The sequence below is a fragment of the Arthrobacter sp. zg-Y1219 genome (assembly GCF_030125545.1).
Taxonomy (GTDB): domain Bacteria; phylum Actinomycetota; class Actinomycetes; order Actinomycetales; family Micrococcaceae; genus Arthrobacter_B.
In genome coordinates this window covers 1-57,135 of record NZ_JASKLY010000005.1, presented here as the reverse complement: position 1 = coordinate 57,135, position 57,135 = coordinate 1, and the positions used below count along the sequence as shown (strand labels likewise).

Here is a 57,135-nt window from a genome sequence, read left to right as displayed (position 1 = left end):
CGGCGAAGGGACCCCACCAGGATTCCTCATAGGTGCCCGGGCCCACGATCGGTACCTGGGGAGCGACGGCGTGCATCGCCGTGGCGTAGGCCTGCAGCTCCGTCAGGTAGTCCTGGATGCCGTAGCCGCCGGGCCGCAGCCCGGTCTTGGCGAAGCCGTTGGGCTCGTTGCCCACGGTGATGCCGACCAAGCGCTCGCCGAAGGCCGCAGCGGCGAACTTGGTCATGTCAGCGGCCCGGGCGGGGTCGTAGTTGCCGAGATCAACGGTCAGTGCGATTTGGCCGTCCACTGCTTCCAGGAGCGTGTTGACCCGCTCCAGGTCCGCCGGAGTCACGGCGCGCACCGGATGTGCCTTGTCGCCGGAGAGGTTTCCCGGAATGGCTTCGCCGGTGGAGGTCCAGAAGAACCGGCGGTCCACGGCATTACCGCCGAAGCGCAGCAGCGGCTTGCCCAGTCCGGAGATTGACTGCACCATTTCCGGGTTGTCGCCGCTCAGCGACGGGTCGGCCAGGTCCGTGGCTTCCAGGGAGAGACCGATCAGCCCGGCGGGCAGGGACGTACCGGTGGTTTCCGGAACGACGGTGACGGCCAGCGGCTCTACCTGGTTCAGCGGTGAACCGGCCGGAGGGCCTGCCTGCTCGTAGTAGTTGAACACGGGAGCCGGCGCCAGTGTGGGCTCCGGCTTCGGCGTCATCGTGAAGGGGGTACCGGTGGGGGAGGGAGCGGCCGCGGGCGCAGCCTCATCGTCCAGGACCATGGGGGCGACGACGGCACCGGCCGCCAGCACCACCGCCAGTGCCGCTCCGGAGATAATCCACGGCTTCTTCCTGTTTCTGCCTGGTCGGTGATTGTTGCCGTCCCCGGCGGCCAGGGAATCCGGACCGTCGGAGAAGGGAGACTGCTCGGGCATAAAAAATGAACCTCCGGTAGTGAGACTTAGGGACCATCCTAGCGGCGGGCACGGGTGACCCCTGCAGGGCCGTCAGGCCTGCCGACCCCCTGCCGACCTGCGGCGCGAAACGCCGTGGAAACATCGGCGACTCCGAGCTTTTACATCAGCGGGGGGTTTGTAATGTCCCGGTAATCCGCCCGGGCAGTGGCCGAAATCTGGCCCCGGCAGAGTTCATCCTGCGGGAAGGGCCCGCAGCAGGGTGAAGGGACGTGGAGATGGATCTGTCAGCAGGTCACGTCTGGGTCATGATTTCGGCGGCACTGGTGCTGCTCATGACCCCCGGAGTGGCATTTTTTTACGGCGGGATGACCCGCGCCAAGGCAGCACTGAACATGATGATGATGAGCTTCGTGTCCATCGGCCTCGTGGGGGTTGTCTGGGTTCTGTGGGGCTTCTCCATGACAGGCGGCGACGGCGTGGGCGGGCTGTTCGGCAACCCCTTCACCTCCTTCGGCCTCGAGTCCCTGATCGGCACGGAGGACCTCATCAGCGCCGGCTTCGGCGCCACGTTCGCCATCATCACGGTGGCCCTGATCAGCGGCGCCATCGCGGACCGCGCCAAGTTCAGCGCTTGGGCGGTCTTCGTTCCCATCTGGGTGACCCTGGTGTACTGCCCGCTGGCCTTCATGGTCTGGGGCGGCGGACTGCTCGGTGAAGAGGGCGCCATTGGCTCGGTGGTCGGAGAAGCCATCGACTTCGCCGGCGGCACCGTGGTGCACATCAACGCCGGCGTGGCAGCCTTGGTGCTGGCCCTGATCATCGGCAAGCGCAAGGGCTTCGGCAAGGACCCGAGCCAGCGTCCCCACAACATTCCGTTTGTCATGCTGGGCGCCACCCTGCTGTGGTTCGGCTGGTTCGGTTTCAACGGGGGAGCAGCAGGCACCGCCGAGGAAGCCGGCCTGATCTGGGTCAACACCATGGCGGCTCCGGCCGCTGCGATGGTCGGCTGGCTGCTGACCGAACGCATCCGTGACGGACGCCCGACGTCGCTCGGCGCCGCCTCGGGCATTGTCGCCGGCCTGGTGGCCATCACCCCGGCCTGCGCCAACGTCAGCCCGCTCGGCGCCGTCGGCCTGGGCCTGGTGGCCGGAGTCCTCTCCGCGCTCGCCGTCGGCCTGAAGTACAAGCTCGGCTACGACGACTCCCTGGACGTGGTGGGCGTGCACCTGGTCGCCGGCATCGTCGGCACCCTGGCCCTGGGTTTCATCGCCCTGCCGGTCGACGGCGAGGGCGGCGGCCTGTTCTACGGCGGCGGCTTCGCGCAGCTTGGCGCCCAGTTGGCTGCAGCCATCGTCGCGATCGTCTTCTCAGCGGTCCTGACCATGGTGATTGGCCTGGCGATCCACAAGACCATCGGCTTCCGGGTCTCCGAGGATTCCGAAGTCAACGGCGTGGACCTGAGCGAACATGCCGAAACCGCCTACGAATTCGGCGGGCTGGGTGTCGGCGGATCCTTCCGGCCCTTCCCCGAGTCCGCGCGCACCGCACCGAAGGAGAGCATCAACTCATGAAACTCGTAACCGCCATTGTCCGTCCCGAAAAGCTCGACGCCGTCCGCGGCTCCCTGGAAAGCTACGGAGTTCAGGGCCTGACCGTCAGCCAGGCCAACGGCTACGGGCGCCAGCGCGGACACACCGAGGTCTACCGCGGCGCCGAATACACAGTGGACCTGCTGCCGAAGATCCGCATCGAGGTCCTCGTGGCCAACGAGTGGCTCAACGACATTGTGGACGTGCTGGTCTCCACCGCCAACACCGGCCGGGCCGGCGACGGCAAGGTCTGGGTGGTCAACGTGGAGGAGGCGCTGCGGGTCCGCACCGGGGAACGCGGGGATTCCGCGCTCTAAGGCCTCGGCCGTCGCCCGCTGATCGCTGTCACATCACGGCTCCGCCCGGCTGGTTTTCCAGTCGGGCGGACCTGCCGTTCCGGCCGGATACGTCTCCAGCGGCACGTCGCCGTCGGCCCAGGCCTGCAGCACCGGATCCACAATCCGCCAGCATTCTTCGGCGATGTCCGCGCGCACCGACACCAGCGGATCACCGGAAAGAATGCCGTCCAGCACCTCGCCGTACGGCGTCAGTGCGGACTTGTGCATCGGTGCCGTCAGGCCGGTGCGCTCCAAATCAAAAACGCTGGCCGGTCCGTTGACGTTCAGTTCCAGTTCCAGCCGGGCCGGAGTGAAGGAGATCCGCAGCCGGGATCCCTCGCCCGCCGCGCCGGTGAAACCGGTGGGCAGATGGCCGACCGGTTTGAAGGTCACCACGGCCTCCTGCCGGTTTTTGCCCAGGGCCTTGCCCGAGCGCAGGATGAACGGCACTCCTGCCCAGCGGTCATTGTCGATCCGTATTTCCACTTCCGCCAGGGTTTCGGTGTGCCGGTCCGGGTCCACTCCGGGGGAGTCGGCGTACGCGGGGATCCCCTCGCCGTGGATCTCCCCGGCGTCCCACCGCGCCCGTCGGGTGCTGCTCGCATAGTCCGCCGGGACCGACGCCGCCCGCAGGGTGGCGGCCACCAGGTCCCGCACGTCCCGCTCGCCCAGGGTTGCCGGGGCTCCCATGGCAATCACGGCCATGGTCTGCAGCAGATGGCTTTGGATCATGTCCCGCAGTGCGCCCGCGCCGTCGTAGTACTTTGCCCGTCCCTCCAGGCCGAGTTCCTCGTCAAAGACGATCTCCACGCGCTCGATGTGCAAGTTGTTCCACACCGGCTCCAGGATCCGGTTGGCAAAGCGCAGCCCGAGAATGTTCATCACCGTGGCCATGCCCAGGAAATGGTCCACCCGGTATACGTCGTCCTCGGGCAGCAGGGCTGCGAGCAGCCGGTTCAGCTCTTGGGCCGAGGCTTCATCACTGCCGAACGGTTTTTCCAGCACCAGGCGGGTGCCGTCGGGCAGATCTCCGGGCTTCAGCGCCGCCACCGTGGACTGCGTAACGGCCGGCGGGAGCGCAAAGTACACGGCCAGCGGCGCGGCCAGGCCGCGGATGGCCTCGGTCAGCTGGGCCGGATCCTGCAGGTCCACCCGCAGATAGCTGCCGTTTTGGACAGTGGTATCCAGCGCCTGCCGCCCGGCGTCGTCGGCCTCGCCGCGCGCGGCCGCAAAGGACTCCTGCAACCGTTCCTGCCACATGGCGTCGGTCCAGTCCCGGGAGGCGGAACCGACCACCGCCAGGTCCGACGGTGCCCGTCCGCTGCCGATCAGGCGCGCCAGCCCGGGCAGCAGCAGGCGCTCCGCAAGATCACCGGTGGCGCCGAGAATAAGCAGGGTCCGCAGTGGGGGAGTTTCACTCATGGCTCCAGCGTGCCATCGGCGGTGCGGAACTGGTAAGGGTTTTGCGGCAATTACCCAACCTGCCTTGGTACCCTTAACAGCTGGGCCTGCCAAACATGGCGAAGAACTGACGAAAGAAGTGCGCGGCACGTGTTCAATTCACTGTCTGACCGGTTGACTACAACCTTCAAGAACCTTCGCGGCAAGGGCAAACTCACCGAAGCCGACGTCGATGCCACAGTCCGCGAGATCCGCCGCGCGCTGCTCGACGCCGACGTCGCCGTGTCCGTGGTCCGCGCCTTCACCGCTTCCGTTAAGGAACGTGCCCTCGGGCTTGAGGTTTCGCAGTCACTGAACCCGGGCCAGCAGGTCGTCAAGATCGTCAACGAGGAGCTCGTCGGGATCCTCGGCGGCGAGACCCGCCGGCTGCGCCTGGCGAAGAACCCGCCCACGGTGATCATGCTCGCGGGCCTGCAGGGTGCCGGTAAGACCACCCTCGCCGGCAAGCTCTCCAAGCACCTCAAGAGCCAGGGCCACAGCCCGCTGCTCGTCGCCGCGGACCTCCAGCGGCCGAACGCCGTCAAGCAGCTCCAGGTCAACGGCGAACGCGCCGGCGTGCCGGTCTACGCACCGCACCCGGGCGTCAGCTCCGAGTTCGAGTCCGCCACCGGCGATCCGGTGGCTGTTGCCCGCCAGGGCATCGAAGAGGCACGCACCAAGCTGCACGACGTCGTCATCGTGGACACCGCCGGCCGCCTGGGCGTGGACGCCGAACTGATGCAGCAGGCCGCCGACATCCGCGCCGCCATCAACCCGGACGAAGTCCTCTTCGTCATTGACGCCATGATCGGCCAGGACGCCGTGAACACGGCGCAGGCCTTCAACGAGGGCGTCAACTTCACCGGCGTCGTGCTGACCAAGCTCGACGGCGACGCCCGCGGCGGTGCCGCGCTGTCCGTGGCGTCGGTGACCGGCAAGCCCATCATGTTCGCGTCCACCGGTGAAGGCCTCACCGACTTCGAGGTCTTCCACCCGGACCGCATGGCCAGCCGCATCCTGGACCTCGGCGACGTCCTGACGCTCATTGAGCAGGCCGAGCAGAACTGGGACAAGGGCGAAGCCTCCCGGATGGCGCAGAAGTTCGCCGACCAGGAAGACTTCACCCTGGACGACTTCCTGACCCAGATGCAGCAGCTGCGCAAGATGGGTTCGATGAAGAAGATGCTCATGATGATGCCCGGCGCCGCCGGCATGCGTGAGCAGCTGGAAAACTTCGACGAGCGCGAAATCGACCGGGTCGAAGCCATTGTCCGGTCCATGACGCCGCATGAGCGGGTGGCGCCGAAGATCATCAACGGTTCCCGCCGCGCCCGCATCGCCCGCGGTTCCGGCGTGCACGTTTCCGAGGTCAACGGCCTGCTGGAACGCTTTGTGCAGGCCCAGAAGATGATGAAGAAGATGGCAGCCGGCGGCGGCATGCCGGGCATGCCTGGGATGGCCGGCCCCGGCGGTTTCAGCGGCGGCCGCAAGAAGCAGCAGGCAGCCAAGGGCAAGAAGAAGGCCCGTTCCGGAAACCCGGCCAAGGCCGCGCAGGAGCTGGCCGAGGCGGAGGCCCGCCGTGCCGGTGCCCGCAAGGCGCTGCCCACGGGCAGTGCGTTCGGCGCTCAGGACGCGGACTTCGACCCGTCCTCGCTGAACCTTCCCAAGGGCTTCGAAAAGTTCCTGGGCAAGTAACGGATTACGCACAGGCACCGCCGGACCTCTGTCCGGCGGTGCCTGTTTAAAGCGGATTCAGCCGGATCCGGCCGGTCCACCGGCGAGGCAAACCCAGGGAAGAGGCCAGTGTGGCAGCACAGGGACTGAGCGGGTTTTACGGATCCGTGTTCAAGCGCAGCACCACCGCCGCCGTCCTGATCCGCAGCACCGACGGCCGCGTGCTGCTGCTGCGTTCCGGCTCCGGCAGCTGGGATCTTCCCGGCGGCGTCGTCCTGGGCGCAGAGGATCCGCGCTCCGCGTCCCGGCGCATCGTTGCCGGGACGCTGGGACTGGAGCTCGGCGTCGGCCGCGTCCTGGTGCTGGACTACATCCAGGCCGGTGCGAGCCCCGGCGCGGCCAGGCCCGGCAGCCAGGGTGACTCCATCGCGTTTGTGTACGACGGCGGGGAGCTGGCCACGTCGGTCGCCGGGTTCACCGCCGGCGGCGGTGAGCGGGAAGCCCGCTTTGTGCCGGTGCCGGACTGCGCCGCTGTGCTGGGCGAGGCCGTCGCCCGCAGGGTTGCCGGCGCACTGGAAGCTTTGGATCTTGGCACGGTGACCGAACTGGTGGACGGCAGCAGCACGCCGGGCGAACCGGCTGTGCCGCCGCCGACCCGTCGGATGATGCCGCCTGTGGGCGGCTTCTCCGGAATTCTTGGACGTTAGGAGTCCCGCATGCCTTTGGAACGAGTGGTGTTTGTGCACGGCGCCGGCAGCTTCGGCGCGACGGCTTGGCCGCGGCAGCACGGGCTGGCGCTGGACTATGACTGCCTGTTTATCAAGCGACACGGATTCGACGACGTCGCGGAGCCGTTGGCGCCGGATCTGGAAACCGATATCGCAATAATCCGGGAGGCACTCGGCGAGGGCGGCCACCTGGTGGCGCACTCGGCAGGCGCTATTCCGGCCATGCTGGCGGCACTGAGGGATCCGGCGCGGGTGTATTCCCTGATCCTGTGCGAGCCGGCAGTGTTCTCGCTGACCCTCGACCTTCCGGCCACCGCCGCCCACCGGGAACTGCTGCAGCCGCTTTTCGACGCCGCACCGGAGATGAGCGACGAGGATTTTGAGCGCGCATTTGTCCGCCGTGTCTTCGCAGTCGAGGCGGCAGCCGCAGGCCGCGCCGCACGGCCGGGCCATTCCGCTCCGGCCGATGAAGCTGCCCGGCGGTCCGCTGCGCGGCTTCGGCTGCAAACACCGCCCTGGGAGGCGCCGCTGGACATTGTTCCCGGCGTGCCCACGCTGGTGCTCACCGGCGGATGGGAACCGCTGTACGAAGAGGTGGCTGATTTCCTGGTCTCCACCGGAGCCGAACACCTCCAGGTGGGCGGCAATCACCGGCCGCAGGACACCGGGACCGGCAAGCGCGAGATCCGGGAGTTCCTCGCCGCGCATAGCCGGGTGGAAGCGGGAGACCGCTGATGCGCCGCTCGGTCCCTGTCATCAGGGAAGCCGGAGCTGAGGATCTGGCCCTTTTGCCTGCGCTGGAGGCGGCCTCCGACAGCCTGCTGGCAGGGATGGCCGGAGTTCGGGACTCAGGGCCGGGAGCCGATCCGCTGCCGCCTCCGGGTTCCGCAGCCGACCTGGCTTCCGCCCTGCATCTTCTGGTGGCGGGAACTCCGCCCGTGGGGTTCGCGCGGCTCGAGGAAGTGGACGGGCAGGCACATCTGGAGCAGCTCTCGGTGCATCCCGACACGGCCGGCGCCGGGCTCGGCCGCGCTTTGGTTTCAGCTGCCCTGGAATGGGCGAAGGGTCAGGGATACACCTCCATGACGCTTTGCACCTTTGCCGGGGTGCCGTTCAATGCTCCGTTCTACGCCAGCTGCGGCTTTGGGACGGTGGCCGAGCCCGGCGGCGAACTGCAGGCCCTGCGGGAGCACGAGAAGGAAATCGGCCTGGATGCGCTGGGGGAGCGGGTCGCGATGCGCATTGAGCTTGTGCCTTCGAACTAAGTCTCGCCGAACTGATCGTGTCGAGGACCTGAACCTGTCGACTCGATTCACCGCGTAGAGGCAGGCACGGAGCTGTCCATGCGGTGTTCGAAGATCACGCCGTGAACTCCACTGGTGCCTGATCGCGCTCCATCGTCTTCCAAGTGTTGTCAAAGGCTGCAAGACGCCGCATACTGCCCACCTCGGATCTTCACCAAGGGGGGCGGCGGCAACCGTCGCCGTAACAAGGCAACGGGTTCCCCAAGCGCAGTCTTTCGTCTCCGTTAGGAGGAGACCAATCACTGAGCGAGCGGGAGGTCAGAAAGCGAGAAAGACGGTGAACGGTCAAAAGCCAAATCGTTCTGTGACTATACGATGGCTGAGCATTCTGATTGTTGCGGTCGGGCTGTTGCTGATCGTGACAATCATATTCGAGTTCATCCTGCCGCTCGTTGCCCCTGAACGGTCGTGGAAACTGATACCAGTCGATAATGTTCTTTGGTTCGTCTTGTTTGTTACCGTCGTGGAAGTACTTTTGGTCGTTGCACTGGCGATCACGTTGTGGCGAATTCACTCGTTTGCGGGAGAACCCCATGACGAAGTGCGGGCGGGTTTGGCAATCGCCCTGGGAACCGGCGTGGCAATAGCGCTGGCGATTCTCGTCCTCCAGCTCGCCGTTCAAGCGATCTCCGAAGACCGGGATCTGCGAGCCCAACGAGAGAATATCCGCTTCACCATCGGGATATCCCCGGATCTGACCGGCTTTGTGCGACCGATGGATCCGGGTAATCCCTCAGAACTTCTTGATCTGACCGGCTATCGGTTTCGCGGTAAGAACATGTCCGTCGCTATGCTGACCGATGCCAACCTGCGTGGAGCCAACTTCGTGTTTGCTGACCTGAACGGAGCTGAAATGCGCGATGTTATTTTGACCGATAACAAGGGGAGCATTAGCGATTTTCGGGCAGCTAATCTGGTCGGGGCCGATCTGACGGGTGCGGAGGTCGGGAACGCGAGCTTTGTGGATGCCGACTTGCGGAACGTGTACCTCTGTGGCGTTGACCTCAGGAACGCGAATCTGACTCGTACCGATCTCCGCGGAGCGAAGCTTGGGGAGGATCCCAAAGACGGTAACTGTGAGGTTCCGGGCCAGCTTCCGGATATGAAGAAGCCCCAGGGGGCATGCGGGCCTGCAGACGGGCCTGCCCAGGCCGCAGAGGGATGCGGTGCGGAAGCGCGAGCTGTCGTAGAACGCAGGAAGTGAAGCTGAGGAAAGCGGCAGGAACTTGTCCCCAAGCGAACTCTCCGCAGCTTGGCTTTACCTGAACCTTCAACTAAACTCATTACATGAACCTTCAAGTAAATCCCTCCGACCTGCTTCCCGCCGACCTCGCGATGGGAACCGTCATGCTGAAGGTCGGCGATCTGGCGAAGGTGTCCGCCTACTACCAGGGTGCGCTCGGCCTGGACATTGTGGCTGAAGCCGACGGCGGCCAGTACCTTGGTCGCGGCCGCGTCCCCGTGGTGCATCTCGCTCCGGCGCCGGGACTGCAGGTGGCCTCGCGCGGCGAGGCCGGCCTGTTCCACACCGCCATTCTCTTCGAAACGCAGGCGGATCTGGCCGCCACGGTGGCCTCCGCGGCGCAGTTTGATCCTGCGGCTTTCGTCGGGTCAGCGGACCACCTGGTCAGTGAGGCGTTCTACTTCACCGACCCCGAGGGCAACGGCATCGAGCTCTACTACGACAAGCCCCGGGACGTCTGGAACTGGGACGAGACCGCCACCGGCCGCGAGGTCCGGATGGCCTCGCTGGCGCTCTCCCCGCAAACCTACTTCCGGGAACACCTCACCGAGGAGGCGCTGGCCGGACTGCGCGGTGCCGGGGCCGGCGTCGGCCACGTCCACCTCCAGGTGGGAAACACCGACACCGCCGCGGCCTTCTACGTGGACACCCTGGGTTTTGAACGCACTGCCGGCTTCCACGGGCAGGCACTGTTTGTATCCGCCGGCGGCTACCACCACCACATGGCCATGAACGTCTGGAACAGCCGCGGCGCCGGCCCCCGCCGCGACACGCTGGGCCTGGGTGAAGTCCTCCTGACCGTGCCGACGGCCGACGACGTCGCCGGGCTGGCTGACCGCTTGAAGCTCGCCGGCATCTCCAGTCACCACACGGGTGCCGAGCTGCGCTTCGAGGATCCCTGGCGCAACCGCCTTCGCGTCACCGTGGGGTAGTGCGGAGGGGCCCATGGAGGGGGAACCCGTGGCGGACAGCGCCCGGCCCGACGCGCCAAACCCCGAGTCGCCAAACAAGGAGTCATCTGGCACAATGGTCAGGTACTCGATCTGCGCGGCCCCTCTCTCCGTGCATGCATCTTGTCCTTTTTGAACCCAAACGTTATGGCCCGCCCCACGGGAGCAGAAGTTCGGGTTCGCCCCTTTTCAGATCAGGAGTGACCACAAAAGTGGCCGTAAAGATTCGCCTTAAGCGCCTTGGCAAGAAGTTCTCAGCACACTACCGCGTCGTTGTCATGGATTCCCGTGCCAAGCGCGATGGCCGTGCCATCGAGGAAATCGGACTCTACCGTCCGACCGAGAACCCGTCGTACATCGACATCAAGTCGGACCGCGCCCAGTACTGGCTCGGCGTCGGCGCCCAGCCCACCGAGCAGGTCGCAGTTCTGCTGAAGATCACCGGTGACTGGCAGAAGTACAAGAACATCGAGGGCCAGGAAGGCACCCTTCAGGTCAAGGCCCCGAAGGAAGCTTTCGTAGCTCCCGAAAAGAAGTCAGTGATCGTTCCCGAGGCCATCACCCCGAAGGCCAAGAAGGACGAGGCTCCCGAGGCTTCCGCAGAGGCTGAGGCTGAGTAACTTGCTGGCCGAAGCGCTGGAGCATCTCGTCCGCGGAATCGTTGACAGTCCTGAGGACGTCAAGGTTTCCGCCAAGAGCAACCGCCGCGGGGAAACCCTCGAGGTGCGCGTTCACCAGGACGATCTGGGCCGCGTCATCGGACGCCAGGGACGGACCGCACGTGCATTGCGCACTGTGATTGCAGCCCTGGCGAACGGCGAACCGGTTCGCGTCGATGTAGTGGATACCGACCGCCGCCGCTGAACATCCGCGGCACGGCCGGACTGCATCGTCAGTTCCAGCACTTTCTTCATAGCATTACCAGTTGAACGCAGTTCACGGCATCCGGCCCCTGCACCAGATAATGGTGAAGGGGCCGGATGTGTTTCCGGGCAGGACCGCCAACAGGACCGCCCCCTCGCAAGCCCGCACCACGTCGGTGCCGAACCATCCCATCCCACCGCACCAAACTACGCCGCACCAATACAAGGAGACCCCCCATGCAGTTACAGGTGGCACGCATCGGCAAGCCGCACGGCATCCGCGGCGAAGTGACCGTCCAGGTCATGACCGACGCCCCCGAGGACCGCTTCGTACCCGGAACCGAGCTCACCGTCGAGCCCGCGTCCAAGGGTCCGCTCACGGTCATCAGCGCGCGGTGGAACAAGGACATCCTGCTGCTCGGCTTCGATGAGGTCGTTGACCGCAACGGCGCCGAAGAACTGCGCGGCGCGATGCTCTCCGTCGACACCGAAGAGCTGGACGACGAAGACGACGCCGAGGGCTGGTACGAGCACGAGCTGGTGGGCCTGCAGGCCAAGGTGGGCGACGACGTCGTCGGCACCGTCAGCGGCCTGCGCACCCTGACCGTGCAGGACCTGCTTGTCGTAGACGACACGCAGGGCCGCGAGGTCCTGGTTCCGTTTGTGGAAGCCATCGTGCCCGAGGTCAACGTCGAGGGCGGCTACGTCCTGATCACCCCGCCCCCGGGCCTCTTCGAATTGAACCTGCCCGAGGACAAGCCGGAGAAGCAGGACAAGCCGGAGAAGCAGGACAAGGCGACGGCAGCGGACAAGGCGCCGAACAGCGCTTCGGGCGAGGCCGGCCGCTAAAGTGCGCATTGATGTAGTCAGCATTTTCCCGGAGTACCTGGCCGCGCTGGACCTGTCGCTGATCGGCAAGGCCCGGCAGGATGGCCTGCTGGACCTCAACGTCCACGACCTGCGCGACTTCACCACGGACCGGCACCGCACCGTGGACGATACCCCCTACGGCGGCGGCGCCGGCATGGTGATGAAGGCCGAACCGTGGGCGCAGGCACTGGCCTCCGTCGCCGGCGAAGAGGAAGCCGCACGCCCGGTGCTGATTGTTCCGTCGCCGGCCGGTGCGGTCTTCACCCAGGCCATGGCCTATGAGCTGGCCGAAGAAAAGCACCTGGTCTTCGCCTGCGGCCGCTACGAGGGCATCGACGAACGCGTGCTGGAGTGGGCCGGAGAGCATTTCGATGTCCGCCCGGTCAGCCTCGGCGACTATGTGCTCAACGGGGGAGAGGTCGCCGTCCTGGCCATGGTGGAGGCAATCGGCCGCCTGGTGCCCGGCGTCGTCGGCAATCCGGAATCCCTGGTGGAGGAATCGCACTCCGACGGGTTGCTGGAATACCCCGTTTACACGAAGCCCTCGTCCTGGCGGGACCGCGATGTGCCGGAAATCCTGCTCAGCGGCAACCACGGTAAAATCGCCCAGTGGCGCCGCGAGCAGCAGCTGCAGCGCACCGCCGCACGCCGCCCGGACCTGCTGGAAAAGCTCGACGCCGCGCAGCTGAACAAAGCCGATAAGGCAGCGCTCGAAGCTCTGGGCTACGAAGTGACGAAGGACCGGATCCTGCCGCGCCGTTGATTGGTGGCGTTTGGCGGGATATGGCAGAATAGATAACTGTGTCATCTGGGTCCGCACCTGCCACAGGGGGAGCGCGGCCAACAGACTGCACGCCGGCAGCCAATCCTCGGCTCAGCCGGTCTTTAGCTTCGGCAGCATCTGTGCAGCGTAACCGCTGCATCCTTGCCTGCCGTTACCAAAGTGGATGACCTGTGGCGTCCACCAGGAGTGATACACAATGCACATCCTAGATTCTGTTGATGCAGCTTCGCTGCGTTCAGACATCCCCGAGTTCCGCGCCGGTGACACGGTCAAGGTTCACGTAAACATCATCGAAGGCAAGAACACCCGTGTTCAGGTCTTCCAGGGCTTCGTCATGAAGCGCCAGGGCGATGGCCTGCGCGAGACCTTCACGGTCCGCAAGGTCAGCTTCGGCGTCGGCGTGGAGCGTACCTTCCCGGTTCACTCCCCGGTCATCGACAAGCTCGAGCTCGTCTCCAAGGGTGACGTCCGCCGCGCCAAGCTGTACTACATGCGCGATCTGCGCGGCAAGGCAGCCAAGATCAAGGAAAAGCGCGACGCACGTCCCGCCAAGTAACTTTCTTGATCCACGCAGCATCCGCTTCCCGGGAATCTTCGGACCCTCCCGGGAAGCACATGAAACGCCGGCCCCGGTTTGTGGGCTGGCGTTTCGTGTTATGCGCCCTTGCCGCCGCTGTGGTGCTGGTGGCGCTGGTCCGCGCGTTTGTCGTGGACGTCTACTACATACCGTCCGAGTCGATGCAGCCGCTGCTGGAACCGGGCGACCGCGTGGTGGTCTCACGCACCGACTACAGGTCCGGCGAAATCCAGCGCGGCGACGTCGTGGTCTTTGACGGCAAAGGATCCCTGGCTCCGCTGCACAACGGTGATCCGCTCCCGGTGACAGCGGTGAAGTCCCTGGCCCGGTGGGTCGGCCTGGCCGGCAGCGACACTGTCTACGTGAAACGGGTCATCGGAGTTCCGGGTGACCGGGTCAGCTGCTGCACGGCGGACGAGCCTCGGTTGACCGTCAATGGAACTCCGGTGGACGAGTCATACGTTTATCCGGGAGACGCTCCCAGCGAGAAGTCCTTTGACGTCATTGTCCCCGACGGCCGGCTGTGGCTGATGGGAGACCACCGGTCCCGGTCCGCCGATTCCCGGTCCCTGCTGGGGGCTCCCGGCGGCGGACTCATTTCGCAGGAGCGCGTCATTGGCAGGGCCACGGCCATCTTGTGGCCGCTGGAGCGTAGTTCGGATATTGAGCGGCTAGAGTTAGGAGCCGAGTGGAACACGGCGAAGTAAGAGGAAAGCATATGGCTCAGAACGTCCCGGACGAGCCCACCCAGAGCGCCGGATCCGGCATCCACGGCGCCCATTCGGCGAACCCGCGCGCGGCGGCCCCCGGCAAAAGGGACGGCGCCGGCAAGGACAGCGCCGGCAAGGACAGCGCCGGCGATGAGAGTGCCGGCAAGAAAAAGGGCAGCGAGAAAAACCGCGGCTTTGGCGGCTGGCTGCGCGAAGTGGCCACCATCATTGTGGTCGCGCTGCTGCTGTCCTTCTTGATCAAGACGTTTCTCTTCCGGGCGTTCTACATCCCCTCGGGTTCCATGGAGGAAACCCTGGAGATCAACGACCGCATCTTCGTGAACCTGCTGGTCCCGGAACCCTTTGACCTGAACCGCGGCGACGTGGTGGTATTCAAGGACACCAAGGGCTGGCTGCCGGAGCTCCCGCCGGCCACCGAGGGCCCGGGAACCTGGATCCGCGATGCCCTGATCTTTGTCGGGCTGGTTCCCGACACCTCGGAGCAGCACCTCGTGAAGCGGGTCATCGGCACCGAGGGCGACCGCGTCGTCTGCTGCGACGCCGACGGCAAGATCACGGTCAACGGCGAGCCGCTGACCGAGCCCTACATCTACCCCGGCGCGTCGCCGTCGGACGTTGCCTTCGACGTCGTGGTTCCCGAGGGCAAGGTCTGGGTCATGGGCGACCACCGCAACGCCTCCGCGGATTCCCGCGAACACCTCCAGGATCCCAGCGGCGGCTTCGTTGACGTCGAGGACATCGAGGGTAAGGCGGCCGTGACCGCATGGCCGTTGAACCGCGCTGGCTTCGTGGGCAGCTATCCGGAAGTCTTCGAAAACGTTCCCGAGCCCTCCAGCTCAGCACCGGCCGAATCGAAATGACGGCTGCGCCAGCCCGCCAGCGTCCGAAGACCGGAACCGGCAGCAAGGCCCCGACGCTCCGGTTCGAGCGGTCCTTTGCCGCCGCCGGCCACAAGGTGCTGGCAGGCTGCGACGAGGTGGGCCGCGGTGCCCTGGCCGGGCCGGTCAGCGTGGGACTGGTGGCCGTGGACCTGGCAACGGTCCGGTCACTCAAGGGCGTGCGGGACAGCAAGCTGCTCTCCGTCAGCGACCGGGAAACCCTGGTGCCGCTGATCAAGAAATGGTCGCTGGGCTGGGGCGTCGGGCATGCCAGCGCGGCCGAAATCGACCTCCACGGGATCATGGCTGCGCTGCGGCTGGCCGGAACCCGCGCCTGGGACCAGGTCTGCTCGGACCTGACGCCCGACGTCGTGCTTCTGGACGGCAACTACAACTGGCTCTCGCCGGCGCCCCAGGCCAGCCTCTTTGACGTTCCGAACGACGACGACGGCGGCTGCCTGGCGCCCGTCCACACCAAGATCAAGGCCGACATGCAGTGCCTGAGCGTGGCCGCCGCCAGCGTACTCGCGAAAGTGGAGCGGGACGCGATGATGGTGGACTACGCTGTGACACATCCTCAGTACGGCTGGGAAGTGAACAAGGGCTACGCTACGGCGTCCCATCGGTTGGCGATTGACGCGCACGGGCCCACGCCCCTGCACCGGATGTCCTGGCAGTTGGGATCGCGTCCGGAACCGTATGCCGCAGACCAAGAGAGCGTCGTTGGGGGATGATGGAATTATGAGCGCGGAAGACCTTGAGAACTATGAAACGGACATGGAGCTTCAGCTCTACCGTGAGTACCGGGACGTGGTGGGGCTCTTCAGCTACGTAGTCGAAACGGAGCGGAGGTTCTATCTGGCGAACCATGTGGACCTGCAGGCACGCTCCGCGGACGGCGAGATCTACTTCGATCTCACGCTTCAGGATGCCTGGGTGTGGGATGTGTACAGGTCCGCCAGGTTCGTCAAAAGCGTCCGCGTGATCACGTTCAAGGACGTGAACGTGGAGGAACTGACCCGCAACGACGACCTCACCATTCCCAAGGCAGACGAACTGGGCTGACGCTCGCCCGCACGCTGCGACGGGCGGCCGCCGTCCCCGGCGAAGTTTAGGGCCGGCGGCTCGACGGTGCCGGCGCCGGCGCCGGCTCGATCGGTGCCTTGATCGGTGCGGTCGGTGGCGCCGGCGCGCATGCCGGCGGCGCCGTCAGTTCGACCGGCGCCGCAGGAAGCCGTTCGACGACGTCGTGCCACTCCGCCCACAGCCCCGTGGGCAGCCGCGGGTCTTCGGCAGCGAGGCTGGAAATCCAGCCCTCCACCATCCGGCCGCGGTGGGCAAGAAAATGGGGAACGGCAATCGGCGGAGGAAACCCGCTGCGCCAGACGGTCTTATAGCTTCCGGTGTTTCCCGCGTGGGCGGTCCATGTCACCACGTCCCAGCCCAGGCCGTCGAAGGCATGGGTCACGGCCAGCGACACTGCCCGGGACATCAGACCCCGGCCCCGAAAGGCGGGTGCGGTCACAAACCCCAGGTTTCCCGAATTGGCCCCCTGGAAGCGCAGATCCAGCGAGCCGGCGTAAGCGCCGTCGAACTCCAGGGCCCAGGACACCGCATCGTCCTGCGCGACCGAGATCGCTGCCACATAGTGCGCGGCCATCGCGCGCGTGTAGTCCAGCGGAATGGTGGTCCACTGGCGGGTCAACGGATCGACGGAGCGCAGAAACACCGGCTCGACGTCGGAGGCGCGGTGCGGCCGCAGCGTCAGCGATCCGTCGGACAGAAGCGGGATGTCGAATGGCATGGGTACACCCTAGCGGCAGGGGTGCCGCTTCGGCGCGCATCTCCTTAGACTGCTCCAATGGCACTTCCCGATTCTCCGCTGGCCGGGTATCTGTCCGGGAACCGGCGCCTTTACGCACAGCTTCGGCCGGACCCGGAGTCGTTGACGCACCTGATGAAGCTTCAGCAGGATCTGGCGGCGCTGCCGGAGATCAACGACGGCGGCCGGCCGCGCTGGGTTTCCGAGCGGCAGCTGCACCTCACACTGATCCATTTCGGCAAGGTGCGGGACGTCTACGCGGTGGTCTCAGTTGCCACCGGCATTGCCCGGGAAGACTACGAAGTGCTGCTTGCGGACTACGTCGCGGAAACCGAGGCGGCGATGCCGGGGCAGCCGGTCGTGCTGGAGCCGGCGGTTCTGTCACGCTTTGGACGGCACGGGCGGACGCTGGTGCTGGAGTACTTTCCCTCCTCAGCGCTGATGCAGTCCCATGCCGCAGCCTTTGCCGCTTTGGCGGCGTTCCTCCGCCGCTGCGGCATTGCCGACGTCGAGGCCTTCACCGCTGCCGATCCCAATTTCATGTTCGCATCCCGCCTCCGCCCGCACATCACCCTCAGCCGTGCCTTTGCGGGTGTCCTGCCGGCATTCCTGCCTGGATCCGGTGACGGGGCCGGAGCCTTTCAGCTCACCCACGTCCGGCTGGAATCCATGCCCGTGGTCTATTAGGGGTCGCACTGATGCCTGAGGGGCGATCCACCGCGGGTGGTTCGCCCCGCGGGCCGTCCGCAGTGCGGGCATACGAACGGCCCCGGGGAAAGGCCTCGGGGCCGTTCGCATCAACCCGAACAATCTCTTCAGGTCTGCGGTTCGCTAGCTGACGATCCGCTGGTTCGATCTCGGCAGGTTAGGCATCGGCCGAATCAGCGCGACGGCGGTTCCGTACCAGGGCCGCTGTGCCCAGACCGGCAACCAGGATTCCGGCTCCGGCCAGTGCTGCCATGGCCGGATTAGCTCCGGTGTCCGGCAGCTGCCCGGGGGTAACCGGGGCAGGTGCAGGCGGTGCAGGCGGTGTCGGCGGTGTCGGCTGCGGGACGACTACGGCAGGCGGTGTCTGGCTCGGTGTGGGGCTGGGTGCCGGTGTCGGGCTCGGCTCGGGAGTCGCCTTGGGGCTGGGTTCCGGGTCCGGTGTCGGGTCCGGCGTCGGCTCGGGATCCGGGGTGGGCTTGGGGTCCGGGGTCGGGCTAGGGCTCGGGTCCGGTGTCGGTTTGGGCTCCGGGGTGGGCTTGGGGTCCGGGGTCGGGCTAGGGCTCGGGTCCGGTATCGGTTTGGGCTCCGGGGTGGGCTTGGGGTCCGGCGTAGGGCTCGGGCTGGGATCCGGCTCGCAATCGGGCACAGGGCCGTAGGTCTCGAGGTCGTCGTGCCTGTTATCAGTCAGGGTGGCGCCCTCACCGAAGCCATCAGGATATGTAATGGTTTCGGGCCACTTGAAGGGGCTGGTGGTGTCGATATCCAGCTTGTCCTGCTGGATGGCCCAATCCGGGCCGCAGATGTCCTTTGGGAGCCGACTCATGATTTCGTCAGCTTCAAACCACTTTGTCGTGTGCTCCTTGACCTGGAGCAAATCCTGGGGGCCGGAGTTTTCCCATGCGGCAGGCTTGGATTCGTCGTTCTTCTTGTAAAGATACGCACCCACGTCTTGACGGACGGTAGTGGATGTTTCCGGCGCGGTGCCGCCGGTGGCAGTGGCCGGCTGAATGACGGCTAGTGAGAAGCCGCCGAGAGCAAGGGCGGCTGCAGCAGCAGTCGCAGTTGTTTTCATGACGTTCTTCATAATTCCTTCGGTAAGCGCTTTAAAGTCTTGGGTCGTCATGTGGGGGTCCGCCCATCCTGTCGGAGGACCCTCAGCTCGGACGCAAGATGGTGTCAAGATCACGGCAAGATCTGATCCGTCCTGCATATCGCCCAAAAAGGTTGCCCAATGCAAAGAAGGAATTAGTGCTTCTTTCTCGCTGCTATTGTTCATCTGTTGTGGTCAGCCACTCACAGGGAAGCGTTCAGGAAAGGCACGGAGACTTATGACTGAAGCCAAACGGAATTGCGACGGGTCTCGTCATCTGCACACGAGGGACGACGACGGCGGAAGATCGGCTGCACCGGGCGCTTCCAAACTGGCACCGCTGATCCTTCCGGTTTCCTGGGTCCGCCTGATCGGGATGGGACTCCTAGCCGCGCTTTTCGTCGCCATCGGGCTGTTCTTCTGTCTCAGCCCCGAGTGGCGCAACAAAATTATCGGGCTGGTGTGCGTTCTCTTTTTTGGCGGCGGTTATGGCGCCGTCCTATGGAAGAAACTGCGGGATCCGGTTGTCCTCACCTTGTCCGAGGACGGCATTCAGCCCCACTCCGGAGGCTTCATACCCTGGGAAGATTTCGAGGCCGTCGGCATCGGGCGGATTGAAGGGGCTCCCGGAGGGACTAAAGTCATCGGAATCCGCCTGAAATCCTATGAAGGGTACCTCGCGTCCTTCACCCCGGAACAGATCCGGTTGGCCAGGGCAACAGCAGTGGCGGGAAAGTTCACCGGCTCCGTTCTGCGGCGGGCGGCTCCCCGCCCGGCGCTCAGGCACGGCCGCGGCGGACTGCAGGCACTTGCCGCCCTCCCGCAGCGGGACATAGCCGGCATGCTGCAGTGGAGCCGTGCCATGTCCGGGGGCTGGGATGTGACCTTTTCTCCGCACTTATTCAAGGGCCGTGCCCGTGACGTGGTCCGGAAAATCGAAGGTTATTATCTCTCCGCCCTGACCGCCCGTTCAGCCCGCTAAGGGAGCCTGCCGCCGTGGACGGGCATTATCGTTCCTCCCCAATGCGGGTCTGCTGACCGGGCGGGGCACGCTCATCCACATCCTGCGGCAGAAGCAACGTACCGCCCGGCCCGGAGGAGCAGGGTGGAGCCATGAGAGCCAAAGACACCTTGGGACGACACGGCGAGGACCTCGCGGCGGGCTACCTGACCGCGGCCGGCATAGAGGTCATCGACCGCAACTGGCGCTGCCCCGACGGAGAGATCGACCTCGTGGGAATCGACAACGGGACGCTGGTCATCGTGGAGGTCAAAACGCGTTCCTCGCTGAATTACGGCCATCCTCTCGAAGCCATCACGCCGGCCAAGCTTGCCCGTCTCTACCTCCTGGCCAGCAGGTGGCGGAAGGCCCAGGACCGGCGCTTTGCAGCGTTCAGGGTGGACGCCGTATCGGTGGTCGACGACGGCGTGGGCGCACCTGTGATCGAGCATCTGCGCGAGGTGGCGCCGTGACGCTGGGACGAACCTATGGTGTGGGTCTGGTCGGCTTGGACGGCCGGATGGTGGAAGTCGAGGCCGACATCGGTCAGACGCTTCCCTCCTTCGTTCTTCTGGGATTGCCTGATGCTTCCCTCACCGAAGCGAAGGACCGGGTTCGATCGGCAGCCAAGAATGCCGGCCTGCCGCTGAGCCGCCGGAGGATCACCGTCAACCTGATGCCGGCGGACGTACACAAGCGCGGGTCGGGATTCGACCTGGCCATCGTCACGGCCGCGCTTGCCGCCGCCGGAGACATCCGCTGCAGCGGCCGCCGCGTTTTCATCGCCGAGCTTGGTCTGGACGGACGGCTGCGGCCGGTGCGCGGCATCCTGCCCGCAGTCATGGCGGCCGTGGACGCCGGCTATCCGGAAATCACGGTGGCGGCAGCCAACGCCGCCGAGGCTGCCCTCGTCCCCGGAGCCGAAGTGACCGGGTTCGAGTCACTGGCGGAGGTGGCGGCCTTTCTCGGTGCCGATCCCGGCCGGCTGTCCTTTCCGCCGCAGGTTCCCGACGAAACCCCGGAAGGAAGCCTCGACGACGGGACGGCAGTGACCGTTCCGCTCCACGACATGTCGGACATTGCCGGCCAATCGGAGGCCCGATTCGCCGTGGAGGTTGCTGCCGCCGGCGCCCACCACCTCCTGATGACCGGGCCGCCCGGAGCGGGAAAGACCATGCTGGCCGAGCGCCTCCCCAGCCTGCTTCCGGACCTTCCGGACACCCATGCCATGGAGGTCACCGCGATCCACTCACTGGTCTGGGGCGGCCGGCCGTGTTCCCAGCTGTTGCGGCGCCCGCCCTTTGAAAGTCCGCATCACACCGCGTCGTCGGCGGCGATCATCGGCGGAGGCTCGGGCATTGCCCGTCCGGGTGCGGCGTCCCGGGCCCACCGCGGTGTGCTGTTCCTTGATGAAGCTCCGGAGTACGACCGGCGCGTGCTGGACGCCCTGCGACAGCCGCTGGAGAGCGGCAAACTCGAGCTGCACCGCGCTGCCGGTACCGCCAGCTATCCGGCGCGGTTCCAACTGGTGCTGGCAGCCAACCCCTGCCCCTGCGGCCTGGCCTCTGGAAAGGGCATTGACTGCACCTGCACTCCGCAACAGCGCCGACGCTACTTCAGCCGGCTCTCCGGCCCGCTGCTGGACCGGGTGGATTTGCAGCTGACCGTTCAGCGCGTGTCCCTTCGCGAGCTGGCCGGCGACGGCGGCGCCGAACAAAGCGCCGCGATCGCCGGCCGGGTCGCCGCCGCCCGGAGCATCCAGCACGAGCGGTTGAAGGGCTGGGGCTGTGAAACCAATGCCGAGGTGGCCGGAAACCTGCTCCGCGGTGCCCTCCGGCCGTCGCCGAAGGCCACCTCCTCACTGGACCGCGCCATGGACCGCCAGACACTGACGGCACGCGGTTATGACAGGGTGCTGCGGGTCGCATGGAGCGTCGCCGACCTTGCCGGGCATGACTCGCCGGATGCCGACGACGTCGGGCAGGCGTTGGGGTTCCGGCAGCAGGGAGCGCTGGCATGAGCGGGGACCGGACGGCATTGCTTCGCAGCCGGGCCGCGCTGTCCCGGTTATTCGAGCCATCGGACAACGTTGGGTTGGCTCTCGTGGCGGCGGCGGGGCCGACCGATGCGGTGCGGGTGGCGACGGGAACGCTGTCCGCCGGGAAGGAGCTGCGCCGGGAAGTTTCCGAGGAGCTGGCCGCAGCGGGCATCCCAGGGCGGGGCAGCAGTCTGCCCGAAGCCCTGAGCCGGTGGGCGCCGAGAGTTCCTGACCTGGCGCCGGACCGCGATTTGGCGACCATCGGCCGTCTGGGGGGTGAACTGCTCGTTCCCGAGGACCCGCGGTGGCCGGAAGCACTACGCGATTTGGGGTTGGGCATGCCCCTGTGCCTGTGGGTGCGCGGCGATCTGAGCCTTGGAATGCCCGTGCTTCGCCGGACGGCGGCCGTCGTGGGCTCCCGCGACAGCACGGGGTACGGAGCCTCAGTGGCAGGAGATCTTGCAGCAGGGCTGGTGACGCGGGGATGGACCGTGGTGTCCGGAGGTGCCTACGGCATCGACGCCCAGGCCCACCGCGCGGCGCTGGCCACCGGGGGAACGGCCGGGATTCCCACTGTGGCCGTGATGGCCTGCGGCGCGGACCGCTACTACCCGGCAGGGAACGAGGACCTGCTGCGGGAGGTGGCCCGGCGCGGACTCCTGCTGTCCGAGGTGCCGCCGGGATCCGCTCCCACCCGCTGGAGGTTCCTGCAGCGGAACAGGATCATCGCAGCGCTCAGCGCCGTGACGGTGGTGGTTGAGGCCCGCTGGCGTTCCGGGGCACTGAACACTGCCCACCACGCCGCAGCCCTGGGCCGGGAGGTCGGTGCGGTGCCGGGGTCCGTGTACTCGGCAAACTCGGCAGGCTGCCACCGGCTGCTTCGAGACGGCAACGCCGTCTGCGTAACAGACGCAGCCGAGGTCGTTGAACTGGGCAGTCCCATCGGATCGGCTGCAGCCTCCGCCGAAGTGGAGCGTGGCGAACCCGGAGCGGTGCATGACGGGCTCACGATCGAAGACATCCTCCTCCTTGATGCTTTGCCGCTGCGCAGCGGATCACCGGTCGACAAGCTTGCGTCGGTGGCCGGGCTGTCGGTTCCGGCGGTCCGCGCCGGCCTGGCACGGCTGGAACTGGAAGACCTTGCCGTCCGCGACGGGCCGGAGACATGGCGACGGAGCCGCCAATGAGCCGTCGCCGTCGCCGGGCAAAGACCCAAGCAAATCCAACGCAGCACCAAGACCCCAAAGCACCAAGAACCCATTGCTCCACCGCACATCCACGAAAGGAACCACAATGCGCATCCATAAGAGTGTCGTAACGCCGCTGGGTGTCCTCACCCTGGCCTCCGACGAGGGTGCCCTGCGGGCTGTCTTCCCCGGGGTTCCCGATCCGGCCGCCGATCACGGGCTGGGCCGGATCGTCGAAGACGGCTTCGAGGAAGTCGAACGCCAGCTCGAGCAGTATTTCGCCGGGCACCGCTGCTGCTTCGACCTGGATCTCGACACCCGCGGGACGGACTTCCAACGCCGGGTTTGGGCCGAGGTGTCGGCAATTCCGTACGGCCAGACCTGCAGCTACAAGGAGCTGGCCATACGGCTCGGCGATGCCGCAAAGGCACGCGGTGTCGGGGCAGCGTTGTCCCGCAATCCGCTGAACATCGTCATTCCCACGCATCGGGTGGTCGGATCCCGGGGTGCGCTGACCGGGTACTCCGCCGGCATCGACTCGAAGCGTTTCCTGCTGGACCACGAGTCATCCGAGGCCACCGCCGTCCTGCGCGTGCATTGCGCCGGCACCGCCGGTGTGCCTGCTTGAGGTCGCGCCGTGATGCGAGGACAGTAAAGGGGTGAAACCTTCGAGCGACAGTGAGCCCACGGGCACAGGGGAAGCCGGGGCATGGCCGGCGGAGTTCAGTCGGGCCCTGCGCGGGTTCAGCCGCTACCTGACCAGTGAGCGCGGCCGTTCCGAGCACACAGTGCGAGCCTACGAAGGGGACGTTGCCAAGTTGCTGACCTATGCGCTCGCCGGGGGAGTGCGGACGCTGGCCGGGATAGATCTCGAAATCCTGCGCGGCTGGCTCGGGGAACTCAGTGCGGCCGGCCAAGCACGCTCAACACTGGCCCGCCGGGCCGCTACCGCCCGCAGCTTTACCGGGTGGGCGCTGCGCGAGGAGCTCATCGACACTGACCCGGCCCTGCGGCTGCGGGCACCGAAGCGGGAGCGGACCCTGCCGGCGGTGCTGCGCGCGGGGCAGATCGGCGAGCTGTTCACTGCTCTGGCCGACGCAGCCGTCGACGGCGGACCGCTGGCGGTCCGGGACCGGGCCATCGTCGAACTGCTCTATGCCACCGGCATCCGGGTGGGCGAACTGACCGGTCTGGACATCGACGACCTGAACCCAGACCGGCGCACGCTGACCGTGATCGGCAAGGGCAACAAGGAACGCACTGTTCCCTATGGGCAGCCCGCGGCCGCGGCCGTCGATGACTGGCTGCGCCGCGGCAGGCCCGCTCTGGCCGGAGCCGACAGCGGCCCCGCGCTGTTTCTGGGGCAGCGCGGCCGCAGAGTGGACCAGCGGCAGGTCCGCTCCGTGGTGGCCGGACTCTTTGAGGCCCTGGGCGATACGGGAGCTACGGGGCCCCACGCGCTGCGGCACTCAGCCGCCACGCACCTGCTCGACGGCGGTGCCGATCTGCGGGCCGTGCAGGAGATTCTGGGCCATTCCTCACTGGCAACCACCCAGCTCTACACCCATGTATCTGTGGATCGGCTCCGGGCAAGCTACCAGCAGGCGCACCCCCGGGCCTGAGCCCGCCCGGTGCCCCGCCCGGTGCCCCGCCCGGTGCCCCGGACGGCCGGATATCGGTGCCCCGCCCGGTGCCCCGGACGGTCGGATACCGGTGCCGTGTTCCGCGCCGGTACACCCGGAAAGGATTATTGGCGCATTCCAGAAACTTGCGGCACAATAAGGCTAAGTCCGCACCGGATGAAGGACTTTAAAAGAATTGGAAGCCACAGAAAAAACCTAAGCGCAGTTTGCGGTGATTTCAGGCTGGTCCTGAATTAACCAGGCAGCACGAGCATTTCAACATGGTCTGAAGGTCGTTGGGGAAGACGTACCTACAGCTATGGAGGATGGAATGTCTGTTGTGATGGCCCACGGCGTGTTATTCATACACTCCGCCCCGTCTGCGTTGTGCCCGCACATTGAGTGGGCCATTGGATCCGTCGTGGAAAAGCGAACGGATCTAAAGTGGACCCCTCAGCCCGCTGCCCCGGGCATGCTGCGCACCGAGCTGGAATGGACGGGGCCGCAGGGCACCGGGTCGCTCTTGGCCTCGGCCCTGCGCGGCTGGGCGCACCTTCGTTACGAAGTCACTGAAGACCAGAGCCCGGGATCTGACGGGAGCCGGTGGTGCCACACGCCCGAGCTGGGCATTTTCCATGCCGCCACCGACGTGCACGGCAACATCATGGTCTCCGAGGACCGCATCCGGTACGCCTACGAAAACGGCGCGGGGGATCCCTCGGCGGTCTACCACGAGCTTTCCCTTGCGCTGGGGGAGGCCTGGGATGACGAGCTGGAGCCTTTCCGGTACGCGGGCGACGGCGCCAACGTCCGCTGGCTGCACCAGGTCGGATAGCCGGGCAGAACACCAGCCGGCCAGACCACTAGCCGGGGCAGCCCACGCAACAAGCAAACAAACCATAGCTGGTTAATAACAGCAGCGGCCGATTCCCTCGGGAAACGGCCGCTGCTGTTGTTGGCGCTGCTGTTGTTGGCGCTGGTGGTGCCTAGTAGCTGCGCAGGGCGATGACGGCGTTGTGCCCGCCGAAACCGAAGGAGTTACTCAGGACCACGATGTCCCCGCCGGGCAGGGCCCGGGCGGACGTCACGACGTCGAGCGGGATTTCCGGATCCTGGTTATCCAGGTTGATGGTGGCCGGAGCCTGGCGGTCGGACACGGCCATGGCTGCCATCACGGCTTCCACGGCGCCGGAAGCGCCCAGCAGGTGACCGGTCTGGGACTTGGTTGCCGACACCGCAACGTTGTCCACGTGGGCGCCCAGTGCGGCCTTCAACGCTGCATACTCGGGCCGGTCACCGACAGGGGTGGAGGTGGCATGTGCGTTCACATGCACCACGTCCTCGGCCTGCGCGCCGGCGTCAGCCAGGGCGGCCTTCAGCGCGCGGGTGGCGCCCAGCCCCTCGGGGTCGGGTGCGGTGATGTGGTACGCGTCGGCGGTGACTGCGGTCCCGGCCAGCTCGGCGTAAATCCGCGCACCGCGGGCCAGCGCGTGCTCCTCGGATTCCAGCACCAGCGCGCCGGCACCTTCACCCATCACGAAGCCGTCGCGGTCCTTGTCGTAGGGACGCGAGGCGCGTTCCGGATCGTCGTTGCGCTTGGACAGCGCCTGCATGGAGGCAAACGCGGCCATCGGCATGGGGTGGATGGCGGCTTCGGCACCGCCGCAGACGACGACGTCGGCCTTGCCGGAGCGGATCAGCTCCAGTCCCTGGTGCAGTGCTTCGGTGCCGGAGGCGCACGCGGACACCGGGGTGTGGGCGCCGGCGCGGGCGCCCAGGTCCAGGCTGACGGCGGCGGCGGGGCCGTTGGGCATCAGCATGGGAACGGTCATGGGCAGGACGCGGCGGGGGCCTTTTTCGCGCAGGGTGTCCCAGGCATCCAGAAGGGTCCAGACGCCGCCGATGCCGGTGGCAAAGGAGACGCCGAGCCGGTCATGGTCGACGTCTTCGATGCCCGAGTCGGCCCACGCCTCGCGGGCGGCCACGACGGCAAACTGAGTGGAGGGATCCATGCGCTTGGCTTCAACGCGGGAGAGGACGTCGGTGGCCGGCGTGGTGACGCGTGCGGCGAAAGTGACGGGAAGGCTGTACTTTTCCACCCACTCGTCCTCGAGGGTGCGGGCGCCGGCGACACCCTTGAGCGCGTTCTTCCACATGGTGGGAACATCTCCGCCGATGGGCGTTGTGGCACCCAAACCGGTGATGACTACTTTGCGGGCCATGATTCACTCTCTCGAAGACGTTGGTGGTGCGGGAACTGCAAAACTGCGCTGACGCGGCGGCCGCCGCCGGCGAGGGCAGCGGCCGCCGGCGGATTACGCCTGGGCTTTGGAAATGAAGTCCACGGCGTCGCCGACGGTCTTCAGGTTCTTGACCTCTTCGTCCGGGATGCGTACGCCGAACTTCTCTTCGGAGTTGACGACGATGGTCATCATGGAGATGGAGTCGATGTCCAGGTCATCGGTGAAGGACTTGTCCAGCTCGACGGACTCGGGGGCCAGACCGGTTTCCTCGTTGACGATCTCGGCGAGGCCGGCCAGGATTTCTTCGTTGCTAGCCATGTTGGCTCCTTTTTCTCGTGACGCCGGCAGGAGCCGGCGTGGGTTGTCCAACCGCGGAACGGTGGGGTGTTGGGGGACGCACAGGTTACGGAAGAACGATAACCTGTGCGCCGAAGACCAGGCCTGCGCCGAAGCCGATCTGGAGGGAGAGCTTGCCGCTGAGCTCGGGGTTTTCCTTCAGCAGCCGGTGCGTGGCCAGGGGAATGGAGGCCGCTGAGGTGTTGCCGGCGTCGGCGATGTCACGGGCAATGATGACGGACTCGGGCAGTTTCAGCTGCTTGGCCATTTCGTCGATGATGCGCATGTTCGCCTGATGCGGCACAAACGCGCCAAGGTCCTCGGCGGTGACGCCGGCGGCGTCCAGCGCGCGCTGGGCGACCTTCGCCATTTCCCAGACAGCCCAGCGGAAGACGCTCTGGCCGTCCTGGCGCAGGGTCGGCCACAGCTTGCCGTCGCGGGCGGCGACGTCCGACACGCCGACCTCGGTGCCGTCGGTTTCCGCGGCCAGCGACAGTTCGCGGATGTCCAGCATGGAATGGGTCATGCCGATGGTGCTGGACTTGCTGCCGTCCGAGCCCCAGACGGAGGGGCCGATTCCGGCCGCGTCGGAGGGCCCGACGACGACGGCGCCGGCGCCGTCACCGAGCAGGAACGAGATGGTGCGCTCCGTGTTGTCGATGAAGTCGGAGAGCTTCTCCACGCCGATCACCAGCACGTACTCGGCGGCGCCGGAGCGGACCAGGGCATCCGCCTGGGCGACTCCGTAGCAGTAGCCCGCGCAGGCGGCGGACACGTCGTAGGCCGGAGCGGGGGAGGCACCGAGCCGGTGCGCGATCTCGGCGGCCGCTGACGGCGTGGCGAAGGGATGCGTGACGGTGGAAACGATGACGGCGCCCAGCCGGGAGCCCTCGATTCCGGCGCTCTGCAGGGCGTCGCGGCCGGCGGCCTCGGCCATGTCCACCACTGATGTGCCCTTGTCGGCGCGGTGCCGGGTGACGATGCCGGTGCGCTGGCGGATCCACTCATCAGAGGAGTCGATCCACTGGCAGACATCTTCGTTGCTCACGATGACGTCCGGGCGGAAGGCGCCGATGCCGTGGACGCGGCTGAACTGGTGGACGGGGGACTGCTTCAGGGTGGGCGTGCTCACGCGTTACCTTCTCCAATGGTGGTTGCTGCTGTTGCTGCGGCGGACGTGGAGGAGTGTTCGGTGATGAACTCCCGCGCGGCGTCGAGGTCTTCGGGGGACTTCAGGGCCAGGGTGGGCAGGCCCTTGAGTCCGCGGCGGGCCAGGCCGGTGAGGGTGCCGGCCGGAGGCAGTTCCAGCATTCCGGTGACTCCCATGGCGGCCATGGACTCCATGCACAGGTCCCAGCGCACGGGCCGGGAGACCTGGCTGATCAGGCTGTCGAGGTTGGCTTCGCCGGAGACGACGGCGGCGCCGTCGTAGTTCGAAAGCAAAGTGGGGCGCGGGGCGGCCGGGCGCAGCTGCGGGCGGAGGGCTTCCAGGACGCTCACGGCCGGTGCCATGTGCGCGGTGTGGAAGGCGCCGGCTACCTTCAGCGGAATCACGCGGGCCTTGGCGGGAGGGGCGGCGGCGAAGGCGGCGAGCTGCTCCAGGGTTCCCGCGGCGACTGTCTGTCCGCCGCCGTTTGCGTTTGCTGCCGTGAGGCCGGCGGCGGCAAGCGCGGCCGCCACCTCGTCCGGATCGCCGCCCAGAACGGCGCTCATGCCGGTGGGCGTGTCAGCTGCGGCGCGGGCCATGGCGTTGGCGCGTTCGCGGACAAACATGAGGGCGTCGGCTTCGGTGAGCGCACCCGCCAGGGCCGAGGCGGTGATTTCCCCGACGGAGTGGCCGGCGACGACGGTGGAGGCGGTCAGCGCCTGCGGCTGCAACAGCAGCCGTGCGGCCATCAGCCCGGCGGCCACAATCAGCGGCTGGGCCACTGCCGTGTCCTTGATGGTCTCCTCGTCGGAGACCGTGCCGTGGGCGATCAGGTCCAGACCTGCGAGGGAGCTCAAGGCTTCGAGATGTTCCCGGACACCGGGCAATTCCAGCCACGGAGAAAGGAAACCTGGCGTTTGGGACCCCTGGCCGGGGCAGACAATAGCGAGCACGTATCAAGCTTTCCAAAGAGTCGGGAAGATACCGGGTGTTTGCGTAGACCAAGCTCTGTGTGAGCAGTTGTAGGAAGTCTACAAGGGAAGGTGATGGATGCAACCCGCTCAGGAGCGGGTGGCCGGGCGCTCCGGGACCGCTTTTCCGGGCGGCGCCAGGCGGCCCACCACGAGGGCGGTCTGCAGTACGAAGGCCTCTCGCGGCAGCATCGGGTCCCAGCCGGTCACGTCGCAGACCCGGCGCAGCCGGTAGCGGACCGTGTTGGCGTGGACAAAGAGTTCCCGGGCCGTTGCCTCCAGGGAATGCCCGAGCGACAGGTAGGCGGAAAGGGTTTCCGCCAGGCCGTTGGAGGCGCCGAGCAGTGGCCGGTAGATGCTCCGCACCAGGGCCTGGCGGGCGCTGTCGTCGCCGGACATGACCCGCTCGGGCCAGAGGTCGTCGGCGGCCACCGGGCGCGGCGCCGCCGGCCAGGCGCGGGCCGCGGTGAGTCCGGCGAATGCCGCCTGCGCCGACGGTCCGGCGTCGACCAGGGACTCGGCGGGCGGGCCGTAAACGACGGGACCGGGGCCGAAAAGTTCGGCAAGCCGGGCGTAGGAGCCGGGGGTGTCCTCCAAGCCGCCGAGCACCAGGATGAGCCGTTCGCCCTGGATTCCCACCAGGGCGTCCTCGGTGAGCCGTGCCGTGGCGCGGCGCAGTTCGTTGACGAAGGAGGCATTGGTGTCCGACGGCGAGCTGCCCACCATTACGGTGATCCGGGCCGTGGAGGTCCAGCCGACGGCGGCGATGCGGGAGCGCAGGGCGTCCGAACTCTCGCCGCGCAGGATGGCATCCACCACCAGGGCTTCCAGTCGCGTGTCCCAGGCCCCTCGGGTCTCCGCGGCGCGGGCGTAGACATCGGCAGCCGCGAAGGCCACCTCCCGGGAATAGCGCAGGACGGCGATGCGCAGCTGCCCCTGGACGTCGTCGTCGGCGAGCTCGGGAACGCGGTCCTCCACCACCTGCACCACCACCCGGATCAGCTGCAGCGCCTTCTGCAGGCTGATCGACCGGGTGAGTTCGGTGGGTGCGGTGCCGAAGACATCGCTGAGGACCCAGGCGGGGGAGGCCGGACGCTCGTACCAGTTCACGAACGAGGCGATGCCTTTTTGGGCGACCATGCCCAGGGCCGAGCGTTCATCGGGGCGCAGGCCCCGATACCAGGGCAGTGACACGTCCAGCTGCTTGAGGGTGGCGGTGGAGAGCTTTCCGATGTTGGCTTTGAGCCGCTCCACGGTGGTGGGATCCGCCGGATCGGCACGCATCCCGGGTTGGGGCGAGGCTGTGCTGCGAGTCACTGGCATAAAGCGAGTTTACGGTGTCGGCGGATCAAGCACCATTTTGTGTGAAGGCTACAACTCGGGGTATGGGATCAGCCCACCGATCCGAGTTTGCGGAACCGCTCGGTCCGCTGTGTCAGCCGTTCGGCGGCGGGCTCCGTTCGAAGCGACGCCAGCTCGTATTCCACCGCTTTGGCCATGCGGCGGCAGAAATCCGGTGCTTCGGCGGCGGCGTCGGGCTCTTCGGGAACGATGTGGTCCACGATGCCGTGGGCGGCCAGCGCGGACACCGTCACGCCCTGCGCCTCGGCCATTTCCGCACCGTGGAGTGTGTCCCGATAGACAATGGCGCTTGCACCCTCGGGCGGCAGCGAGGAGAGCCAGGCGTGCTGCGCAGCGATGGTGCGGTCGGCCGGCAGCAGGGCCAGCGCGCCGCCGCCGGCACCCTGGCCGAGCAGGACCGAGACCGTGGGGCAGCTCAGGCCGACCAGGTCATTCAGGCTGCGGGCAATCTCACCGGCCAGGCCGCCTTCCTCCGCTTCCTTGGACAGTGCTGCGCCGGCGGTGTCGATCACCGTCAACAGGGGAAGGTTCAGTTCTTCGGCCAGCCGCATGCCCCGGCGCGCCTCCCGGAGGGACGCCGGACCCAGCGCGGGCTGTTCCGATCCGCGCTGCCGGTCCTGGCCCAGCACCACGCATGCGGTCTGCCCGAAGCGCGCCAGCGCCAGCAGCAGGCCCGGATCCTTCTCGCCCTGCCCGGTGCCGTTCAGGGGCAGGACGTCGGAGGCGCCGAAATGCAGGAGCTGGCGGACACCGGGCCGGTGCCGGTTGCGGGAAATGGTGATGGATTCCCAGGCCGGCACTGCTGCCGGTGCACTGTTCAGGGAGTCGGGTTCGGTTACCGGCAGGACCGGGCCCGGGAGCAGCATGGAGAGGGCGCGGTGAACGGTCTCGGCGAGCTCCTCCGGGCGCAGGACGGCGTCCACCAGCCCGCGGGCCTGCAGGTTCTCCGCCGTCTGGACGCCTTCCGGGAAGGCTTCCCCATACAGGGACTGGTAAACGCGCGGCCCGAGGAAGCCCAGCAGGGCTCCGGGCTCAGCAACCGTGATGTGGCCCAGCGAGCCCCAGGACGCCATGACGCCTCCCGTGGTGGGATGGCGCAGGTACACCAGATACGGCAGCCCGGCCTCCTTGTGGCGGCGCACCGCTGCCGTGATCTTGACCATGGACAGGAAGGCGAGGGTGCCTTCCTGCATCCGGGTGCCGCCGGAAGCCGGCCCGGCGAGCAGGGGCAGGCCTTCCCGGGTGGCGCGTTCGACGGCGTCGGTCAGCCGGTCTGCGGCGGCAACGCCGATGGACCCGCCCAGAAAGCCAAACTCGCAGACGACCAGGGCGACGCGGCGGCCCCGGACCAGTCCTTCACCGGTCAGTACCGATTCATCCTCTCCGGTCTTCTCCCGCGCGGCAGCCAGGTCGGCCTCGTAGGCGTCGCTGTGACCGGTGTAGGCCACCGGCTCGTCCCAGGAGCGGAACGATCCCGGATCCACCACAAGATCCAGCAGTCCGCGGGCGTTCAGCCGCCGCGGCTTCGCCTGCACGCTCACGCTTCCACTCCCTTATCGGCCGTCGGCGCCTGGTCGGTCGCGGGTGCCTTGTCGGCCACGGGCGCCTGGCTGCCGGCCAGCCAGCTGCGGATGTCGCTGCCGTGCTGGTTGAGCAGCGGCGGGGCCTGGTGCTCGCGGTTGGTGGTCTCAGTGCCTTCGGCGGCGGAGAAGAACCGCAGGGGAGGGCCGGGCAGAGCGATCTTGCCCAGGACGGGATGATCGACGTCGACCACCAGTCCCTGCGAATGGACCTGCTCCCACTCGTAGACCTCATCGAGCGTGCGCACCTTGCCGGCGGGGATGCCTGCGGCGCGCAGCTTCTCCAGGAGGGGTTCGGCGTCGAACTCCGCGAAGGCCTCCTCGACCGCGGCGATCACGGCGTTCCGGTTGCGGACCCGCTGCGCGTTGCCGGCAAACTCGGGACGTGACGTGTCGATGCCGAAGGTCGCCGCAAAGGTCTCCCACAGTTTCTCGCTGCCCACGCTGATTTGGACCTTGCCGCCGCGGCAGGAGAAGAGGCCGTAGGGGGCGATGGAGGGATGGTGGTTGCCCTGTGCTGCGGGCACCTCGCCGGCGACGGTGTGCCGGGTGCCCTGGAAGGCATGGACGCCGACGACGGCGGCCAGCAGCGAGGTGCGGACTACCTGGCCCTTTCCGGTGCGCTCGCGTTCGAGCAGTGCGGCCAGCAGGCCGAACGCGCCGTACATGCCGGAGAGCAGGTCTGCGATGGGCACGCCGACGCGCTGGGGGTCCTCGGGACCGGAGCCGGTCAGCGACATCAGGCCGGCCTCGCCCTGGACAATCTGGTCGTAACCGCTGCGGGTGGCTTCGGGGCCGTCATGGCCAAATCCGCTGATGGACAGGATCACCAGCCGGGGGTTGAGTTCATGCAGCCGTTCCGGCGAGAAACCCAGCCGGTCCAGGACGCCGGGACGGAAATTCTCCACCAGGACATCGGCCCGCCGGACCAGGTCGCGGAGCACCTCCACGCCGTCGTCGGACTTCAGGTCGAGGCTGATCGATTCCTTGTTCCGGTTGCAGGACAGGAAGTACGTGGCCTGCTGGTCGTCGTCGGGCCCGACAAACGGCGGACCCCAGCTGCGGGTGTCGTCGCCGGTGCCGGGGGTTTCGACCTTGATGACGCGCGCGCCCAGGTCGGCGAGCATCATGCCGGCGTGGGGGCCGGCCAGGGCGCGGCTGAGGTCGACGACGAGGTAGCCGTCCAGCGGACCGCGGGCGGTTTCAGTGGTGCTCATGAGGGTTCCTTCTGGTTGGAGTGCTGTAGCGGCGGTGGGGGGGTGGAGCTCCGGCGGCTGTTTAGAGCCAGCCGGGCACCACCATGACCAGCCAGGCCACCAGCGGCCCGGCGACAACGATGATTCCGCTGTAGCTGAGAATCTGCTTGTAGAAGCGGTCCTTGTCCAGGCCCTCGGGGGCATTGGCCAGCACCAGGGCGCCGTTGGTGGAGAAGGGCGAAACATCCACGATGGTGGAGGACACGGCCAGTGCGCAGATGAGGCCGACGGCGCCGATCTCACCGGAGGCGAGGAAGGGGACGGCCAGCGGGATCAGTGCCGCGAGGATGGCTGTGGAGGAGGCAAAGGCCGAGACGACGGCGCCGATGTAGCAAATGAGCAGGGCGGCCAGCAGCGGCATGCCCAGGCCGACGACGGCGTCGGACACGTACTCGACGGTGCCCGCTTCCTGCAGCACGCCAACAAATGTGAGCATGCCGCAGATGAGCAGGACTGTGGTCCAGCTGATTTTGTTGATCGTGCCCTTCTGGGCCTGCGGGGAAACCAGGGCAAGGATCATGGCGATGGTGATGGAGACAAAACCGACGTCGACCTTGAAGCCGAGGGCGATCACGGCGAGAGCTATCAGCCCTGCGATGGTTACGATCTGCGGGAACAGTTCGCGGCGGGTCTTGGTGGCCCCGATGCCGTCTCCGGCGGGGTCACGCGGGCCGTAAATGTCGGAGCCGAAGCCCTTGAAGGCCACGTCGGCGCGGCCTGCGGCGCTGAGGTTCATCCGTGCTTCGGCGACCTGCTCCACGAAACCGCCCGCGGTGCTGCTGCGCAGTTTGCTGCCGCCCAGGACGAAGAACAGGATCAGGGCGATGAACGTGTTGAAGAGCAGGCTGGCCATGAACACGGCAAAGGGGCTGGACTCCAGGTCCGTTGCGCCGATGATGCCGTTGACCGTGACGCCGTACACGGCGATGGGGGAGAAACCGCCGGCCTGCGCGCCGTGCACCACCATCATGCCCATCATCAGGGGGTTGATCTTGTGCTTGGCTGCAAAGCCGAGGGCGATCGGGGCCACGATGGCGACGGCTGCCGGCGACAGGGCGCCAACGGCCGTGATGACGGCGGTAATGGCGAACATGATCCACGGAATCAGTGCCACCCGGTTGCCGACGAGTCGAACAGCTCCGCGGACAAGCAGATCGATGGTGCCGTTGTTCTGCGCTATGGCGAAGAGGTAGGTTACGCCGACAATCGTCAGGAACAGGCCGCCGGGAAAGTTGGCCAGGATGTCGTCGGTGCTCATGTCGAGGAAGACGAAGCCCAGCAGGAAGGCGCCGACAAACGCCAGGGCCCCCATGTTCAGGGGCAGTACCGTGGCCAGGAGGAACATGGCCACCAGTATCAGGATGGAGAGGATTGGAGCGGACATCGTTGTTCCCTACGTCGAAGATCCCGGCCCAGCCCAGTGTCGGCGGCCGGAGTGCAAAAAGTGTGACGGACCCCACATTCGCCACTGGACTAGCCTCTTAGACTCTGGGCCTCTTGTCAATTGCTGGCTAGACTCATTCCGACCGCGCGGACGCCCGGTGAAGTGTAGAGAGAGGTGGCCATGTCCGGCAGCGGTGACGGCAAGTTTGTTCGGGTTTCACGGCCCCGGCTGTATGAGCGACTGGTGGAGCAGCTTCTGGGGTTCATCGCCTCGACAGGCTTGGGTCCCGGTGACCTTCTCCCGGCGGAGCGGGATCTGGCCGAACGCATGGGGGTTTCCCGTGCCACACTGGCGCAGGCACTGGTGGCTCTGGAGGTGCTCGGAGTCATTGATGTGCAGCACGGCACCGGAGCCGTCCTGGTGTATCGGCCCAGTGTGGCGTCAGTGCTGCGGGAGCTGCGCGAACACCGGGACCGGATGCCGGAAATCGTGGAGGCCCGCAGCACCCTGGAAGTGAAGCTGGCCGCGCTCGCCGCAGAGCGCCGCACCTCCGAGGACCTGGCTGCCGTTAATGCCGCCCTTGATGTCATGGCCGCTGAGATTGCTGACGGCAGCCGCGGGACCGAGGGAGATGAGCTCTTTCATCAGGCGGTTGCTGTCGCGGCGCACTCCTCGATCTTGGCGTCCATGATGACGTTCATTTCCGAGCTGGTGCGTGAAACGCGGCTGGCTTCCCTGGGTCAGCCCGGACGTCCGGAGCAGTCGCTCGAATCCCACCGTGCGATTGCCGATGCCATCCAGGCGGGGGACCCTGCGGCCGCGGCGGAAGCGATGCAGGCGCACATCAATCTGGTGTCCGAAACCGAGATGTAGGTTGCGCTGGCTGGCTGGCGCGCTGGCTGGCTGGCTGGCTGGCGCGCTGGCTGGAGCTGGCACGGAACCCAACGGAGCTGGCTTGCGCGCTGGCTGGCCGCCCACTTCATCCGATTGGCGGGTCTGATGCCGATACAAGTAATTTGGTGAAAAAGACGGGTATCTGATTGCCCGGATAAGGGCCTGTATGGGGGCGTTTTGGCCTGTTTTGGGATCCTTTTGGACTTTCTTAGAACCCGAAATGTCAGTGCCGGGTGAAAGTCTTTAGTCATGGATCAGAACGGATCTTCGACCGGGACTCCCGGCACTGGCGGTGAGACTGCAGCTTGCAGTCGGTTCGTCTTTGTCGCTGAGCCTGGGGTGGCCGGAGGTGAGCCGGGTGATGGGTTTACCGGCTCTCTGGTTCTGCAGGGTGTGGAGTCGTTGACTGAGGAGCAAACCGGGACGGTGTTGGCCCGGCTCAATCATTTGTCGCGGTGGGCACAGGCGCAGCAGGCTCGGGTCCTGTCCCGGCTGCAGACCGTTTACGAGGACGAGACGCTATCCGTTACCGGGTTGCGGGACGCGGAGATGGCGTTCAGTCTCGCTGCGGAGGAAGCCGCGACCATTCTGGGAGTGCCTACCGGTACGGGAAAGGCGTTGATGAGTCAGGCCGGTGATCTCTGCACCAGGAACACGGCCACGCTGAAGGCGTTGGAGGCCGGGCAGATCAGTTACGGTCACGTCGAGACCTTGGTGGAGCAGTGTGTGGGAGTGGTGCCGGCGGAGCTGCCCGGGTTCGAGGCCGAGCTGCTGGGTCTGGCTGCGGGCCAGACCAGAACCCAGTTCCGGGTGAAGGCGCACCGGCTGCGGGAGCAGTACTATCCGGAAACCATCGTGCAGCGGCAGGCGACGGCGTTTGAGCAGCGGACGGTGTGGGTGCGGCCGGAGCCGGACGGGATGTCCTGGCTCTCGGCGTTGCTGCCGGCCGAGAAAGCCCAAGCCATTTTTACTCAGCTCAGTGTTGCGGCCCGGGGTGAGCAGGCCGCCGGGGACACGCGCACGGTGGATCAGTTGCGCACGGATATCCTCACGGACTTGCTCGGCGGCCACGAGCATGAATGCCGGGACGAGTGCGGCAACGGTAGTGGTGCGGGTGCCGGCGGCAAGAGGGGCAAGGGCCGTCGTAAGGGGTCCGGTTCCGGTTCCAGCTCCGGGAAGGGGTCCGGGTCCTGCCGGATTGGCCATGGTCCCCGGGCGCGGACGGAGATTCTGGTGCTGATCAACGCCGAAACCCTCTTCGGCGCCGATGACCAGCCGGCGGAACTGAACGGATACGGACCGATCAGCCCCGTAACGGCCCGGCGGATGGCCCGCGAGGCCATGAAATGGACACCGGTGGAACGCGATCCGGACACCGAGGAGATCCTGCGGGTCGGGAAACGGCGGAAGGTCCCCGACGGATTGAAGCGGGTTCTGCGGGTGCGGGACGGGACCTGCCGGTTCCCGGGTTGCCGGACCAATGCGGTGATTTCCGAGATCGATCACACCAAGCCCTGGGCTCGGGGCGGGCCGACGGATCATGACAATTTGGAGCATTTGTGCCGGCGGCATCACATGTTCAAATCCGAAGGGTTCTGGAAGGCCAGGCAGCCTCGTCCCGGGGTGATTGAGTGGACCTCGCCGGGCGGCAGGTGTTACCGCACGGAACCGCAACTGAGCCTGTCCCGGGAAACCGGTAAGGGCTCTCAGGAAACCTGTGATGGTGCCAGCGGACTGCAAGCGGGTATCAAGGCGAATGGTGGCCAGGCGAATCGCGGAGGCAACACGACGGGCGTTGATCCATCACGGGCCAATGATGCCGGCGCTCCAAGCGCCCCCAGTGCTCCAAGCGCCCCCGGCGGTCCGAGTGCTCCGAGTGCTCCAAGTGCTCAAGACGATCCGGACGACTACGGAGGCGACCCGCCACCCTTCTAGGGTCCTCAGGATCCAGGCAAAAGATCAGGATCCAGACAAAAGGTCAGGATCCGGACAAAAGAAAAGAACCGCCGCGGATGCGGCGGTTCTTTTCTTCACTCCTGCGAGCAGGAGATCAGCAAACGTTACGCGTCGCCGCCGGCGTTGCCGGAGGTTCCTGCGTTGACGTTGAGCAGGTCGTACTTCTTGATCGCTTCAGTCGGCGCGCTGGCGTCGACCTCGCCGCGGCGGGCGAGCATTTCCAGGGTCCGAACGACCATGGAGTGCGAATCAATCTTGAAGTACCGGCGTGCTGCGGCCCGAGTATCGGCAAACCCGAAGTCGTCGGCACCCAGAGTGGCGAATTCGTTGGGCACGAACTGCCGGATCTGGTCCGGAACGGCCTTCATGTAGTCGGTGGTCGCGACAATCGGACCGGTGGCACCGGCCAGCTGCTTGGTCACGAACGGCACGCGGGGCTCGGCGTCGGGATGCAGGAAGGCATCTTCCTCGGCGGCCAGGCCATCGCGGCGAAGTTCGTTCCACGACGTCACGGACCAGACATCGGCGGAAACGCCCCAGTCATCGGCCAGGATTTGCTGAGCTTCCAGGGCCCACGGCACTGCAACACCGGAGGCCAGCAGCTGGGCGCGCGGGCCATCGATCTTTGCCGGAGCCAACAGGTAGATGCCCTTGATGATTCCTTCGACGTCCAGCTCAGCGGGAGCCTTCGGCTGCAGGATCGGCTCGTTGTAAACCATGATGTTGTAGATGACGTTCGGATCCTCGGAATCCGGACCGTACATCTCCTCAAGACCGTGGCGCATGATGTGCCCGATCTCGTATCCGTAAGCCGGGTCGTAGGTCTTCACAGCCGGGTTGGTCGAAGCCAGGATCGGGGAGTGGCCGTCAGCGTGCTGCAGGCCCTCGCCGGTCAGGGTGGTCCGTCCCGCGGTTGCGGAAATCAGGAAGCCGCGGGCCATCTGGTCGGTAGCCGCCCAGATGTAGTCTGCGGTGCGCTGGAATCCGAACATCGAGTAGAAGACGTAGACCGGAATCAGCGGCTCGCCGTGGGTGGCGTAGGAGGTGCCGGCCGCGGTGAACGCAGCAATGGAGCCTCCTTCGTTGATGCCCACGTGCACGATCTGGCCCTGCGGGGACTCCTTGTACGCCAGGACCAGGTCGCGGTCCACGGAAAGGTAGTTCTGTCCCTTGGGGTTGTAGATCTTCGCCGTCGGGAAGAACGAGTCCATACCGAAGGTCCGGGCCTCATCCGGAATGATCGGCACAATCCGCTTGCCGAACTCCTTGTCCCGCATCAGGTCCTTGAGCAGGCGCACGAAGGCCATGGTGGTGGCGGCCATCTGCTTGCCGGAACCGCGGTTGGCGACCTCGTAGGCCTTGTCGCCGGGCAGTGCCAGAGGGGCGTGCTTTACCCGGCGCTCCGGGACGTTGCCGCCCAGCTCACGCCGTCGTTCCAGCATGTACTTGATCTCGGGAGTGTCAGCGCCCGGGTTGAAGTACGGCGGCTGGTAGGGATCGCGCTCGAGGTCCTCGTCGCTGATCGGGATGCGGAGGTGATCGCGGAAGGCCTTCAGGTCATCCAGGGTCAGCTTCTTCATCTGGTGCGTGGCGTTGCGGCCTTCGAAGTGCGTGCCCAGGCCGTAACCCTTGACCGTGTGGGCCAGGATGACAGTCGGCTTGCCCTTGAACTCAGTGGCTGCCTTGTATGCCGCGTACACCTTGCGGTAGTCGTGGCCGCCGCGCTTGAGGTTCCAGATTTCCTCGTCGGTGAGCTTCGCGACGAGTTCCTTGGTCTCAGGGGTCTTGCCGAAGAAGTGGTCGCGGACGAATCCGCCGTTCTCGGCCTTGTAGGTCTGGTAATCGCCGTCCGGGGTGGAGTTCATGATCTCCACCAGCGAGCCGTCCTTGTCCTTCTCGAGGAGCGAGTCCCACTCGCGGCCCCAGACAACCTTGATGACGTTCCAGCCGGCACCGCGGAAGAATGCCTCAAGTTCCTGCATGATCTTGCCGTTGCCGCGCACCGGTCCGTCGAGGCGCTGCAGGTTGCAGTTGACCACGAAGGTGAGGTTGTCGAGCTTGTCATTGGCAGCCAGCTGGAGCAGGCCGCGCGACTCGGGCTCGTCCATTTCGCCGTCGCCCAGGAAAGCCCAGACATGCTGATCCGATGTGTCCTTGATTCCGCGGTTCTGCAGGTACCGGTTGGACTGGGCCTGATAGATCGCGTTCATGGGGCCGATGCCCATTGACACCGTGGGGAATTCCCAGAAGTCGGGCATGGAGCGCGGGTGCGGGTAGGAGGACAGGGCGTGTCCCTCGCGGGACTTCTCCTGCCGGAACCCGTCCATGTCTTCCTCGGACAGGCGGCCTTCCAGGAAGGCGCGCGCGTACATGCCGGGGGAGGCGTGACCCTGGAAGTAAATCTGGTCTCCGCCGCCCGGATGGTCCTTGCCCCGGAAGAAGTGGTTCATGCCCACTTCGTACAGGGTTGCAGCACCTGCGTAGGTGGAAATGTGCCCGCCGACGCCGATTCCCGGACGCTGCGCGCGGTGCACCATGATGGCGGCATTCCAGCGCAGCCAAGCGCGGTAGCGGCGCTCAACTTCCTCGTCACCGGGGAATTCCGGTTCCTGGTCCACCGGGATGGTGTTCACATAATCAGTCGTGGTGACCATTGGTACGCCCACTGACTGTGCACCGGCGCGCTGGAGCAGCGAACGCATGATGTACTGAGCCCTTTCGGTGCCCTGGGAACGGATCAGTTCATCCAGCGACTGCATCCATTCCGCGGTCTCCTCGGGGTCACGGTCCGGAAGCTGGTTGGTTAACCCGCTCAGGATGTCCGTTGTGTCTTCTGCGGCCACGGCAAACCTCTTTCATGTACAGATTGCGTCTGCACGAATACGTCTGTGGGGATCCGGTTCTTTCACCGGACGAGCACTGTGGCTGTGCGGATGCTGGTGCCTCCGGAGCCTATGTCTTCCACTCTAGTCCCGCTGAGTGGCTGTTGCGTAGCCCGTTCGCTATTGGCTGTCCGGCGCCGGCGTACACGCGATACCTTGCCGCCGGAACCTTGTACGTTGCGGACAAAAGGTGTTGGCTTGTGTCCTAGACACCACATCTCGTCCAAATATGTGATTCCCTTGTATTTATGCAGTCAACCAGGAGGAGTGAAGTGAGCGAGGCCGAAGCCGTCACGGATAAGAACGTGGCGGGAAGATTGGGTTTCAAAGACCAAGACCTGATTCAGGAATTCGGTTACGACGAGGACGTCGATTTTGACCTCCGCGACGGCCTCGAGGACTTGGTGGGGAGCGAGCTCCTGACGGAAGAGGACCACGACGTCGTAGACGGAGTCATCCTCTGGTGGCGGGCCGACGACGGGGACCTGGTGGACGCGCTGGTGGATTCCATCACCACCCTCGACGACGGCGGAGTCGTCTGGGTCCTGACCCCCAAATCCGGACGGGTCGGGTACGTCCCCCCGGCTGACATTGAGGAAGCCGCGCCTACATCCGGCCTGCACGTCACGACATCCGCGGCGGTCAGCAGCGACTGGGCAGCAACCCGCCTGGTCGCCCGCCGCAAGAAGTAGCACCCGCTTTGCGTCGAAGTCCGGTTCCGGCTGCTGCACCGCAGCGGCCGGCGCCGGACTTTTCGCTGCCCAATCAGTTTGGCGAACCGGTTTCCCTGTCCGTTCTTCGGGGAACACCCGTCGTTCTCGTGTTCTACCCCTTTGCTTTCTCGGGTGTGTGCACCGGAGAGCTGGATGAGCTTCAGGGTGCCCGGGATGAGATCGCCCGTGCGGGCGCCCGGTTGCTGGCGGTGTCCTGTGACTCAAAATACGCCCTGCGTGCCTATGCGCAGCAGCGCGGCTATTCCTTCGACCTGCTGGCCGATTTCTGGCCGCACGGCCAGGTGGCGGATGCCTACCAGGCGTTCGACGCCGATTTGGGACGTCCGGTCCGGGCCTCCTTTATCATCGATGGTAGAGGCCTGATCCACACCGAGATCCGGTCGGATCCCGGCACTCCCCGTCCCCTGCAGGCCTATCTGGACGCACTCAAGGAGATGCCTTCGGAATGACCAACGCACCTCAGTTCTTCGATTCACCTTCCTCCGGACAAGTTTCCTCCGGACCGGTCTCTTCCGGACAGGCCGGATCCGGGCAGGGAAGGCCCGGACTGGGGCTCACCGGATTTGTCCGCTCGGAGCCGACACCGTCGGCCCCTGCGCCCACGCCCGACGAGGAACGCCTGCTCCGCCGGGCGGTGCAGCTGTTGGGCGGTCGCCGCCTGGCTGTCCTGACCGGTGCCGGCATGAGCACGGATTCGGGCATCCCCGACTATCGGGGACCTGAAGCCCCGCCGCGCAAGCCCATGACGTACCAGGAGTTCGTGGGGGACCCCGAGCTCCGCCGCCGCTACTGGGCACGGAACCATGTTGGCTGGCACCATCTGCGCCACGCCCTCCCCAACGCCGGCCACGCCGCCGTCGCCCGCTTGGAACGCCGGGGCCTGACCACCGGCCTGATTACCCAGAACGTGGACCGGCTGCATGCCGACGCCGGCAGTGCCCTCGCCGTCGACCTGCACGGGCGCTTTGACCGCGTCCTGTGCCTGGACTGCGGCACCCGATATTCCCGCCAGACCGTGGCCCGGTTACTCGAGGAATTGAACCCCGGCTTCCTGGAGCGCACCCGGCTCGATGGCGACATCGCGCCCGACGCCGATGCGGACGTCGCGGACACCGAGGATTTCGTGGTGGCCGGCTGCCCCGTCTGCGGCGGTCTGCTCAAGCCGGATTTCGTCTATTTCGGCGAAAACGTTCCCCGCGACCGGGTGGCCGCGGCCTTCGCCATGCTCAACGCCGCCGACGCGCTGCTGGTCGCCGGTTCGTCGCTGACGGTGATGAGCGGACTGCGGTTCGTCAAGCACGCACACAAGAGCGGCAAGCCAGTGGTGATCATCAACCGCGGATCCACCCGTGGGGATGACCTCGCGGATCTGAAAATAGAGGCGGGAGTGGCCACCGCGTTGGAGTATTTGGCGGCGGAACTGCCCGACCTGTCGCACGATTTTGGCGCTGATTAGGAGAAATCCTCATCCGTCCGGTAAAGTAATTCCTCGTGATGCGGCGCTGATCAAGGAGATCTTGAAAGGCATAACGGTCACAAAGGGTCTTTAGCTCAGCTGGTAGAGCGCCACGTTTACACCGTGGATGTCATCGGTTCGATCCCGGTAGGACCCACCGCAGAAGTACAGCGGTACAACGAAAACCCCGTCGTCCGGTTCCGGACGGCGGGGTTTTCTGTTTGTGTCTGCAGGTCCTCGGCGCGGCGTTTCCCGGCCGCAGCGGACAGTTAGGACACGGGAAGGGGAACCGGGAGCCGGTCCGCTCCGGATTCTGACTCCGGAACCGCCGCAGCAGTCCCGTCCGCCGGCGCCAAATAGGCAGCCAGGCTGTCATCCATCGCCTCGATCCAGCGTGTATGGTGCTGCTGCGCCATGGTCCCGGTGATCACCGAAGGATGCACGACGTCGCGGTAGCCCATGATGTCCCGCTGCTTGTCCTGCATCCAGGCCTTGAACAGCTCTGAGACGGCGGCCAGGTCGAAGTCGGGGTAGTCGGTGCGGTCGATGAGGTCCCGGACGTAGGCAGTCTGGAAGTCGGCGCCGTCGTCGTGCGTGACCAGTGCGTCCTGCGCTGAAAGCCAGCCGGCGATGTCCGCCGCGCGTTCCTGCGCCGTCGGCACCGTTATTCTGCCCATGATGACGTCGCGGGCGTACCAGGCCTGCGCATCGAACATATTGAACGTGTAGTACTGGTCCTGCATGCCCAGGTAGATCAGGTTCGGGTTGTCCTGCCACAGGACGCCCTTGTAGAGGTCTGCGGGATAGAGGACGTTCCGGGACACCAGGGAGAGCTCCGAGGGTAGGAACGGGAAGGTGTGGCGGTAGCCGGTGCACAGCACGACGGCGTCCACCTCCTTGGTGCTGCCGTCCAGGAACTGCGCGGTGCGGCCCGCGAAGCCGGTCACGAGCGGACGTTCCTCGATGCCCTCCGGCCAGTCATAACCAAGTTCGTGACTGCGGTAGCTGATGGTGACCGAGCTGGCTCCCATCTTGTAGGCCTGCGAGCCGATGTCCTCGGCCGAATAGCTGCTGCCGATCATGAGGATGTTGCGGCCGGCGAAGCGTTCGGCGCCGCGGAAGTCGTGCGCGTGCAGGACCTCGCCGGGGAAGGTATTGATTCCGGGAAACTCCGGGACCACAGGGCTGGAGAAGTGCCCGATGGCGACCACCAGCGTATCGAAGACGTGGGTTTCGGTGTTGCCCGTGACCAGGTCTTCCACTTGAACGGTGAACTCCGCCGCCTCCTCGTCCCAGGAAACCCATCGGGCCACGGTGTTGAAGCGGACGTACTTTCGCACGTCGCTCTTTTCGACCCGGCCCTTGATGTAGTCAAAAAGGACCTCCCGCGGGGGATAGGAGGAAATCGGGCGGCCGAAGTGCTCGTCAAAGCTGTAATCAGCGAACTCGAGGCATTCTTTGGGGCCGTTGGACCAGAGGTGGCGGTACATGCTTGAATGCGCCGGCTCGCCTGCCCCGTCCAGTCCTGTCCGCCAGCTGTAGTTCCACTGGCCGCCCCAATCCGACTGTTTTTCGAAGCAGACAATGTCCGGAACTTCAGCACCGAGCGCGCGAGCCGATTCGAAGGCGCGCAGCTGTGCCATTCCGCTGGGACCGGCCCCAATGATTCCTACCCGTTGTGTCATATGTCTCCTCGATTCAGGGGCCTCGATGCCGCAGCGAGGATTTCCGGGTCCGGAGGACGGGGATAAGCGGCGCGCGGCCGCGCAAAAGGGGAAGCTGAAGTGTGGCGCCCGGATTCAATCCGTCAGGAGAAAGGGGCGGCAGGTTCTGCCGGCAGGAAACGGCGAAAGCGGCATCCGGCACAGTTTGCGTACGGCCAGTCCGAGGCCCGATGAGCCGGCCAGCCGCCCTGCAACGGAATCAGGTCTCTCCGGTGAAGTCAAAACGGACCGGCCAGCTTCAGCCCCGGGCACGGCAGGGTCCGGGTGACGCCGGCGGACAGCGCAGTCTTCATCAGGCCCCGTTTTCATCAGGCCCCGAACCGCAGCAGGCCCCGAACCGTGAAGTTCGCCACGCGGCAGTTCCGGCTGCGGCGGCCCTGCGCGGCAGGCCGGCGGCTACACAGTTTTCGGACAGAGTTCTCTGCTATCCAGATAGAGAAGCATTCCGCCGGAACCCGGACCGCAGCTCACCGACGCAAGCGCAAACTGCAAGCGCAAACCCTCAAGCGCGAACCTCAGGTACAAACAGGAACAGGGGGTGCAGACATGCCTACAGCCTTTACCCGTACTACACTCCGGCGCTCACTTGCGGCAGCGGCCGCGCTGCTGCTCCCGCTCACCGCCGGCTGCACGGGCCTGCCGGCCGCCGAGGAAGCTCCGGCGCCGGTCGAGGCCACCACGGAACCTGCCAATCCCGATTCCCTCCCTGCGGATGAGGCCGAGCAGCTCGACGCCGCGCTGAACAAGTACGCGGACCAGGCCGACGCCGAAATCTCCGCGGCCGTCTACGAGACCGCCACCGGCCGGGCCTGGTACTACAACCCAACCGCCGAATACCTCGAAGCCAGCTTGGTCAAAGTTCCCATCCTGCTGACCCTGCTGCGCCAGGCCACCGAGCAGGAGCGCGAGCTGACCCTGGAAGAGGAATACCTCGCCGTGATGATGATCGAATACAGCGACAATGACGCCACCACCACGCTTTACCAGGCCGTCGGAGGTGCGCCGGAGCTGTCCCGGACCTATGAGCTGCTCGGCGTGACGGAAACCCAGGCAGCCGAGATCTGGGGCGCCAATGCCACCGGCGTCGAGGACCAGCTCAAGGTCGCCCGCGCAGTGCTCGACGGCGTGGACTGGATCAACAGCGACCTGCAGGCATACGCCGTCGAACTAATGGAAAACGTGGAGGCCGACCAGCAGTGGGGGATCAGTGCCGGACTGCCGGCCGGCGGCGCCGAAGTCGCCCTGAAAAACGGCTGGCTGCAGGACGATGACCTGACCTGGAACGTCGGAAGCCTCGGATTCGTCCGCAGCGGCGGAGCGGAGTACGCGGTGGTGGTCCTGACCTCCGGGACCGAGACGATGGAAGACGGAGTTTCGGTGGTGGAGGACGTAGCCAGCGTCATCAACTCCTTCGAAACCACCGGAACCCCGGGCACCCCGCCTGCCGCAGGCGACACGGACGGCGCAGTGTGGCGGGCCGGCGGGCCTGAAGCATAGGCTTGTGGGTAAAGACGGCGGGTGAGCGCCGATCGCCGTGGCCCCTGGCTGGGGCCCCAAAGAATTCTGGAGAAAACTTGAGCGCACAAATTGGCGTCACCGGTCTGGCAGTAATGGGCGCAAACCTGGCCCGGAACTTGGCCCGGAACGGGTACACCGTGGCCCTTCACAACCGGTCGATCGAGAAGACTGACGCACTGCTGTCCGCGCACGGGGACGAAGGAGGCTTCATCCGCACCGAATCCCTGCAGGAGCTGGTTGATTCACTCGAAAAGCCGCGCCGGGTCCTGATCATGGTCAAGGCCGGGGCGCCCGTTGACTCGGTGATCGAGAAGCTGGTGCCGCTGCTGGAAGCCGGTGACATTGTCATCGACGCCGGCAACTCGCACTACGAGGACACCCGCCGCCGCGAGGCCGCACTGGCCGAAAAGGACCTGCACTTCGTGGGCGTCGGAGTGTCCGGCGGCGAGGAAGGTGCCCTGCTGGGCCCGTCCATCATGCCCGGAGGCTCCAAAGAGTCCTACGACTCCCTGGGTCCGATGCTGGAAAAGATCGCCGCCACGTACGACGGCAAGCCCTGCTGCACCTGGATCGGCACCGACGGTGCCGGCCACTTCGTGAAGATGGTCCACAACGGCATCGAATACGCCGACATGCAGGTCATCGGGGAAGCTTATGACCTTCTGCGCTCAGCCGCAGGCATCGAGCCGGCCGAACAGGCCAAGATTTTCACCGAGTGGAACACCGGTCAGCTCAGCTCCTTCCTGATCGAAATCACCGCTGAGGTCCTGGCGCACACCGATGCCCGGACCGGCAAGCCGTTTGTCGACGTCGTCGTGGACTCCGCCGGCCAGAAGGGCACCGGCCGCTGGACCGTGGTCTCGGGCCTGGACCTGGGCTCGCCCGTGTCGGCGATTGCTGAATCAGTCTTTGCCCGGGCACTGTCCTCGCAGCGCGGCCAGCGCGAAGAGGCCCAGGGCATCCTTGCCGGCGGCGAAGCTGCCGTTGAGCTGCCCGAGACCTTCGTGGAGGACGTCCGGCAGGCACTGTACGCCTCCAAGCTGGTCAGCTACGCCCAGGGCATCGACATGCTCACCAGCGCCGCCAAGACGTACGGCTGGGACCTGAAGCTTGATGAGATCGCGTCGCTGTGGCGCGCCGGCTGCATCATCCGCGCGGAACTGCTCGATGACATCATGAAGGCCTACGCAGGCGACTCCGCACCGGCCAACCTGCTGCTGGCCCCGGCCTTCGCCGAGTCCATTGCCGCCGCCCTGCCGGCCTGGCGCCGTGTGGTGTCCGTTGCGGTCCAGCTGGGCATCCCGGTGCCCGTCTTCTCCTCATCGCTGGCCTACTACGACGGCCTGCGCCGCAAGCGCCTGCCCGCCGCCCTGACCCAGGGCCTGCGGGACCTGTTCGGCGCCCACACGTACCACCGCGTGGACGACGAGGGGACCTTCCACACGCTGTGGAGCGGTGACCACTCCGAGATCTCGGCGGTGGACACCCACTAGCACCCGCAGACCGAGCACCCGCAGAACAGAAAAAAGGCCGCCGGCACCCTGGGAAATCCAAGGGGTGCCGGCGGCCTTTTGCCGTGGGTGCCAAATGTCCGGGCGGGACGCCCGGGCAGCAGCCAGAGGCAGAACCGTCAGATGTAGATTGCGGGGTCGATGTACTCGGCCGGGTCCACGGCCGGCTGGGTCTCTTTCACATGGCGGTGCCGCCAACGGGCCGGGATTCCGGTGATGATGGAATCGGCCGGAGCATCCTTCACGACGACGGCGTTGGCGCCGACGGCGCTGTTCTTGCCGATGGTCACCGGGCCTAGGATCTTCGCGCCGGCGCCCACGGTGACGCCGTCACAGATGGTGGGGTGCCGCTTGATCCGGGCCAGGGAACGCCCGCCGAGGGTCACGCCGTGATAGAGCATGACGTCGTTGCCGATCTCCGCCGTCTCACCGATCACCACTCCCATCCCGTGATCAATGAAGAAGCGCCGGCCAATGGTCGCCCCGGGATGGATTTCGATTCCGGTGGCGAAGCGGGTTGCCTGGGAGAGCACCCGGGCCGGGAAACGCAGCCCCGGCCGGGCCCACATCCTGTGGGTCAGGCGGTGCATCCAGATGGCGTGAAGCCCCGAGTAGATCACAATGTTCTCGAGCGACCCGCGCGCGGCCGGGTCATGGGACGCCGCGGCGTCGAGGTCTTCACGCAGGCGTGCAAACAGGCTCACAGAGGACTTTCTGCTCGGGCGGATCCCGGTGGGAGCCGGGAATTGAACGGGTCTCAGTTCCGGATGTCGTCGTACAGAACGGTGGAGATGTAACGCTCACCGAAGTCGCAGACCACGGCGACAATCAGCTTACCGGCGTTTTCCGGCCGCTTGGCCAGCTCAAGGGCCGCCCAGACAATGGCTCCCGAGGAAATGCCGCCGAGGATTCCCTCCTGCGTGCCCAGCGCCCGTGCGGTGGCCACGGAGTCCTCGATCGAAGCATCGATGACCTCGTCATAGATCTCGGTGTCGAGCACCTCGGGGACAAAGTTGGCACCCAGGCCCTGGATCTTGTGCGGTCCCGGAGAGCCGCCGTTGAGGATGGCGGAGTCCTTGGGCTCCACGGCGACGATCTGCACGCCGGGCTTGCGCTTCTTCAGGACCTGCCCGACGCCGGTGACGGTGCCGCCGGTGCCGACCCCGGCCACAAAGATGTCCACCTTGCCGTTGGTGTCTTCCCAGATCTCCTCCGCCGTCGTCTGGCGGTGGACCTCCGGATTGGCAGCGTTGGCGAACTGCTGGGCCCAGATGGCGTTCTCGGTGTTGGCCACGATCTCCTTGGCCTTGTCCACGGCGCCGCGCATGCCTTCGGAGCCCGGTGTCAGGACAATCTCGGCGCCGTAGGCGCGGAGCATGACGCGCCGCTCGGTGGACATGGTCTCCGGCATTGTCAGGATGACCTTGTAGCCGCGGGCGGCACCCACCATGGCCAGAGCGATGCCGGTGTTGCCGGAGGTGCCCTCGACGATCGTGCCGCCGGGCTTCAGTGCGCCGGCCTCTTCCGCGGCGTTGACGATGGCCACGCCGATCCGGTCCTTCACGCTGTTGGCGGGGTTGTAGAACTCGAGCTTGACCGCAACCTCGGCGTCAAGGCCTGCCGTCAGCCGGTTCAGCCTTACCAGCGGCGTGCCGCCGACCAGCTGCGTCACGTCGTCGTAAATCCGTCCCATGGTGTGTCCTCTATCCGTTGTGGGTGTTCTGGAAGCCTTGCGGCTCAAACGCCGCTGGTAAATACACGCAGCGGGGCCCGCTCAAGCCTATCGCCAAGCATGTGCAAGAGTCAGTTGTCAAGCCATTCGGCGTAATATTTCCTCGCCTTGGCGAGCTTGGGGTTGATGATCACCTGGCAGTAGCCCACCTCGGGGTGCTTGGCGTAGAAGTTCTGGTGTTCGGATTCCGCCACATGGAACTCCGGCAGCGGCGAGATTTCCGTCACGATGGGATTGTCCCAGTGTGCCTGGGCGCGGTCCCGGGCCTTCTCGAATTCCTCGCGCTCCGTCTCGTTCGTATAGAACATCGAAGAACGGTACTGGGTTCCGACGTCGTAGCCCTGACGGTTCAGGGTGGTGGGGTCGTGGGAGATGAAGAACATGTCCAGGATCACTTCACCCGGAATAATGTCCTCATCAAAGGTCACTGCAACAACCTCCGCGTGGCCCGTGGTTCCCGAACAGACGCTGCGGTAGTCCGGATGGGCGGTCTGCCCGCCGGTGTAACCGGAAACAACTTCGGTCACTCCGCGGGTCTTTTGATAAAGGGCGTCGAGGCACCAAAAGCATCCTCCGCCAAGTACATAGGTCTTCATACCCTCTATCAATGCGCGCACGCCCGGAAGAATTCCCGGTGCCGGGAACCGTCCGCTCTCCGCGCCGGGAACCGGGTGCGGCACGGCACGGCCGAATTGAGCGCGGGTTGCCGAGCGGGTACAACTGAAACCATGGAAACAAGCAAGCCCGCCGAAGGCAGCGAACCGGCGGCACCGGGAACGGAACCGGACCAGCACGCCGCGGCAAAAACCGATGCGGCTGAGTCCGCCGCAGCGACGGAGCCGGCCGTAACGGCAGAGTCCGCGGCAAAAACGGAACCGGCCGCAACGGCGGCAGCCTCCGTGCCCACCCTGGGAGATGTGCTGCTGGCCGCCGAGGAACTGTGGCCCGAAACCCTGGCCGAGGGCTGGGATGCCGTCGGTTTGGTGGCCGGACGCCCGTTCCGCGCCGTCGAACGCATTCTCTTTGCCGTGGACCCCACCGCCGAGGTGATCGACGAAGCCCTCGACTGGGGTGCTGACCTGCTGGTGACCCACCATCCGCTGTTCCTGAAGCCGGTCCATTCGGTGGCCGGCACCGGATTCAAGGGCGACGCCGTCCACCGCCTCATCGAAGGCGGATGCGCGCTGCTGACAGTGCACACCAACGGCGACAGCGCCGTCGGCGGAGTATCGGACGTCCTGGCCGACGCGTTCGGCCTTCACGGGGTCGTGCCCCTGGTTCCCGCCGAGGACGGACTGCCCGAGGAAGGCATCGGCCGGGTGGGGGAGCTGTCCGAAGCCACCACTCTGGCGGACTTCGCCAAACTGGTCTTCAGCATCCTGCCCGCCGTGGCCGGCGGCGTCCGCGTGGCCGGAGATCCGCACGGCCTCGTCCGCCGGGTTGCCGTCTGCGGCGGTGCCGGAGACAGCCTTTTCGACGCCGTGCGCCGGCATAAGGCTGACGTTTACGTCACAGCCGACCTGCGCCACCATCCGGCATCCGAGGCCCGCGAAGCGGCCGTCAACGGACGGCCCTACCTGATCGACGTCTCACATTTCGGCAGTGAATGGCTGTGGTTGACCCCCGCAGCCAACGCCTTGGAGAACGTGCTCAACGATCAGGGCTTCGCAGCGGAGATCCGAATCAGCGGCACCAACACCGATCCATGGGACTTTGTGCTGACCCCCGGGCTGAACTGATCTGCGCCCTTGGCATAGGCTAGGGGAGGAACCGGCCAGGTTGGTCCGGTCATAGGTGGAGGTTTTTCGGTGGCAAAAGCATCGTCGGCGGAGCAGCTGCGGCTGCTCGATTTGCAGGCTCTGGACAGTAACGTTCGTAAACTCCGGAACCGGGCTCGCAGCGTCAGCGACAACTCGGCCATCGCGGAACTTGGGCTGCAGCGGGCAGCGGCGCAGAGCAAGCTCGTGGCCGCCTCCACTGAGGCAGCCGACGTCACCCGCGAACTGACCCGTGCGGAGGCCGACGTCGCGTCAGTGGTGGCCCGCATCGAGCGCAACCGGAAACACCTGGACAGCGGCATGGGCACCTCCAAGGAGCTCACCGCCCTGCAGAGCGAAATGGAATCACTGCAGCGCCGGCGCTCCGATCTGGAAGACGTGGAACTGGAAGTCATGGAACGCCTGGAGGCCGCCAAGGCCGCCGAGGAGCAGTTCCGGCAGGCAGCACAGGCCATCGACGCCGAGGTGTCGGAGCTGGAGCAGGCGCGCGACGCCGAACTGGCCGAGATCGAAGCCGAACGCCTCACCGTCGTCGCCGAGCGTGAGGAACTGGCCGCCACCTTTGAACCGGCGCTGCTGGCAATCTACGAAAAGACACTGGCCAAGAACGGCATCGGCGCTGCGCGCCTGTTCAACGGAACCTCCGAAGGGTCCGGCATGCAGCTGAGCCCCGGAGACCTCGCCGACATCCGCAAGGCGGCCGAGGACGACATTGTGTTCTGCCCCGACTCCGGCTGCATCCTGGTGCGTTCCGCTGAGTGGGGCAGCTGATCCGTGACCCTGTTTGACCCGTCTGACGCTCCCGCCGCGCCTTCCGGCACCGAATCACCTGCCGGCCAGGCCGCGGGCGGCGTCCGGCGCACGCTGATTGTGGAGGCCGACGGCGGTTCCCGCGGCAACCCCGGGCACGCCGGCTACGGTGCGCTGGTGCGCGACCCCGATACCGGAGCCATCCTCGCCGAAAAAGCCGAGTACATCGGAAAGGCCTCCAACAACGTGGCCGAGTACTCCGGCCTGCTGGCTGCCCTGGAAATGGCGCATGAGATCGATCCCGACTGCTGGATCCTCGCCAAGATGGACTCCAAGCTCGTTGTGGAGCAGATGAGCGGGCGCTGGAAGATCAAGCATGAGGACATGCAGAGGCTGGCTGCGAAGGCGCGGGCGATCGTCAATCCGCGCCGGGTGAAGTACCAGTGGATTCCGCGTGAAATCAACAAGGACGCCGACAGGCTCTCCAACGAAGCCATGGACGCCGGCATGGCCGGAATTCCGTGGGTGCACAAGGGCGGTCTGGCGCTCAAGGGCGGTGTGGCATTCGCTGACGCCGCGCCGGCTCCGGAAGCATCTCCGGAGGCATCTCCGGAAACCGCTGCAGCGGGGGCAACCGCCGCGCAGCCGGCAGCCGAACAGGCGTCTGCCGCGGCGCCGTCCCCGTCGGGGCGGCTGCACCACGCCGAGATCTGGGTTCGGGACTTTCCGGCGGCCGAAGCCTCGCTGGGCTGGCTGCTGGAACGGCTGGGCTACCTGCGCACCGACGCGTGGGATTCCGGGGCCAAATGGCAGGGAGAGTACAGCTATCTCGTCATCGAAGCGGGGCCGGACGTGGCGGACGCCAACCATGAGCGTCGCCGGCCGGGCCTGAACCACCTGGCGTTCCGCGCCGGAACGCCCGCCGACGTCGAGCTGCTCGCCCGGCGCGCGGCAAGCCACGGCTGGACGCTGCTCTTTGCCGACCGGCATCCTCATGCGGGCGGTCCGGAGCACTACGCCGCCTACCTGGAAAACGGCGAGGGGTTCGAAGTGGAGCTGGTTGCCGACGGACCTGCTGAACAGGACTAGCCCGGCAGGACGATGTTCAGCTGGAACGGCTTGCGGGCAGTGGCCGGCACCAGTTCCGCCTCCCACTTTTCCTGAGCTGCCGCCAGCAGCTGTTCGGGAGTGGCCGGGTCGCTGCCGGCCCGGGTGAGCAGATGCCGGGCGAGCTCGCCCCGGGTGTGCTTGGCGAAGTGCGAAACCACGGTGCGTTTGCCGTTCCGCACCTGAAAGACGTTGACTGCCGCCGCCGTCGAGGGGTCCGGAGCCCAAGCCGCAGCGTAGGTGCTGGACCTGCAGTCCACCACCAGATGCCCGGCCGCGTGCTCGGTAAGGGCCTGGGCCAGATGCGCTTTCCAAAAGGACGCCAGCTTGCCGGTCTCCGGCAGCTTCACGGCCATGGAAAGCCGGTACGCCGGAATCGGATCGCTGAAGCCCAGCGCACCCCACAGGCCGGAGATGACGACGACGGCGTCGTCGGCCTTGCGCTGCTGGGCGGGGGTCAGCTCCGCGTAGCCCAGGGCGTCATACAGCACACCAGAGTAGATGCGGTGGGCCGGAGCGCAGGGTTCCTCGTGGAGCACAACGTTCCGGCGGACCTCGGCGGCCAATGACGGGCCGACACCCAGGATGCTGTGGGCCTCCGCTGCGGTGCTGGCCTCGGACAGCGCAGCGAGCACCTGTTTGCGGGCATCGGTGAGCTGCGGGAAGTGCAGCTTGTCGGGATCGAAGCCGGGACCGGTTACGGCCGGTGTTTTTCCTTCGGAGGGTGGCAGCAGAATCAGCACCAATTAATCGTACGCGAGCCGCGGCGTCCGCTTTCCCGCCCGCGTCCCCGGCCCGCGGTCCGGCCGATGAGAATCCGGAGAACCGCATTTAGGCGGTAGCATTGAGGCTGGACGGGTTGGCCAGGCGATCGCGTTGGTTCCTTTTTAAAGGTGCCGCCGAGGAAAGTCCGGGCTCCGCAGAGCAGGGTGGTGGGTAACGCCCACTCGGGGAAACCCGCAGGCCAGTGCCACAGAAAAGAAACCGCCGTCGGCAGTGTCCTCCCTGTGAGGACCACTGTCTTTCGGTAAGGGTGAAAAGGTGGTGTAAGAGACCACCAGCGTTCCGGGTGACCGGAACGGCTAGGTAAACCCCACCCGGAGCAAGGCCATACAGGACACGTTTGAGGGCTGCTCGCCCGAGGTGTTCGGGTAGGCCGCTCGAGGGCGCCGGCAACGGCGCCCCTAGATGGATGATTGCCGCCTCCGGCCCGGTAACGGACCGGAGATACAAAACCCGGCTTATCGGCCAGCCCGTCCCACTAAATCCTTGTTTATCCCCCGGAAGTTCCTCCCCTGGCAACAGGCCGGCGCGCCCGGCGCGGGGTTTTCCACAGGATTTGCGAAAGATCGCATCAATTAACCCGGCCCCGCGGTTTCCGGGACTATTCTGTGGCAATGTCCCAGACGCCAACGAAACGCCAGCCGCTGGTGCTCCGCAATGCGAATTTCCGGGCGTTGTGGCTTTCGTCGACTGCGGGAATTTTCGGTACCTCCGTGGCGGCGGTCGCCCTTCCCCTGATCGCAGCCGTGGAATTGGATGCTTCCGACTTTGCCGTCGCGGCCCTGTCCGGTGTGGGATTCCTGCCGTGGCTGCTGTTCGGCCTTCCGATCGGCGCCCTGGTGGACCGCTACCGCCGAAAACCAGTGGTGATGGCGGCCCTGGTGCTGCGGATAGCCGTGCTGATGTCCCTGCCGGTGGCGTTCTGGATGGACCGGCTTACCGTCCTGCAGCTGTTCGTGGTGTCGTTCCTGTCCGGCCTGGCTGCCGTTTTTTCCATGCTGGCCGAGTCTGCGCTGCTCCCGCGGGCCGTGCCGCGGGAGGAACTCATCGAAGGCAACGGGCTGATGACGGGCTCAGCCGCTTCGGCAGACGCCGTCGGCCGCGGCCTGGGCGGCTGGCTCACGGGGGTCTGGGGCGCTTCGAATTCGCTCCTGCTGCAGGTGGCGGCTTCGGTGGCGTCGCTGAGCTCGGTGGCTACCCTGAAGGTCACCGAAGCCGCAACCGTTCCGCGCGCCGGGAACCGGATCTTCCGTGACATGGGGGAGGGCCTTCGCTACAGCTTCAGTACGGCACCTCTGCGGACCATCCTGCTCGCCGGGGCGCTGTGGAACCTGGGCGGGGCCATCGTTGTATCGCTGATGGTGATTTTCGTGGTGCGCACCCTGGGGGAGTCCGGAGCCATGCTGGGCTTCCTGACGGCCTCCACGGCGCTCGGCGGAACCCTGGGCGGGCTGACCGTCCGGCGGGCCACCGAGCGCTGGGGATCGGGCACCGTGTGGCGCTTCTCGATGGTCCCGGCGGTGCTGGGCTATTCCTGCCTGCTGCTGATGACGCCGGGCTGGGGCTTGGTTCCCGGTTTTGCCGGCCTGTTCCTGGCCGGGTTCGCCATCTCCATGAACGTGGTGGTGGGCACCAGCTTCCGGCAGCGGGTCTGCCCGCCAAGCATGCTGGGCCGGCTGGGTTCCGCCTCCCGGATGGTGACGTGGGGAATGCTGGCCGTCGCAGGCGTGATCGGCGGAGCACTCGCGGATCCGCTGGGTGTCCGCGGAGCCATCATCACCGGGCTGGCCATTGCCGTCCTGGCTCCGGCCGTGGCCGCGTTCGGGCCGCTGCGCGGCATTCGGAACCTGGAGGATCTGGAGCCCGTTCCGGAGGAGAACATCGGAAAAAACACCGGTGAGCGCATTTCCGGGAGACCGTAACAGCTCCTTTGTGTGACTAACATCTCGCGCAACATGCAAGTGCGTCACGTGTGTCCTAATACACTTGGAGGGACCGAGGCGCGGGATGTCCGCAGCCTCGGACACACGTCGCACGCCGGATAATTCTGCAGCCACCGCTGCAGGGCCCGGGCGAACGCGAGTTGACCAACCGGCACAAAGCAGTGCCGGCTGAGAGAAGGATGTGAAGATCTTTGAGCCAGTTCTCCGATGCCTGCCTTGATACCTGGATGGACCGCGAGGCCCTCGCCGAGGCAATGATTCCGCTGATCGGGCGGCTGTACCGGGAAAACAGTGTGGTCACCTCGGTTTACGGCCGGCCGCTGGTCAACCGGTCAGTCATCGATATCCTCAAGGCGCACCGGTTTGCCCGGCAGATCGACGAAGTGGAGCTGCCGGTCTCCGACACGTACCCGCTGCTGCAGGCACTGACCGAGCTTGAGCTCGGTGCGGCGTCCATCGACCTTGCCCGCCTGAGCCTGAAGTACAAGGCCGAGGGCAACGGAACGGACCTCGTCGAGTTCCTCCGCGCCGAGCTGTCCGGAGTGGCCGGCAAGCACGGCGCCGACGACCGCACCAGCACCGACGTCGTGCTCTACGGCTTTGGCCGGATCGGGCGCCTGCTGGCCCGCATCCTCATCGACCACGCCGGCGGCGGACAGGGACTTCGCCTGCGCGCGATTGTGGTCCGCAAGGGCTCGGACAATGACCTGGTCAAGCGTGCATCGCTGCTGCGCCGCGACTCGGTGCACGGCGCCTTCGACGGCACCATCACCGTGGATGAGGCCAACAACACCATCCTGGCCAACGGCACCCTGATCCAGGTCATCTACTCCAACGACCCGACGACCGTTGATTACACGGCCTTCGGCATCAACAACGCCGTCGTCGTCGACAACACCGGACGTTGGCGCGACGAAGAAGGTCTGGCCCAGCACCTGCGCGCCAAGGGCGTTGCCCGCGTTCTGCTCACGGCCCCGGGCAAGGGCAGCCTCAAGAACATCGTGCACGGCATCAACCACGAGGCGATCACCGACGATGACAAGATCATCACGGCCGCGTCCTGCACCACCAACGCCATCACCCCGGTGCTGAAGGTCCTCAACGACAAGTACGGCATCATCCACGGACACGTCGAGACGGTGCACTCGTTCACGAATGACCAGAACCTGATCGACAACTTCCACAACGGTGACCGGCGCGGCCGGTCCGCCGCCCTGAACATGGTGATCACTGAAACCGGTGCCGCCAAGGCCGTGGCCAAGGCACTGCCGGAACTGGCGGGCAAGCTCAGCGGCAATGCCATCCGCGTTCCCACCCCCGACGTCTCGATGGCGATCCTGAACCTGAACTTCGAGACCGCCACCACCAAAGAAGAGATCAACGCCTTCCTGCGCGAGACCTCGCTGAACTCGGACCTGCACAAGCAGATCGACTACATCGATTCACCGGAGGTCGTGTCCACCGACTTCGTGGGTTCCAAGCGCGCCGGCATCGTCGACGGCCTGGCCACCATTTCCAACGGCAAGAACGCCGTTCTCTACGTCTGGTACGACAACGAGTTCGGTTACAGCTGCCAGGTGATCCGGGTGCTGGAGGAAATGGCGCATGTGAATCCGCCGGCCTTCCCCCGCGTTCAGGAATTGGCCGCCTCGCTCTAAGCGGTTTCCACCCGCGAAATGGCAGAAGGTGCGCGTCCCAGCGCTGGGAAGTGCCCCCTGTTGCAATAGGGGGGGTGGGGTTCGTTGGGCCGGACGGGAGCG

Annotated in this window: 55 protein-coding genes, 1 tRNA gene and 1 other RNA gene (1 of these 57 only partly in view); 39 read left to right on the top strand and 18 right to left on the bottom strand. The window is 66.1% G+C overall.

Going from position 1 to position 57,135, the window contains the following annotated elements; genetic code table 11:
* Positions 1-910, bottom strand: partial view of a hypothetical protein gene (locus QNO00_RS03280; protein WP_229965342.1) — the 5' portion only. Its footprint begins 797 nt before the window's first position; the window shows 910 of its 1,707 coding nt (coding positions 1-910); the start codon lies at positions 908-910; its stop codon lies off the left edge, out of view.
* 257 nt (positions 911-1,167) lie between these two features.
* Between QNO00_RS03280 and QNO00_RS03275 the strand changes: the two genes are divergently transcribed.
* Entirely contained in the window at positions 1,168-2,463 is a 1,296-nt protein-coding gene (locus QNO00_RS03275) for an ammonium transporter (protein WP_284023613.1), read from the top strand.
* On the top strand, positions 2,460-2,798 hold the full coding sequence (locus QNO00_RS03270) for a P-II family nitrogen regulator (RefSeq protein ID WP_104053827.1): 339 nt from the start codon (positions 2,460-2,462) through the stop codon (positions 2,796-2,798). The genes QNO00_RS03275 and QNO00_RS03270 overlap by 4 nt, the downstream gene beginning before the upstream one ends.
* A gap of 33 nt (positions 2,799-2,831) precedes the next feature.
* On the opposite strand, the gene QNO00_RS03265 is transcribed toward QNO00_RS03270, so the two are convergent.
* The gene (locus tag QNO00_RS03265) at positions 2,832-4,241 is read right to left on the bottom strand and encodes a glucose-6-phosphate dehydrogenase (protein ID WP_284023612.1); all 1,410 of its coding nucleotides are present in this window, start codon (positions 4,239-4,241) and stop codon (positions 2,832-2,834) included.
* Between the two features lie 129 nt (positions 4,242-4,370).
* Here QNO00_RS03265 and ffh point away from each other — a divergent pair, with 129 nt between their 5' ends.
* From ffh to QNO00_RS03190, 15 genes are all read left to right on the top strand, one after another.
* Entirely contained in the window at positions 4,371-5,954 is a 1,584-nt protein-coding gene (gene ffh, locus QNO00_RS03260) for a signal recognition particle protein (RefSeq protein WP_229965345.1), read from the top strand.
* Positions 5,955-6,064: 110 nt separating this feature from the next.
* Positions 6,065-6,640 carry an NUDIX domain-containing protein gene (locus QNO00_RS03255; RefSeq protein ID WP_284023611.1) on the top strand — a complete coding sequence of 192 codons (576 nt, stop codon included), beginning with the start codon at positions 6,065-6,067 and terminating at the stop codon, positions 6,638-6,640.
* Positions 6,641-6,649: 9 nt separating this feature from the next.
* Positions 6,650-7,396 (top strand): alpha/beta fold hydrolase, encoded by a 747-nt coding sequence (locus QNO00_RS03250; RefSeq protein ID WP_229965347.1) that lies wholly within the window; start codon positions 6,650-6,652, stop codon positions 7,394-7,396.
* A complete protein-coding gene (locus QNO00_RS03245) occupies positions 7,396-7,926 on the top strand; it encodes a GNAT family N-acetyltransferase (RefSeq protein ID WP_284023610.1) in 531 nt (176 codons plus the stop codon). The genes QNO00_RS03250 and QNO00_RS03245 overlap by 1 nt, the downstream gene beginning before the upstream one ends.
* A gap of 343 nt (positions 7,927-8,269) precedes the next feature.
* On the top strand, positions 8,270-9,169 hold the full coding sequence (locus QNO00_RS03240; protein WP_284023609.1) for a pentapeptide repeat-containing protein: 900 nt from the start codon (positions 8,270-8,272) through the stop codon (positions 9,167-9,169).
* An 83-nt stretch (positions 9,170-9,252) separates the two neighbouring features.
* The gene (locus tag QNO00_RS03235) at positions 9,253-10,140 is read left to right on the top strand and encodes a VOC family protein (protein WP_284023608.1); all 888 of its coding nucleotides are present in this window, start codon (positions 9,253-9,255) and stop codon (positions 10,138-10,140) included.
* A gap of 230 nt (positions 10,141-10,370) precedes the next feature.
* Complete coding sequence (gene rpsP / locus QNO00_RS03230; RefSeq protein WP_229965351.1) at positions 10,371-10,778, top strand: 30S ribosomal protein S16; 408 nt, start codon at positions 10,371-10,373, stop codon at positions 10,776-10,778.
* 1 nt (position 10,779) lies between these two features.
* Positions 10,780-11,022: an RNA-binding protein gene (locus tag QNO00_RS03225; protein WP_104053842.1), complete on the top strand. Its 243-nt coding sequence runs from the start codon at positions 10,780-10,782 to the stop codon at positions 11,020-11,022.
* A gap of 236 nt (positions 11,023-11,258) precedes the next feature.
* A complete protein-coding gene (rimM, locus tag QNO00_RS03220; RefSeq protein WP_284023607.1) occupies positions 11,259-11,870 on the top strand; it encodes a ribosome maturation factor RimM in 612 nt (203 codons plus the stop codon).
* Position 11,871: 1 nt separating this feature from the next.
* The gene (gene trmD, locus QNO00_RS03215) at positions 11,872-12,654 is read left to right on the top strand and encodes a tRNA (guanosine(37)-N1)-methyltransferase TrmD (protein WP_284023606.1); all 783 of its coding nucleotides are present in this window, start codon (positions 11,872-11,874) and stop codon (positions 12,652-12,654) included.
* Positions 12,655-12,871: 217 nt separating this feature from the next.
* Positions 12,872-13,231: a 50S ribosomal protein L19 gene (gene rplS / locus QNO00_RS03210; RefSeq protein ID WP_229965354.1), complete on the top strand. Its 360-nt coding sequence runs from the start codon at positions 12,872-12,874 to the stop codon at positions 13,229-13,231.
* 59 nt (positions 13,232-13,290) lie between these two features.
* Complete coding sequence (lepB, locus tag QNO00_RS03205) at positions 13,291-13,959, top strand: signal peptidase I (protein ID WP_229965355.1); 669 nt, start codon at positions 13,291-13,293, stop codon at positions 13,957-13,959.
* Positions 13,960-13,970: 11 nt separating this feature from the next.
* Positions 13,971-14,843 (top strand): signal peptidase I, encoded by an 873-nt coding sequence (gene lepB / locus QNO00_RS03200; protein ID WP_284023605.1) that lies wholly within the window; start codon positions 13,971-13,973, stop codon positions 14,841-14,843.
* On the top strand, positions 14,840-15,595 hold the full coding sequence (gene rnhB, locus QNO00_RS03195) for a ribonuclease HII (protein ID WP_284023604.1): 756 nt from the start codon (positions 14,840-14,842) through the stop codon (positions 15,593-15,595). Before lepB (QNO00_RS03200) ends, rnhB begins: the two co-directional genes overlap by 4 nt.
* Positions 15,596-15,602: 7 nt before the next feature.
* Positions 15,603-15,926, top strand: coding sequence for a DUF2469 domain-containing protein (locus QNO00_RS03190; RefSeq protein ID WP_104053848.1), 324 nt, complete (start codon positions 15,603-15,605; stop codon positions 15,924-15,926).
* Between the two features lie 46 nt (positions 15,927-15,972).
* Here QNO00_RS03190 and QNO00_RS03185 read toward each other — a convergent pair whose 3' ends face one another.
* A complete protein-coding gene (locus tag QNO00_RS03185; protein WP_284023603.1) occupies positions 15,973-16,665 on the bottom strand; it encodes a GNAT family N-acetyltransferase in 693 nt (230 codons plus the stop codon).
* A 57-nt stretch (positions 16,666-16,722) separates the two neighbouring features.
* Between QNO00_RS03185 and QNO00_RS03180 the strand changes: the two genes are divergently transcribed.
* On the top strand, positions 16,723-17,370 hold the full coding sequence (locus tag QNO00_RS03180) for a hypothetical protein (protein WP_284023602.1): 648 nt from the start codon (positions 16,723-16,725) through the stop codon (positions 17,368-17,370).
* Positions 17,371-17,548: 178 nt separating this feature from the next.
* On the opposite strand, the gene QNO00_RS03175 is transcribed toward QNO00_RS03180, so the two are convergent.
* Positions 17,549-18,463, bottom strand: coding sequence for an LPXTG cell wall anchor domain-containing protein (locus tag QNO00_RS03175; protein WP_284023601.1), 915 nt, complete (start codon positions 18,461-18,463; stop codon positions 17,549-17,551).
* Positions 18,464-18,719: 256 nt separating this feature from the next.
* Here QNO00_RS03175 and QNO00_RS03170 point away from each other — a divergent pair, with 256 nt between their 5' ends.
* From QNO00_RS03170 to QNO00_RS03140, 7 genes are all read left to right on the top strand, one after another.
* Positions 18,720-19,463: an STM3941 family protein gene (locus QNO00_RS03170; protein ID WP_284023600.1), complete on the top strand. Its 744-nt coding sequence runs from the start codon at positions 18,720-18,722 to the stop codon at positions 19,461-19,463.
* Positions 19,464-19,594: 131 nt separating this feature from the next.
* Positions 19,595-19,954, top strand: a complete 360-nt coding sequence (locus tag QNO00_RS03165) for a YraN family protein (RefSeq protein ID WP_229965362.1) — start codon at positions 19,595-19,597, stop codon at positions 19,952-19,954.
* Positions 19,951-21,501 (top strand): YifB family Mg chelatase-like AAA ATPase, encoded by a 1,551-nt coding sequence (locus QNO00_RS03160; RefSeq protein ID WP_284023599.1) that lies wholly within the window; start codon positions 19,951-19,953, stop codon positions 21,499-21,501. The genes QNO00_RS03165 and QNO00_RS03160 overlap by 4 nt, the downstream gene beginning before the upstream one ends.
* Positions 21,498-22,706, top strand: a complete 1,209-nt coding sequence (dprA, locus tag QNO00_RS03155) for a DNA-processing protein DprA (RefSeq protein ID WP_284023598.1) — start codon at positions 21,498-21,500, stop codon at positions 22,704-22,706. Before QNO00_RS03160 ends, dprA begins: the two co-directional genes overlap by 4 nt.
* Before the next feature lie 106 nt (positions 22,707-22,812).
* Positions 22,813-23,334, top strand: a complete 522-nt coding sequence (locus QNO00_RS03150) for a methylated-DNA--[protein]-cysteine S-methyltransferase (protein ID WP_284023597.1) — start codon at positions 22,813-22,815, stop codon at positions 23,332-23,334.
* A 31-nt stretch (positions 23,335-23,365) separates the two neighbouring features.
* Positions 23,366-24,328, top strand: coding sequence for a tyrosine recombinase XerC (locus QNO00_RS03145; protein WP_502863031.1), 963 nt, complete (start codon positions 23,366-23,368; stop codon positions 24,326-24,328).
* A gap of 331 nt (positions 24,329-24,659) precedes the next feature.
* On the top strand, positions 24,660-25,163 hold the full coding sequence (locus tag QNO00_RS03140) for a DUF3145 domain-containing protein (protein WP_229965369.1): 504 nt from the start codon (positions 24,660-24,662) through the stop codon (positions 25,161-25,163).
* A 151-nt stretch (positions 25,164-25,314) separates the two neighbouring features.
* Here the strand turns inward: QNO00_RS03140 and fabF are convergent, their stop codons facing one another.
* The 8 genes from fabF to QNO00_RS03100 all read right to left on the bottom strand — a co-directional run bounded on the left by fabF (position 25,315) and on the right by QNO00_RS03100 (position 34,607).
* Positions 25,315-26,550, bottom strand: coding sequence for a beta-ketoacyl-ACP synthase II (fabF, locus tag QNO00_RS03135; protein WP_284023596.1), 1,236 nt, complete (start codon positions 26,548-26,550; stop codon positions 25,315-25,317).
* Positions 26,551-26,643: 93 nt separating this feature from the next.
* A complete protein-coding gene (locus QNO00_RS03130; protein WP_152217833.1) occupies positions 26,644-26,889 on the bottom strand; it encodes an acyl carrier protein in 246 nt (81 codons plus the stop codon).
* A gap of 85 nt (positions 26,890-26,974) precedes the next feature.
* Positions 26,975-28,039: a beta-ketoacyl-ACP synthase III gene (locus QNO00_RS03125; RefSeq protein ID WP_229965371.1), complete on the bottom strand. Its 1,065-nt coding sequence runs from the start codon at positions 28,037-28,039 to the stop codon at positions 26,975-26,977.
* Positions 28,036-29,007 (bottom strand): ACP S-malonyltransferase, encoded by a 972-nt coding sequence (locus tag QNO00_RS03120; protein WP_229965372.1) that lies wholly within the window; start codon positions 29,005-29,007, stop codon positions 28,036-28,038. Before QNO00_RS03120 ends, QNO00_RS03125 begins: the two co-directional genes overlap by 4 nt.
* A gap of 108 nt (positions 29,008-29,115) precedes the next feature.
* Positions 29,116-30,309: a PucR family transcriptional regulator gene (locus QNO00_RS03115; protein WP_229965765.1), complete on the bottom strand. Its 1,194-nt coding sequence runs from the start codon at positions 30,307-30,309 to the stop codon at positions 29,116-29,118.
* Between the two features lie 107 nt (positions 30,310-30,416).
* On the bottom strand, positions 30,417-31,928 hold the full coding sequence (locus QNO00_RS03110) for a carboxyl transferase domain-containing protein (protein WP_284023594.1): 1,512 nt from the start codon (positions 31,926-31,928) through the stop codon (positions 30,417-30,419).
* Positions 31,925-33,184: a CaiB/BaiF CoA transferase family protein gene (locus QNO00_RS03105; protein ID WP_229965374.1), complete on the bottom strand. Its 1,260-nt coding sequence runs from the start codon at positions 33,182-33,184 to the stop codon at positions 31,925-31,927. Before QNO00_RS03105 ends, QNO00_RS03110 begins: the two co-directional genes overlap by 4 nt.
* Positions 33,185-33,245: 61 nt before the next feature.
* A complete protein-coding gene (locus QNO00_RS03100; RefSeq protein WP_284023593.1) occupies positions 33,246-34,607 on the bottom strand; it encodes an SLC13 family permease in 1,362 nt (453 codons plus the stop codon).
* A gap of 180 nt (positions 34,608-34,787) precedes the next feature.
* Between QNO00_RS03100 and QNO00_RS03095 the strand changes: the two genes are divergently transcribed.
* Positions 34,788-35,480: a FadR/GntR family transcriptional regulator gene (locus tag QNO00_RS03095; protein ID WP_229965376.1), complete on the top strand. Its 693-nt coding sequence runs from the start codon at positions 34,788-34,790 to the stop codon at positions 35,478-35,480.
* 423 nt (positions 35,481-35,903) lie between these two features.
* Positions 35,904-37,436, top strand: coding sequence for an HNH endonuclease signature motif containing protein (locus tag QNO00_RS03090; RefSeq protein WP_284023592.1), 1,533 nt, complete (start codon positions 35,904-35,906; stop codon positions 37,434-37,436).
* A gap of 125 nt (positions 37,437-37,561) precedes the next feature.
* Here QNO00_RS03090 and aceE read toward each other — a convergent pair whose 3' ends face one another.
* Positions 37,562-40,300 carry a pyruvate dehydrogenase (acetyl-transferring), homodimeric type gene (gene aceE, locus QNO00_RS03085; protein WP_284023591.1) on the bottom strand — a complete coding sequence of 913 codons (2,739 nt, stop codon included), beginning with the start codon at positions 40,298-40,300 and terminating at the stop codon, positions 37,562-37,564.
* 311 nt (positions 40,301-40,611) lie between these two features.
* Between aceE and QNO00_RS03080 the strand changes: the two genes are divergently transcribed.
* The 4 genes from QNO00_RS03080 (at position 40,612) to QNO00_RS03065 (ending at position 42,686) form a co-directional block, all read left to right on the top strand.
* Positions 40,612-41,031, top strand: coding sequence for a DUF3052 domain-containing protein (locus tag QNO00_RS03080; protein WP_229965378.1), 420 nt, complete (start codon positions 40,612-40,614; stop codon positions 41,029-41,031).
* Between the two features lie 8 nt (positions 41,032-41,039).
* Entirely contained in the window at positions 41,040-41,522 is a 483-nt protein-coding gene (locus tag QNO00_RS03075; RefSeq protein WP_284023590.1) for a redoxin domain-containing protein, read from the top strand.
* Entirely contained in the window at positions 41,519-42,529 is a 1,011-nt protein-coding gene (locus tag QNO00_RS03070; protein ID WP_284023589.1) for an NAD-dependent protein deacetylase, read from the top strand. The genes QNO00_RS03075 and QNO00_RS03070 overlap by 4 nt, the downstream gene beginning before the upstream one ends.
* Before the next feature lie 84 nt (positions 42,530-42,613).
* A tRNA-Val gene (locus QNO00_RS03065) sits at positions 42,614-42,686 on the top strand.
* A 112-nt stretch (positions 42,687-42,798) separates the two neighbouring features.
* Here QNO00_RS03065 and QNO00_RS03060 read toward each other — a convergent pair.
* A complete protein-coding gene (locus QNO00_RS03060; RefSeq protein ID WP_284023588.1) occupies positions 42,799-44,214 on the bottom strand; it encodes a trimethylamine monooxygenase in 1,416 nt (471 codons plus the stop codon).
* A 585-nt stretch (positions 44,215-44,799) separates the two neighbouring features.
* Between QNO00_RS03060 and QNO00_RS03055 the strand changes: the two genes are divergently transcribed.
* A complete protein-coding gene (locus QNO00_RS03055; protein ID WP_284023587.1) occupies positions 44,800-45,750 on the top strand; it encodes a serine hydrolase in 951 nt (316 codons plus the stop codon).
* Positions 45,751-45,827: 77 nt separating this feature from the next.
* A complete protein-coding gene (gene gnd / locus QNO00_RS03050; RefSeq protein WP_284023586.1) occupies positions 45,828-47,264 on the top strand; it encodes an NADP-dependent phosphogluconate dehydrogenase in 1,437 nt (478 codons plus the stop codon).
* 137 nt (positions 47,265-47,401) lie between these two features.
* Here the strand turns inward: gnd and epsC are convergent, their stop codons facing one another.
* From epsC to msrA, 3 genes are all read right to left on the bottom strand, one after another.
* Positions 47,402-47,986, bottom strand: a complete 585-nt coding sequence (gene epsC / locus QNO00_RS03045) for a serine O-acetyltransferase EpsC (protein WP_229965384.1) — start codon at positions 47,984-47,986, stop codon at positions 47,402-47,404.
* A gap of 53 nt (positions 47,987-48,039) precedes the next feature.
* Positions 48,040-48,975: a cysteine synthase A gene (cysK, locus tag QNO00_RS03040; RefSeq protein ID WP_229965385.1), complete on the bottom strand. Its 936-nt coding sequence runs from the start codon at positions 48,973-48,975 to the stop codon at positions 48,040-48,042.
* A 110-nt stretch (positions 48,976-49,085) separates the two neighbouring features.
* The gene (msrA, locus tag QNO00_RS03035) at positions 49,086-49,610 is read right to left on the bottom strand and encodes a peptide-methionine (S)-S-oxide reductase MsrA (protein WP_229965767.1); all 525 of its coding nucleotides are present in this window, start codon (positions 49,608-49,610) and stop codon (positions 49,086-49,088) included.
* Between the two features lie 132 nt (positions 49,611-49,742).
* Between msrA and QNO00_RS03030 the strand changes: the two genes are divergently transcribed.
* From QNO00_RS03030 to QNO00_RS03020, 3 genes are all read left to right on the top strand, one after another.
* Positions 49,743-50,753 carry a Nif3-like dinuclear metal center hexameric protein gene (locus QNO00_RS03030; protein WP_284023585.1) on the top strand — a complete coding sequence of 337 codons (1,011 nt, stop codon included), beginning with the start codon at positions 49,743-49,745 and terminating at the stop codon, positions 50,751-50,753.
* 69 nt (positions 50,754-50,822) lie between these two features.
* The gene (locus QNO00_RS03025) at positions 50,823-51,563 is read left to right on the top strand and encodes a zinc ribbon domain-containing protein (RefSeq protein WP_284023584.1); all 741 of its coding nucleotides are present in this window, start codon (positions 50,823-50,825) and stop codon (positions 51,561-51,563) included.
* Positions 51,564-51,566: 3 nt separating this feature from the next.
* Positions 51,567-52,631, top strand: coding sequence for a reverse transcriptase-like protein (locus tag QNO00_RS03020; RefSeq protein ID WP_502863025.1), 1,065 nt, complete (start codon positions 51,567-51,569; stop codon positions 52,629-52,631).
* On the opposite strand, the gene QNO00_RS03015 is transcribed toward QNO00_RS03020, so the two are convergent.
* Positions 52,628-53,392, bottom strand: coding sequence for a YaaA family protein (locus QNO00_RS03015; RefSeq protein ID WP_284023583.1), 765 nt, complete (start codon positions 53,390-53,392; stop codon positions 52,628-52,630). The genes QNO00_RS03020 and QNO00_RS03015 overlap by 4 nt on opposite strands.
* A gap of 112 nt (positions 53,393-53,504) precedes the next feature.
* Here QNO00_RS03015 and rnpB point away from each other — a divergent pair.
* The 3 genes from rnpB to QNO00_RS03000 all read left to right on the top strand — a co-directional run bounded on the left by rnpB (position 53,505) and on the right by QNO00_RS03000 (position 57,033).
* An RNA gene (rnpB, locus tag QNO00_RS03010) (RNase P RNA component class A) lies at positions 53,505-53,909 on the top strand.
* A gap of 137 nt (positions 53,910-54,046) precedes the next feature.
* The gene (locus QNO00_RS03005; protein WP_284023582.1) at positions 54,047-55,354 is read left to right on the top strand and encodes an MFS transporter; all 1,308 of its coding nucleotides are present in this window, start codon (positions 54,047-54,049) and stop codon (positions 55,352-55,354) included.
* 212 nt (positions 55,355-55,566) lie between these two features.
* A complete protein-coding gene (locus QNO00_RS03000) occupies positions 55,567-57,033 on the top strand; it encodes a glyceraldehyde-3-phosphate dehydrogenase (RefSeq protein WP_269439156.1) in 1,467 nt (488 codons plus the stop codon).
* The last annotated feature ends 102 nt before the right edge of the window (positions 57,034-57,135 follow it).

Coding starts and splice junctions, on each gene's coding strand:
- QNO00_RS03270 (WP_104053827.1), top strand. CDS start 2,460: ATGAAACTCGTAACCGCCATTGTCCGTCCCGAAAAGCTCGACGCCGTC.
- QNO00_RS03180 (WP_284023602.1), top strand. CDS start 16,723: ATGGCACTTCCCGATTCTCCGCTGGCCGGGTATCTGTCCGGGAACCGG.
- fabF (WP_284023596.1), bottom strand. CDS start 26,550: ATGGCCCGCAAAGTAGTCATCACCGGTTTGGGTGCCACAACGCCCATC.
- QNO00_RS03005 (WP_284023582.1), top strand. CDS start 54,047: ATGTCCCAGACGCCAACGAAACGCCAGCCGCTGGTGCTCCGCAATGCG.
- rnhB (WP_284023604.1), top strand. CDS start 14,840: ATGACGGCTGCGCCAGCCCGCCAGCGTCCGAAGACCGGAACCGGCAGC.
- cysK (WP_229965385.1), bottom strand. CDS start 48,975: ATGGGACGGATTTACGACGACGTGACGCAGCTGGTCGGCGGCACGCCG.
- QNO00_RS03165 (WP_229965362.1), top strand. CDS start 19,595: ATGAGAGCCAAAGACACCTTGGGACGACACGGCGAGGACCTCGCGGCG.
- QNO00_RS03115 (WP_229965765.1), bottom strand. CDS start 30,309: ATGCGTGCCGATCCGGCGGATCCCACCACCGTGGAGCGGCTCAAAGCC.
- rplS (WP_229965354.1), top strand. CDS start 12,872: ATGCACATCCTAGATTCTGTTGATGCAGCTTCGCTGCGTTCAGACATC.
- QNO00_RS03060 (WP_284023588.1), bottom strand. CDS start 44,214: ATGACACAACGGGTAGGAATCATTGGGGCCGGTCCCAGCGGAATGGCA.
- QNO00_RS03275 (WP_284023613.1), top strand. CDS start 1,168: ATGGATCTGTCAGCAGGTCACGTCTGGGTCATGATTTCGGCGGCACTG.
- QNO00_RS03190 (WP_104053848.1), top strand. CDS start 15,603: ATGAGCGCGGAAGACCTTGAGAACTATGAAACGGACATGGAGCTTCAG.
- lepB (WP_284023605.1), top strand. CDS start 13,971: ATGGCTCAGAACGTCCCGGACGAGCCCACCCAGAGCGCCGGATCCGGC.
- QNO00_RS03095 (WP_229965376.1), top strand. CDS start 34,788: ATGTCCGGCAGCGGTGACGGCAAGTTTGTTCGGGTTTCACGGCCCCGG.
- QNO00_RS03070 (WP_284023589.1), top strand. CDS start 41,519: ATGACCAACGCACCTCAGTTCTTCGATTCACCTTCCTCCGGACAAGTT.
- QNO00_RS03130 (WP_152217833.1), bottom strand. CDS start 26,889: ATGGCTAGCAACGAAGAAATCCTGGCCGGCCTCGCCGAGATCGTCAAC.
- QNO00_RS03250 (WP_229965347.1), top strand. CDS start 6,650: ATGCCTTTGGAACGAGTGGTGTTTGTGCACGGCGCCGGCAGCTTCGGC.
- QNO00_RS03030 (WP_284023585.1), top strand. CDS start 49,743: ATGGAAACAAGCAAGCCCGCCGAAGGCAGCGAACCGGCGGCACCGGGA.
- QNO00_RS03245 (WP_284023610.1), top strand. CDS start 7,396: ATGCGCCGCTCGGTCCCTGTCATCAGGGAAGCCGGAGCTGAGGATCTG.
- QNO00_RS03175 (WP_284023601.1), bottom strand. CDS start 18,463: ATGAAAACAACTGCGACTGCTGCTGCAGCCGCCCTTGCTCTCGGCGGC.
- QNO00_RS03105 (WP_229965374.1), bottom strand. CDS start 33,184: ATGAGCACCACTGAAACCGCCCGCGGTCCGCTGGACGGCTACCTCGTC.
- QNO00_RS03140 (WP_229965369.1), top strand. CDS start 24,660: ATGTCTGTTGTGATGGCCCACGGCGTGTTATTCATACACTCCGCCCCG.
- QNO00_RS03055 (WP_284023587.1), top strand. CDS start 44,800: ATGCCTACAGCCTTTACCCGTACTACACTCCGGCGCTCACTTGCGGCA.
- QNO00_RS03170 (WP_284023600.1), top strand. CDS start 18,720: ATGACTGAAGCCAAACGGAATTGCGACGGGTCTCGTCATCTGCACACG.
- QNO00_RS03150 (WP_284023597.1), top strand. CDS start 22,813: ATGCGCATCCATAAGAGTGTCGTAACGCCGCTGGGTGTCCTCACCCTG.
- QNO00_RS03185 (WP_284023603.1), bottom strand. CDS start 16,665: ATGCCATTCGACATCCCGCTTCTGTCCGACGGATCGCTGACGCTGCGG.
- rimM (WP_284023607.1), top strand. CDS start 11,259: ATGCAGTTACAGGTGGCACGCATCGGCAAGCCGCACGGCATCCGCGGC.
- lepB (WP_229965355.1), top strand. CDS start 13,291: ATGAAACGCCGGCCCCGGTTTGTGGGCTGGCGTTTCGTGTTATGCGCC.
- dprA (WP_284023598.1), top strand. CDS start 21,498: ATGAGCGGGGACCGGACGGCATTGCTTCGCAGCCGGGCCGCGCTGTCC.
- QNO00_RS03235 (WP_284023608.1), top strand. CDS start 9,253: ATGAACCTTCAAGTAAATCCCTCCGACCTGCTTCCCGCCGACCTCGCG.
- msrA (WP_229965767.1), bottom strand. CDS start 49,610: ATGAAGACCTATGTACTTGGCGGAGGATGCTTTTGGTGCCTCGACGCC.
- QNO00_RS03265 (WP_284023612.1), bottom strand. CDS start 4,241: ATGAGTGAAACTCCCCCACTGCGGACCCTGCTTATTCTCGGCGCCACC.
- QNO00_RS03100 (WP_284023593.1), bottom strand. CDS start 34,607: ATGTCCGCTCCAATCCTCTCCATCCTGATACTGGTGGCCATGTTCCTC.